Consider the following 57,671-nt stretch of genomic DNA (forward strand, 5'->3'; position numbering starts at 1 on the left):
GTCGCCGCACTGGTAGGCGGCGAAGTCGGAGAGGTCGCGGCTCGACGGCTGCCAGGCCAACGCCTCCTCGGTGGTGGGCTGGACGGCCGCCGGTTCGGTCGGGCGCGGGGTGGCGGCGGGCGTCGGGAGGCCGGGCGCCGGCCGGGGGTCGACCGCGGCGGGCGACTCGGTCGACGTCGGCTCCGCAGACGCGTCGGGGGCCGCCGGCGCCGCGGTGGCGTCGCCGGAGGCGTCCACGCTGGGCTCGGTGGGCGCCACGGCCGCCTGGACGGCCTCCATGCTGTGGACGCCCCGGAAGTACAGCTGGGCGGTCTGGCCGACCATCTCCTGGAGCTGGGCAGGGGCGACGTTCGGCACCGAGACCTGGATCTGGTTGTTGCCGACCGTCGCGACCTCGGACTCACCGACGCCGACGGCGTCCACGCGCTGCTGGATGATCGTGCGCGCCTGCTCGAGGCTCGCCTGGTCCACACCCCCGCCGCCCGTGATGTTGCGCGCGGTGAGCGTGATCGTCGTGCCGCCCCGCAGGTCGAGGCCCAGCTTGGGCGCCCACGCCCCGCTCAGGGCCATGATGCCGAACAGCACCGCAATGAATGCGAAGAAGATGATCAGGGTGCGCAGCGGTCGCTGCCGATGCCTGGTCTCGGTGGCCACGGGTGAACGTCCTCGGAGGCGATGGGGAAGAAAGGGGTTACTGCTGTTGGGGGCGCTCGTACGTCGTCGGCTCGTCGCGGGCCAGCGTGGGGTCGGCGTACCCGTCGAGGGGCTGCACCGTCTCGTCGAGGAGCACCTCGTCGGTGAGCGCCGCGTCGTCGGCGTCGACCGCGTCGACCTCGTCGTAGACGAACTCGTCGTCGGCCGGGTCGACGGCCTTCATGATGGCCTGCTTCAGCACGGTCATCTCCACGCCCGGGGCGATCTCGATGACGGCCTGGCGGTCACCGAGCTGCGCGATCGTGCCGTAGACGCCCGACGTCGTCATGACGCGCGAGCCCGGGCCCAACTGGCTCACCATCTCCTGCTGCTGGCGCTGCTTGCGCTGCGCGGGGCGGATCAGCAGGAAGTAGAAGGCGGCGACCATCAGCGCGAGCATCAGGAGCGTCGACATCAATTGTGGGTCAGGCATGATTCCTTCGAGCTTTCGATCGGCTGCACCCCCGGCCGGGGGCTGAACACCGGGCAAGACTACCTTCTACTCCTGCCCGGTGCTGAACAGGTCCGTGTGCGTCGCGGGAACGGCGAGCCCCAGGTGGTTCCAGGCCCGCCGGGTGGCGACGCGGCCGCGCGGCGTCCGCATGAGGAACCCCTGCCGGATGAGGTAGGGCTCGGCAACCTCCTCCACCGTCTCGGTCTCCTCCCCCACGCTCATGGCCAGCGTGGAGAGCCCGACGGGGCCGCCGCCGAAGCGCACACAGATTGCGTCGAGCACCGCGCGGTCGAGCCGGTCGAGGCCCAGTTCGTCGACCTCGTAGAGCTCCAGGGCGGCGGCCGCGACCCCGGGGGTGATGCGGCCGGACGCCTTCACGAGCGCATAGTCGCGGACGCGGCGCAGCAGGCGGTTCGCGATGCGGGGCGTCCCGCGGCTGCGGGATGCGATGACCTCGGCGCTCGGCGTGTCGAGCTCCACCTGGAGCAGGGTTGCGCTGCGCGCGACGATGCCGACGAGCGCGCCGGCCTCGTAGTAGTCGAGTTGGCCGGTGAAGCCGAAACGGTCGCGCAGCGGGCCGGGCAGCAGACCGGCGCGCGTCGTGGCGCCCACCAGGGTGAACCGCGGGATCTCGAGCGGGATCTCGGTGGCGCCCGGGCCCTTGCCGACGATCACGTCGACGCGGAAGTCCTCCATCGCGAGGTACAACATCTCCTCGGCTGGCCGGCTCATGCGGTGGATCTCGTCGAGGAAGAACACCTCCCCCTCGGTCAGCCCGCTGAGGATCGCGGCGAGGTCCCCCGCGTGCTGGATCGCCGGGCCCGAGCTGATGCGCAGGGGTTGGCCGAGCTCGTGGGCGATGATCATGGCCAGCGTCGTCTTGCCCAGCCCGGGCGGGCCGGACAGCAACACGTGGTCGGGCACCTGACCGCGGGCGCGGGCGGCGTCCAGCACGAGGCCGAGTTGCTCGGAAACCCGTGGCTGGCCGCGGAACTCGGCCAGCGAGGGGGGCCGCAGCGCACCCTCGGCGGCGGAGTCGTCGAGGTGGGCGTGCGGGTCCAGCGGATCCTCCGACAGCGTCGCCACCTCAGCGCGCCAGACTCTTCAGCGCCGCCCGCATGAGCTCCCCGATGCCGACGCCCGGGTCCTCCTCCTGCAGCGGCGCGACGCGCTCGACCGCGGCGGCGGCGTCCTTGGCCGACCAGCCGAGCGACTCCAACCCGGACGCCACCTGCTCGCGCCACACCTCGGACGGCGCCGGCACCGGCCCGGACGACAGGTCCGGCGTGGCACCGAGGGCGTTGACCTTGTCCTTGAGTTCGATGACCATCTTCTTGGCGCCCTTGGGGCCGATGCCGGGCACCTTGGTGAGCGCCACGACGTTCTCAGCAAGGATCGCGGCGCGGAACTCCCCCGGAGGCAGCACCGAGACCACCGCCTGGGCGATCTTCGGTCCGACCCCGGACGCCGACTGCACGAGCTCGAACGCGTCCCGCTCCTCGGGTTCGGCGAAGCCGTAGAGGGTGAGGGAGTCCTCGCGGACGATGAGCGAGGTGTACAGCGTGGTCGCCTCCCCCACCCGGACGGACGCGACCGTCGCCGGGGAGCACAGGGCGCGCACGCCGAAACCGGAGAGATCGAGCACCACCCAGGTGCCCCCCACGGAGACGACGGTGCCGGTCAGCTGGGCGATCATGCGGGCTTTCTCCGTTCGGCGGCGAGGGCACGGGCTCGGGCGCGCCCCTCGGCGAGGTCGCGGCGCTGCTGCGCCTGGGCGATGCGGGCGATGGCGGGCGCGCGCCACAGGTGGCAGACGGCCAGCGCGACGGCGTCCGCGGCGTCTGCCGGCTTGGGGGGTGCGTCGAGGGCGAGGATCCGCATGACCATCTGCCCCACCTGCGCCTTGTCGGCGCGGCCATTGCCGGTGATGGCGGCCTTCACCTCGGTCGGCGTGTGCTGGGCGACAGCCAGCCCGGCCCGCGTGCCCACGAGGAGCACGACGCCGGACGCCTGCGCCGTCCCGATGATCGAGCTCACGTCCCGGCGCGCGAAGACCCGCTCGACGGCGAGGGCGTCCGGGCGGTACTCCGCCACGTACCGCACGAGCGAGCGTTCGACGGCGGCGAGCCGCTGACCGGTCTCCATGGCGGCCGGGGTGCGGATCACGTCGGCCAGGAGCAGCGCAGGCTTGCGCCCGGGCTGGCCCTCGATCACCCCGATGCCGCACCGGGTGAGGCCGGGGTCGATCCCCAGAACGCGCATGAATCCCCTTCGCCGAAGGTCACACCCACCGGGATGCTCCCGGGGGCACGACCGTCCGTCTGCTGCCGAACGTCTGTTCGGATCCTAGGCTCAGGCGTCGAGGGATTCGAGGATTTCCTCCGGCACGTCCTCATTGGAGTAGACGTTCTGCACGTCGTCGACGTCCTCGATGGCGTCCAGCAGCTTGAACAGCTTGGCCGCGCCGTCGGCGTCCGACACCGCCTGGTCGTACTGGGGGCGGAACTCCACCTCGGCGGCGTCGTAGTCGAGCCCCGCGTCCTGGACGGCCTTGCGCACCTCGACCAGGTTGGTCGGGTCGCAGACGATCTGGAAGGACTCGCCGCCGTCGACGATGTCCTCCGGCTCGGCCTCGAGGGTGGCCTCGAGCAGGTCATCCTCGCTGACGGGCTTCGCCTGCTGCTTGGCGACCGTGACGACGCCCTTGCGGTCGTAGATGCGGCTCACCGAGCCGACGTCGGCCTGCGTGCCGCCGTTGCGCGTGATCGCGACCTTCACATCGGACGCCGAGCGGTTGCGATTGTCGGTGAGGCACTCGATGAGGATCGCGACGCCCCCGGGGCCGTACGCCTCGTACATGATCTCGACGTAGTCGACCGCCTCGCCGCCGACGCCCGAACCGCGCTTGACGGCGCGATCGATGTTGTCGTTGGGAACGGAGTTCTTCTTCGCCTTCTGGATGGCGTCGTACAGCGTCGGGTTGCCCCCGGGGTCACCACCACCGGTGCGCGCCGCGACCTCGATCTTCTTGATGAGGTTCGCGAACAGCTTGCCGCGCTTGGCGTCGATCGCCGCCTTCTTGTGCTTCGTGGTGGCCCACTTGGAGTGACCGCTCATGCTTCTCCCGTTGGTTCTGGGTTCTCAACTTTCCCGATTCTAGTGCGCTCGGCGCGTTCCGCTGCGCGCGGGCGTCCGGCGCGCGGGCGCCGTAGGGTCTCGGTTGCTGACGCCCCGGCGTCGACGAGGCGTGCATGTGCATGGGTTCTCGACGTGCGCGGGCCGTCCAGCGTCGACAAGGCGTGCATGTGCATGGATTCTCGACGTGCGCGGTCCGTCAGGCGTCGACAAGGCGTGCATGTGCATGGGTTCTCGACACCACCGACCGTCCGGCGTCGACAGGACGCAGGTGCCTCCCGGCGGATGGCGTCCACGGGTGCCGGCCGTGGGAGCCGCTCCGACGGCGCCCATTCCTGCGATCAAGCCGGGTCCACCGATGGGTCACCCCCATCCCCGCCACCCTGCCGGTAGCCCCGCCACCCTGCCGGTAGCCCCGCTCCCCTGCCGCCGCCCGCGCCTCCCTACCGGTACCGTCGCCTCCCTACCACCACCGTCGCGACCCTGCCCGCAACCCACCTCCCCAGCGTTGCAGCGGCAGGGTCGTGGGTTTGGGATGGGGCGGCGACGCGTCCGACAGGGACGCGACGCGTCCGACAGGGAGGCGAGGCGTGCGACAGGGAGGCGACGCGTGCGACAGGGAGGCGACGCGTCCGACAGGGACGCGACACCAGCGGAAGGGAGGCGCCCCCCGGGGGCAGGCAGGCGACGCCAGCGCCAGAGGGGCGACGCGGGGCACCCCAGCGGGAGACCACTCCCGGATGGCAGCGAGGAGTCAGGACCTCAGTCGCCGGCGACAACCAGGGCGTCGGTGAGGGTGAAGTTGCCGACGTAGAGCGCCGTGCCGATGATCGCACCGGTGATGCCAAGCGGCACCAGCTCCCGGAGTGCCCGGAGGTCATCGAGCTGGGCGATGCCGCCCGACGCGATGACCTCGGCGCCGGTGCGAGCCGCGACCTGCTGCAGGAGATCGATGTTCGGGCCGGTGAGCATGCCGTCCGAGGCCACGTCGGTCACCACGAAGGTGGAACAGCCGGCGGCCGTCAGCTCGTCCACGGCCTGCGCCCAGTCTCCCCCCTCACGCACCCAGCCGCGCGCCGCCAGCTTGGTGCCCTTCACGTCGATCGCAATGCCGATCCGGTCGCCGTGCTCGCCGATGATCTTGGCGCACCACTCCGGGTTCTCCAGCGCCGCGGTGCCGATGTTGACCCGGCGGCAGCCGGTGGCCAACGTACGCTCGAGGGAGGCGTCGTCACGAATGCCACCCGACAGCTCCACGTTCAGCTCCATCGCGGCGGTGATCTCGGCGATGACGTCCGCATTCGAGCCGCGTCCGAAGGCCGCGTCCAGGTCGACGAGGTGCAGCCACTCGGCGCCGGCGTCCTGCCAGCGGCGGGCGGCGGCCAGCGGATCCCCGAAGGTCTTCTCCGACCCGGCGATGCCCTGGGTGAGCTGGACGGCCTGGCCGGACTGGACGTCGACGGCGGGCAGCAAGGTGAGCGACTTCACCTGAGGCAGGTTACCGGCTGGCCCCGGTTTCCGGCCGGACCGCCCGCCTCGCCGCCGACTCGGCAGACAGAGCAGCGCTCTCGGCAAACAGAATCACCAGCTCGGCAAACAGAGTCACCGGACGCGCTGGCGAACTGATCCGCGAACGGATCAGTTCGCCAGCGACCGATGCGCACTCTCCCACCCCGCGGTCAGCGGAGAGGAGAACCACCGTCAGGGCTTGACGTCGCGATCCCAGAACCGCAGCTCGCCGCAGCGGGTGAGGAACGTCTCGGCGGCGCCGGCGTCCAGCGGCAGGACGCCGTCGTCCGGGTCCACACCCGCGGCCACCAGCAGCGGGCCGGCGTCCGCCCCCAGGCCGATGAACTTGCGGTGGGCGAAGGCGTCCGCGACGAAGTCCCGGGCCGTGGAACGGCCGACCAGCTGCGTGGCGCCGTCGGCGCTGGGCAGGAGCGCCACCGCGTCGAACAGCACCGACGGGCCGCCGTCGACGGCGTGGTCGGCCGTCACGGGGGTGCCGTCACTCAGCGTGATCGGGCCACGCGTGGGGGCGATGAGCTCCACGGTGGCGCCCGCCGCGGTGAAGGCGTCCCGCACCGCGGCGACCACGGCCCCGTCGGCGCCCTTGGTCAGCAGGATGCCGAGCTTGCGGCCCGCGAACGACTCCGGACCGTTCTTCAGGATGCTCAGCGCGTCCGAGGCCGGCAGGTCGGTGCGGGGCTCCAGCGCGGCGTCGGCCGGCTCGGGCAGCTCCATGCCCAGACCGTCGGCCACACCCTGGGCCAGATCGGGGTGCACGTTGCGCAGGTGGGCGACGATGCGCTCGCGCACCGACTCCTCGTCGCACTTGCTGAGCTCGAAGGTGTAGGCGTTGACGATGTGCTCCTGCTCGACGTCGGTCTGGGAGATCCAGAACTGCCGAGCCTGGCTGTAGTGGTCGGCGAAGGTCTCCGAGCGCTCGCGCACCGTGGCCCCCTCGAGCGGGGTCGCGTGCGAGGTGAAGCCGGACGCCGCGTCCGCACGGGGGCCGCGCTCGGCCCCGGACCAGCCGTTGGGCTCGTAGTTGGCCCGACCGACCGGCACATGGCCCTGCATGTGACCGTCGCGCTGGAAGTGCGCGACCGGGCACCGCGGCGCGTTCACCGGGAGCTGGGTGAAGTTCGTGCTCCCCAGCCGCGAGAGCTGCGTGTCGAGGTAGGAGAAGTTGCGGCCCTGCAGCAGCGGATCCTCGCTGAAGTCGATGCCGGGCGGCACGTTGCCGGTGTGGAAGGCCACCTGCTCGGTCTCGGCGAAGTCGTTGTCGACGACCCGGTCGAGCGTGAGGCGTCCGACGATGCGCACCGGCACCTGCTCCTCGGGGATGAGCTTCGTCGCGTCGAGCACGTCGAACTCGAAGCTGTCGGCGAACTCCTCGTCGAACAGCTGGACACCAAGATCCCAGCTGGGGAAGTCACCGGAGGTGATGGCGTCCCAGAGGTCGCGGCGGTGGAAGTCCGGGTCGGCGCCGTTGATCTTCACGGCCTCGTTCCAGACCACCGACTGCAGACCCTGGACGGGCTTCCAGTGGAACTTCACGAACGTCGCCTTGCCGCTGGCATCCAGGAAGCGGAACGTGTGGACGCCGAAGCCCTCCATGAACCGGAACGACCGCGGGATGGCGCGATCCGACATCTGCCACAGCGTCATGTGAATGGCCTCGGGCATCCAGGAGACGAAGTCCCAGAAGTTGTCGTGGGCCGACTGCGCCTGCGGGAACGCGCGGTCGGGTGCCTCCTTGACCGCGTGGACGAGGTCGGGGAACTTGATGGCGTCCTGGATGAAGAAGACCGGGATGTTGTTGCCGACGATGTCCCAGTTGCCCTGCCGGGTGTAGAGCTTCACAGCGAAACCGCGGACGTCGCGCGCCAGGTCGAACGATCCCTTGGCACCGGCCACGGTGGAGAACCGCACGAACGCCTCGGTTTCGCGCCCGACCTCCGCGAAGATGTCGGCCGTCGTCACGTCCGCGAGGCTCTCGGTGGTCGTGAACGTGCCGTGGGCGCCGTAGCCCCGGGCGTGGACGACGCGCTCCGGGATGCGCTCGTGGTCGAAGTGGAAGATCTTCTCCCGCATCGCCATGTCCTCGAGCAGCGTCGGACCGCGGCGGCCCGCGCGCAACGAGTTCTGGTTGTCGGAGACCGGAATGCCCTGGGCCGTGGTCAGCGCAACTTCGCCCCGCACCTCTTGGTGGAGTTCGCCCCCGGTGCCACGGGTGCCGGCCGCGCCGGCGTCGTCGTGCTGCTGCTGCTGCTCTGCCATGGTGAAACCCTCTCGCTGTCGGATGGTGCCGCTGTCGGATGGTGCCGCTGTCGGTTGGTCATGACGCTACGCGCCCGGCAGGCCGTCCAACAGGCGTCCGCCGCAGTCGTACCCCAAAGGGTGCCTTCAGACGCCGCCGCCCCCACCGCCGGACGCGCTGCGCGGTGCCGTGGCGCACCCTGCTGACAGGTGGCGCACCTCGATGACACGTGGCGCAGTGCAGCTCGCCGGCCTGCATGATCTTGAGCGTCACAGGGAAGGTGGCCGCCTGGCCGGAAGCGCCCGAAGCGCCGGAAGCGAGCGGACCGGCGCCACGGTCGCGGCGCTGAGCGCGCAGGAGGCCACCGACATCGAGGTGAACGACTTCGCGTCCCACCCCGACGTGCTGGAGCTGGGACGGTCTCAGTCCGGGCTGCTGGCGTTGATCCCGCTCACGGTCGCGATGACCTCCTCGCGCGCCTGAGCCGTCACGGGCGTCCCATCGAAGTGCAGCACCAGAGGATCGATCCGGTGCCCGTCAGGTCCGAGTGAGTCGGCGTACCGGCGTGCTTGGTCCACGTCGTCGAACTTCAGCAGGGTGAGGTACTCGTTGCCCACCGCCTGAACGCAGTCGACTGGTGCGGCACAGACCTGCGCGGTGCGATCCTCGGTGTCGAGGTACGGCCAATCGGGGTTGGGCTCGCTGTTCACGAACTCTGCCACTAGGTCGAGCTTGCCCCGATTCGAGGCGTCCGACCACGTCACCAGCGCGGAGGACAACCGGACGATGCCGAATCCGCCCACCATGATGACCGCCACCAGGGCGAGGGGCAACACCCAACGCCGCTTCGGATGCTGACCCAGCTGCTCCTCAGACACGTATCGGCCCACTCGTCAGTTCCCGTTGCATCGGTGGTCTGAGACGTTCGTCCTGTTCCAGACGCCGCATGGACTCGTGAGTCGCGGAATCCAAGGCCTGTTCGCAGGGATGCGCCCCGCACTGGGTCCGGTCCGGACAACGAAAGCCGCGGTAGGAGCAGGGAATGAGGCAAGGGAACTGGGGGCCAGTGTGAGGACGCCGGCCGGACGGGCTGGGCGGAGTCCGGACATGGTGTCTCCTGTGCATCGTGCGCGAAGTGAACGTTGGGGGGCAAGGCGGATCGAATGCTACGCCCTCTGAGGAAAGTCCCGCGCCCTTCGAAAGTCTGGATCCTCTTCTCATCCCTCGGTGCCTACCGCAGGTCTTCTCGGGAAAGGTGTGGAGGCCCCTTGGGCGGGCAGCGGAACGCCGGGGGCCAGGACGTGACTCAGAGCGTCGCGAGCCAGTTGCGCAGCAGGGCGGCCCCGGCGGCACCCGACTTCTCCGGGTGGAACTGGGTGGAGCTCAGTGCGCCGTGCTCCACCGCCGCGACGAACCGGTCTCCGCCGTGCTCGGCCCAGGTCACCGCGACATCGTCTGGCCAGCCCGACACGGACGCGGCACGCACGCCGTAGCTGTGCACGAAGTAGAACCGCTCCGCCGCGATCCCGGCGAACAACGCCGACCCGCCGGGGGGCGACACCGTGTTCCAGCCCATGTGCGGCAACCGGGTGGACGCCAGCGCCTCCACGACGCCGGGCAGGACGCCGACGCCGTCGGCCTCCACCCCGTGTTCGACCCCGCGCGCGAACATCACCTGGTGCCCCACGCAGATGCCCAGCACGGGGCGTCCGGACGCCAACCGCTCGCGAATGACGCGGGGGCCGTCCACCGCCCGCAGGCCCGCCACGCATGCGGCGAACGCCCCGACCCCGGGCACGACGAGCCCGTCGGCGTCCCGGCAGACGTCGGCGTCCGCCGTCAGCACCACGTCGGCACCCGCCGCCGTCAGCGCCCGCGTCGCCGAGTGCAGGTTGCCCGACCCGTAGTCGAGCACCGCCACCCTCACAGGGCGCCCTTCGTGGAGGGCACGACACCCTCGATGCGTGGGTCGGGCTCGATCGCGAACCGCAGCGCTCGGGCCAGGGCCTTGAACTGCGCCTCGACGATGTGGTGGGGGTCGCGTCCGCACACCAGCTCCAGGTGCACGCACAGCCCCGCGTTCAACGCCAGGGACTCCACGACGTGCCGGGTCATCGACCCCGCGTACGGGACGCCCGAGCCGCCGATCAGCGCGTACACCTGCCCCTCCGGCTCACCGGTGCACACGACGTACGGACGCCCCGCCACGTCCACGACGCAGCGGGCGAGCGCCTCGTCCAGCGGCACCAGCGCATCGGCGAAGCGGCGGATGCCCTTCTTGTCCCCCAGCGCCTCGCGCAGCGCCTGGCCGATCACGATGGCCGTGTCCTCCACCACGTGGTGCCCGTCGATGTGGACATCGCCGACGGCGTCCACCGTCAGGTCGATCAGCGAGTGCTTCGCCAGCGCCGTCAGCATGTGGTCGTAGAACCCCACACCGGTGCTGATCGTCGACGCCCCCGTCCCGTCGAGGTCCAGCTCGACGGTGATCGTGGATTCGCTGGTGGATCGCTCGATGCGCGCGGTGCGCCCCATCACTGCTCCGTTCTCGGCGCGTCGACCCGGGCCAACGCGGCGTGGAAGGCTGCCATCTCCTCCGGCGTCCCGGCGCTCACGCGCAGGAACCCGGCCGGGCCAGTCTCCCGCACGAGGACGCCTGCGTCGAGCAACTGCTGCCACGCGAGATGGCGGTCGGCCCACCGTCCGACGAGTACGAAGTTCGCGTCGGACTCCACCACCTCGTAGCCCAGCTCCGGCAGCGTCCGCAGCAGCGCGTCGCGCTCGTCACGCAGGTCGGCGACGCGCGCGAGCATCTCGTCGGCGTGCCGCAGGGCCACGGACGCCACCGCCTGGGTCTGGGCCGAGAGATGGTAGGGCAAGCGAATGATGCGGCAGGCGTCCACCACCGCGGGGTGCGCGGCGAGGTAGCCGAGGCGTCCGCCGGCGAACGCGAACGCCTTGCTCATCGTGCGGCTGACGATGAGGTTGCCGTGCTCGGCCAACAGCGTCAGCGCGGTGGCCTCCGGTGTTGAGCTGAACTCCTGGTAGGCCTCGTCGATCACCACCAGCGCGTCGGTGCCGGCGAGCACCTCCTCGATCACCGCCAGCGGGGTCGAGGTGCCGGTCGGGTTGTTCGGCGTGGTGATGAGCACGACGGTGGGCGCGTGCGCGGCGACGGCGTCCAACACGGTGGCCGCGTCGAGGGAGAAATCGGCCCGGCGCGGCACCGTGACGTAGTCGGTGTGGGTGTTGCGGGCGTACTCGGGGTACATCGAGTAGGTCGGCGTGAACGTGAGCAGGCGGCGTCCGGGGCCGCCGAACGCGCCGAGCACGTGTGTCATCACCTCGTTGGAGCCGTTGGCCGCCCAGACGTGGTCCGGCGTCAGGCCGTGGCCGAGGTAGGCCGCGAGCTGGGCGCGCAGGCCGCGAAACTCCCGGTCGGGGTAGCGGTTGAAGGACGCCGCCACCACGGCCTCGGCCATCTCCGCGGCCACGGCCGGCGAGGGCGGATAGGGGTTCTCGTTGACGTTGAGGCAGACGGGGACGTCGAGCTGCGGCGCGCCGTAGGGCTCCTCCCCCACCAGCTCCGGGCGCAGCGGCAGGTCGGCCAGGGTGAGGACGGGTTGGGTGAGATCGGCCCGAGCGAGATTCACCACCGGTCCCCCCGCGGCTCCTCGGTGCGGATCGTGATGGCCGCGCGGTGGCCGGGAAGGTGCTCGGCCGTGGCGAAGGCCGCCACCGTGGGCCCCACCTCGCGCAGCGCCGCCTCGTCGTAGTGGATGAGGTGCACGGTCTTCGTGAACGAACGCACCGTCAGGCCCGAGCTGTGGCGTGCCGCGCCCGCGGTCGGCAACACGTGGGTGGAGCCGGCGGAGTAGTCCCCGAGCGGCACCGGCGACCACGGCCCCACGAAGATCGCCCCCGCGTTGCGGACGCGGTGGGCCACGGCGTAGGCGTCCCGGGTGTGGATCTCGAGGTGCTCGGCGGCGTAGGCGTCCACCACCGCCAATCCCTGCTCGAGGTCGTCGGTCAGCACGATGGCTGACTGCGGGCCGGTGAGCGCGGTCTCGATGCGTTCGGTGTTGGCCAGCGCCCTGACCTGCCCGGCGAGCAGCGCGTTCACCGACGCCGCCAGCTCGGGTGAGTCCGTGACGAGGACCGATCCGGCCAGGGGGTCGTGCTCGGCCTGGCTGATGAGGTCGGCGGCGACGAACGCCGGGTCGGCCGAATCGTCGGCCAGCACGGCGATCTCGGTGGGGCCGGCCTCGGAGTCGATGCCCACCACCCCGCGCAGCAGCCGCTTCGCGGCGACGACGTAGATGTTCCCGGGGCCGGTCACCAGGTCGACCGGCGCGCACAGCCCGTCCACGCCGTGGGCGAACAGGGCGATCGCCTGCGCGCCACCGACGGCGTACACCTCCTCGACGCCGAGCAGGTGGCACAGCCCGAGGATCGACGGGTGCGGCCAGCCGCCGTGCTCGGCGCTCGGCGGGGACGCCACGGCCAGGCTCTCGACGCCGGCCACCTGGGCCGGCACCACATTCATCAACACGCTGGACGCCAACGGCGCGAGCCCGCCGGGCACGTACAACCCGACGCGCGCGACCGGGACCGTCTTGGTCTCCACCACGGCCCCGGGGGCGACCTTGGCCGAGGTCAGCGGCGCGGCGCCCTCGGTCTCGGCGACGGCCCGGCGGCGGCGGATCGACTCGACGAACGCGGCTCGGACGTCGGCGTCCAGCTCGTCGGCGCACCGTTCCAGCACGTCGGCCGGCACACGGAACGAGGGCGGCGTCACGCGGTCGAACCGCTCGGAGAACTCGGCGAGGGCGTCCGCACCGCGCTCGGCGACGGCGTCACAGATGGGCCGGACGACGGCGACGGCGTGCTCGACGTCGACGGCACCGCGGGGCACCACGGTGCGGTAGTCGGGGGACGTGCCTCGGACGTCGATCATGCGCAGTTCCACGAACGTGATTGTATGGGCGCCATGTTCATCGGCTTCGGCACGGTCGCGAACGTGGTCACGGTCGCCGTCGGCGCCCTGCTGGGGCTGGTGGTGGGGCACCGCATCCCCGAGCGCACCCGGACCACGGTCACCGACGTGCTCGGGCTCGTGACGATCGTGCTCGGCGTCCAGTCGGCCCTCACGGTCGCCTCCCCGGCGCTGGCCGCCGAGGTCGGGTCCGCCGGCGTCCTGATCGTGCTGGGATCTCTGCTGCTGGGCGCCCTGACCGGCTCGACCCTGCGCATTGAGGACCGGCTGGAGGCGGTGGCCGACCGGTTGCGCACCCGCTTCGCCGCCGAGGAGGACGCCGGCACCTTCGTTGCCGCCGTGGTCACGCCGACGCTGCTGTTCTGCGTCGGGCCCCTGACCATCCTGGGATCGCTGTCGGACGGTCTCGGCCGCGGGGCCGACCAGTTGCTCGTCAAGGCCGTGCTGGACGGCTTCGCCGCGATCGCGTTGGCGACCACGCTGGGCTGGGGCGTCCTGCTCTCGGCAGTGGCGGTTGGCGTCATTCAGGGCGCGCTGACCCTGGCGGGCTTCTGGTTCGGCGACCTGTTCACCGCCGGTCAGATCGACGCGCTCACCGCGACGGGCGGCGTGATCCTCCTCGGGCTCGGGCTGCGGCTGCTCCGCATCCGGCAGATCCCCGTCGGAGACCTGCTCCCCGCGCTCGTGTTCGCCCCGCTGCTGGTCGCCCTCGTGGCCGCACTCTGAACCTGGGCGGACGCCCCGCGCGCGGCTAGGGTCGAACGCGTGAGCCGCACCAGCCCCTCTTCGCACACCCCGCCAACCGGCGGTACACCCGCCACCGAGGCCCTGACGGCTGCCGGGGTCGCGTTCACCGCGGTGGCCTACACCCACCACGACGACGCCACCGACTTCGGGGCCGAGGTGATCCGCGAGACCGGCCGCGACCCCGAGCAGGTGTTCAAGACCCTCGTCGTCGCCACCGGGCCGCGCAGCCTGGCCGTGGGTGTGGTCCCGGTGTCGGGACGCCTCGACCTGAAGGCCCTCGCGTCGGCGCTCGGGGTGAAGAAGGTGGAGCTGGCCCCGCCCGCGGCGGCCGAGCGGAGTTCCGGCTACGTGGTAGGCGGCGTCTCCCCCCTCGGCCAGCGGACGCCCCTGCCCACCGTGATCGACGAGACCGCCCAGCTCTTCGACACCGTGCTCGTCTCCGGCGGCAAGCGCGGGCTGCAGGTCGAACTGGCGCCGGACGATCTCGCCGCCGTCACCGGGGCCACCTTCGCCCCCATCGCGCGCTGACGCCCGCTCACGCCACCTCGCACTGACCACCACGCACTGAACACCGCACACTGAGCCATCACCGGTGCGTCGGGGGACGCGCCGCGGCCCCGGCCCTAAGCTGCGCGGGTGAACGTCCTCGACATCGTGCGCGTCATCGGTGGTCTGGTGTTGCTCGTGGGCGGCGGTGAGGCCCTCGTGCGTGGCGCGTCCGCGCTGGCCACCCGTCTCGGGCTGTCTCCCCTCGTGGTCGGCCTGACGGTCGTCTCCGTGGCCACGTCCGCCCCCGAGCTGGCGGTCACCCTGGGCGCCGTGCTCCGGGGAGAGCCGGAGATCGCGGTCGGCAACGTGGTGGGCAGCAACATCGCCAACGTACTGCTGGTGCTGGGAATCACCGCGGCCGTCGGGTCGGTGCTCGTCAAGCGCGACATGCTTCGCTTCGACCTACCGTTCCTCGCCGGGCTCAGCATCCTCGTCCTGGTCTTCAGCGTGGACGGCCGGGTCGGCCCCGTCGAAGGCACCTTGCTGCTCGTGCTGTTCGTGGGCCACATGGCGTGGTCGGTGTGGCGCGGCCGGCGGGCAGGCCACGACGGAGCGGACCTCAACGGGGCAGCTCAGGACGGGGCAGCTCAGGACGGGGCAGCTCAGGACGGGGCAGCTCAAGACGCTCCCGATCCGGACACCTCGGGCCCCCGCCCGTCCGCCCTGGTCGCGGCGCTCCTCGTGGCGGCCGGGGTGGGGCTGCTCGTGCTCGGCGCCAACTTCTTGGTGGACGGCGCGACCGCCATCGCCACGGCCTTCGGGGTCAGCCAGCTCGTCATCGGCCTCACGGTGGTCGCGGTCGGCACCTCGCTGCCGGAGCTGGCGGCGTCCGTCATCGCGGTGCGTCGCGGCGAACGCGACATCGCGTTCGGCAACGTCGTCGGCTCCAACATCGCCAACATCGGCCTGGTGCTCGGCCTGCCCTCGCTGCTGAGCGGCGGCATCGGCGTCCCCGAGAGCGCCGTGGCGTTCGACATTCCGGTGATGGTGGCCGTGGCCCTGTTGTTGCTGCCGGTGGCGTTCACGGGTTCGCTGATCCACCGCTCCGAGGGGTTTCTGTTCGCCGGGTTCTACGTGGCGTACACCGTGTACGTCCTGCTGCTGGCCACCGACCACGACGCCCTGCGCGGCTTCACCATCACGATGGTGGCCTACGTGCTGCCGATGTTCGGCATCCTCCTGGCGGGCCACGTCCTGCTGGATCTCTGGGACCGCCGCCACCCCGCCCCGTCACCCCCCGAGGCCCACCATGACAGAAGCCGGCCCGGGGCACCCCCGGGGTGAGCCCCTCCGCGCGGCCCCCGAGTCGGCATTTGGACCCGAGGAAATGGTGCCATGGCGCCATTTCCTCGGGTCCAAATGCCAACAGGGGGGGCAGAGCGACCCAGCGAAGTTGCGAAAGCGGGGGCCCTCAGCGGGTGGGGGTGAGCGCTGCGTCCAGCGCTGCCCGGCCCTCGGCGAGAGCGGCCGTGCGCCGGTCGGTCTGGATGTCGGCCAGCACCGCCCAGTCTTCGGTGGCGTCGGTGGCGTCGGCCAGTTCCTCGATCAGTTCCGCGGCCACCACGGCGTCCTGCAACGTGCCGAACGCCTCGGTGACGGCCTCCCACCGCGCGGCCCGCGCGGAGCCGTCCGACCCCAACACCTCAGCCAGCGCCTCGGTGCAATAGCGCACGGCCTTGGCCGCCTTGCGCACCCGGTGCCACCGCTCGAGCTCCCCTGGTCTGCGCCGGGCCTTCTGTGCCAGCCGCTCGGTGCGTGCCTCGGCCGCCTCGAGGCCGGCGAGCAGGTCGGACGCCGGCCCCGCCGCCCGCGCGTCCAGCGGCGGCTCCGCCAGCAGGAGCGCCAGGGCGGCCCGCAGCGCGCGAGCCCGCCGCGTGTCCCAGGCCGCGACCAGCGCGGCGTGGCCCCAGCGGTGACGATCGGCAAGGTGCCCCAGCACCGCGCTCCGCACCCCGTCCGCCACCGTGCCAGGGCCCAGTTCGGCGAACAGGTCGCCGAACTCCTCGGCCAGCACCTCGGCGTCCCGGGGCTCACCCAGCAACGCGGCGAGCCAGCGCAGTTCCTCGCGCGGCGGCTCGGTGCGTTCGGCGTCCCAGAACGGGGCGAACGTGGTCAGCAAGCTGCGCAGCCGCCGCGTCGCGACGCGCGCCTTGTGCACCGCGTCGGGGGCGTCGACCCGGACGCCGGCGTCCATCGCCTGCAGCATGCCCACCTGCCGGCCCGCATAGTCGAGCAGCGCGGCCGCCGCGCTCCCCTCGGTGGGGGTCGGCCGGGTCGCGAGGATGCGGCTCGCCTTGGACGCGTGCGCCGCCGGCCGGGCCCCCTCGGCCAGCATCGCCGCCGTCACCTCACTCAGCAGGGCCGGATCCGCGCCCGTCACGAGCTCCACCTCGAGCTCGCGCCACGTCTCGGTGCGGGCACCGGCGCGGGCGGTCACCCGGTCGAGGGCCACCAGCGCCCGCGGCACCCCGTCGACCACCAGCGGCGTCTCGGTGCGCTCCGTACGCACGGTGGCCAGCGGCACCAGCGGCGCCGCGCCGATGATCGGGGACGCCTCCGCGCGCAGCGCGGCGGGCAGCTCATCGGCCAGCGGGAGGCGCAGCTCGAGGCGTCCCGGCTCGGACCCGCGGGGTCGCTTGAGGTGCCACCCCTCGTCCGACCCGCCCTCGCGCCGGCGCAGCGACCAGCCGGCGGCGGCGAGGGCATGCTCGGGCGTGTCGAGGTAGGTCGCCGTCAGCGTGAACGAGCGCGGCTCGCCCCAGGTGCCCACCGTGGCCAGCGAGGGGGTGAAGCCGGGGTCAATCTCGAACTTCTGCTCGATCTCGGCCTCGCGCTCCATCACGCCTCCTCGACCACCGGCTCGGACGCCCCCGCCTCGACCGCCTGGCGACGCCGCCGCGTCCGCTCGCCGACCTCCGGCCCCAGGGCGGAGGCGAACAGGCAGACAGCCACGGCGGAGAACGGCCACAGGGCGAGGGCGGAGAGGGCGTGCAACCGCAGGGCGACGGGCACCGCCTCGCCGGCGGTGGCGGCGGCCATCCGCGCCGCGAACGGGGTGGGGCCGAGGGTCTCCCCCACCAGCCAACAGGTCACGGCCGCGATGGCGGCGGCGCCCACGGCGACGAACGCCACGGGCCAGCCCCAGTGCCGCAGGCTGGCCCACACCCCGACCCCCAGGCCCAGCCCGCCCACCACCGCGAGCACGGAGAACCACCAGTCGGCCGAGGCAACCTGCGCCATGGCACGCTCGGCGATCGTGGCCTGGCCGTCGGCCCCCACCACGAACGCCGGCAGCTGCGTGAGCGCCACCCAGAGAAGCGCGGCCAGGGCGCCGACGAGCAGCGCCACGGCCACCACCAGGCCGACGCGGTTCACGAGTTGGCGTCCACCCACGGGGTTGATGCTAGGCGCTGACACAGGACGGCCCCAACAGTGCCTTGAGATCGGCGACCAGCGAGTTGGACGGCCGGACGCGCAGCTGGTCGTCCAACCGCCACACCGTGGCGCGCTGCGGGCTGATGAGCCGGACGCGGACCTCCGCCAACCCGGGGTGCTGCCGCAGCGTGAACTTCAGCTGGTCCACCACTTCGGGCGTGCATCGCGTGGTGGGCAGGGAGATCGTCACCGGGCCGTCCTCACGCTGCGTCACGTCGGGGAACGCCACGTCCTGCGCCGTGATCTCGACGCCGTCGTCCTTCTCGCGCAGACGGCCGCGGATGCGCACCACCACGTCGGTGCCGAGCGAGAGCGCCACCGGCAGATAGGCCTTGTTGAAGACGAGCACCTCGATGGACGCCTCCAGGTCCTCCACCGTCAGGATCGCCCAGGCCTTGCCGTCCTTGGTCTGCTTGCGCTGGATGCCGGTGATCATGCCGCAGATCGTGACCATGCCCTCGCGCGGGTGCTCGTCACCCGCCAGTGCGGCGATGCTCAGGTCGCGGTTGGCGGCCAGCACGTGCTCCAGGCCCTGCAGCGGGTGGTCGCTGACGTAGAGGCCGAGCATCTCGCGCTCGAACGCGAGCCGCGTCATCTTCTCCCACTCGGGCAGCTCCGGCACGGGGGTGGCGACGAGCGAACCGCCGGCGTCGGCGTCCGCCCCGCCGAAGAAGTCGGCGAACAGGTCGTCCTGGCCATTGGCCTGGTTGCGCTTGAGATCCACCACCTCGTCGATCTTGGTCTCGAAGCACTCCATCAGCCCGCGCCGGGTGTGACCCATGGAGTCGAACGCGCCCGCCTTGATCAGCGACTCGATGACGCGCTTGTTGCACACCACCGCCGGCACCTGGTCGAGGAACGCGTTGAAGTCGGACGCCGACCCGTGCTCAGTGCGGGCGGCGATGATGCCGTTCACGACGTTGTCGCCGACGTTGCGGATCGCGCCGAGCCCGAAGCGGATGTGGTCCCCCACCGGCGTGAACCGGCCCTGGGAGGTGTTGACGTCCGGCGGCAGCACCTGGATGCCCATGCGGCGGCACTCCGACAGGTAGATCGCCATCTTGTCCTTGTCGTCGCGCACCGACTCCAGCAGCGCCGCCATGTACTCGGCCGGATAGTGGGCCTTCAGGTAGGCCGTCCAGTACGACACCAGACCGTACGCCGCGGCGTGGGACTTGTTGAAGCCGTACGCCGAGAACGGCACCATCGTCTCCCACAGCGCGGCGATCGCGGCGTCGGAGTAGCCCTGGGCCTTCATGCCCGCCTCGAAGTTGACGAACTCGGCCTCCAGCACCTCTTTCTTCTTCTTGCCCATCGCCCGGCGCAGCAGATCGGCCGCGCCGAGGGTGTAGCCGGCGAGCTGCTGGGCGATCTGCATGACCTGCTCCTGGTACACCAGCAGGCCGTAGGTCTCGCCGAGAATCTGGTCGAGCACCTCGGCCAGTTCGGGGTGGATGTGCGTGACCGGCTGCTGCCCGTTCTTGCGCATCGCGTAGTTGACGTGGGTGTTCGTCCCCATCGGGCCGGGGCGGTACAGCGCGCCGAGCGCCGTGATGTCGGCGAACTGGTCGGGTCGCATCAGGCGGCACAGCGAGCGGTAGCCCGAGCCGTCGAACTGGAACACCCCGAGCGTGTCGCCGCGGGCCAGCAGGTCGTAGGTCGCGGCGTCCGTGGTGTCCTTGGCCAAGGCGTCCAGGTCGAGTTCCAGCTCGCGGTTGATCTGCACGTTCTTCACGGCGTCGTCGAGGATCGTCAGGTTGCGCAGGCCGAGGAAGTCCATCTTGACCAGGCCGAGGTTCTCACAGCTCGGGTAGTCGAACTGCGTGATGATCTGGCCGTCCTGCTCCCGCTTCATGACGGGGATGACGTCGAGCAGCGGCTCGCTGCTCATGATGACGCCGGCCGCGTGGACGCCCCACTGGCGCTTGAGTCCCTCGATGCCGCGCGCGGTGTCGACGACCTGCTGGACCTCGGGGTCCTCTTCATAGAGCTGGCGGAACTCGGTGCCCTCGCCGTAGCGATCGTGACCGGGGTCGAAGACCTGCTTGAGTGTGACGCCCTTGCCCTGCACGTCGGGGGTGTAGGCCTTGGTCAGCTTCTCGCCCAGGCCGAACGGCTTGCCGAGGACGCGGCCGGCGTCCTTGATCGCCTGCTTGGCCTTGATCGTGCCGTAGGTGACGATCTGGCAGACCCGGTCGTCGCCGTACTTGTCGGTGACGTACTTGATGACCTCACCACGGCGGCGCTCGTCGAAGTCCACGTCGAAGTCGGGCATCGACGGGCGTTCGGGGTTCAGGAACCGCTCGAAGAACAGGCCGTGGGGCACCGGGTCGAGATCGGTGATGCGCATGGCGTAGGCGCACATCGAGCCAGCGCCCGAGCCACGCCCGGGGCCGACGCGGATGCCGTTCGCCTTCGACCACGTGATGAAGTCGGCAACCACGAGGAAGTACCCCGCGTAGCCCTTGTTGATGATGATCTCGGCCTCGTAGTCGGCCTGCTTGGTCGCATAGTCGGGCACCGCGCCGTCGAACCGGTCCTCCAACCCGCGGCGCACCTCGGCGACGAACCAGCTCTCCTCCGTGTGCCCGGCCGGCACGTCGAAGCGCGGCATGTACGTGCCGGTGCCCTCGTGGAAGTCGACCTCGCAGCGCTCGGCGATCGCGAGGGTGTTGTCGCAGGCGTCCGGCAGGTTCGAGAACAGCTGCCGCATCTCGGCGGGACTCTTGAGGTAGTAGCCGTTGCCGTCGAACTTGAAGCGGCCCGGGGTGTCCTTGTTGGAGCCCGCGGACACGCACAGCAGCGTGTCGTGCGCCTCGGCGTCCTCGGCGCGCGCGTAGTGGAGGTCGTTGGTCGCCACCAGCGGCAGGTTGAGTTTCTTGGCCAGGCGCAGCAGGTCGTCGCGCACCCGGGTCTCGATGTCGAGGCCGTGGTCCATCAGCTCGACGAAGAAGTTGCCCTCGCCGAACAGGTCGCGGAACTCCGCGGCCGAGCGAACGGCCTCGTCGAACTGGCCCAGCCGCAGGTACGTCTGCACCTCACCGGAGGGACACCCCGTCGTTGCGATCAGGCCGGGGGCGTAGCGCTGGAGCAACTCCCGGTCGGCCCGCGGCTTGTAGAAGAAGCCCTCGATCGAGCTGAGCGAGGCCAGGCGGAACAGGTTGTGCATGCCCTCGGTCGTGGACGCCCACATCGTCATGTGGGTGTAGGCGCCCTTGGACGCCACGTCGTCACCCGTGCCGTCGCCGAACTGGACCCGCTTGCGCTCGCTGCGGTGGGTCTTGGGGGTCAGGTACGCCTCGAGCCCGATGATCGGCTTCACCGGGCTGCCCTGGGCCGTCTTGTACCACTCGTAGGCGCCGAACACGTTGCCGTGGTCGGTCACCGCGAGGGCCGGCATGCCCATGTGTTCGCAGCCGGTCACGAGATCTTTCAGGCGCGCCGCGCCGTCGAGCATCGAGTACTCGGAGTGGCAGTGCAGGTGTACGAATGCGTCGCTCATCAGTGGTGGTCAACCTCCCGGAGGCACCACCCTAGTCGCTGCCCCCGACAGTGCTGCGTCGCCCCGCCGGGTCGGCATTTGGACCCGAGATTGTGCTGCCATGGCGCCACAATCTCGGGTCCAAATGAGCTGCCACGGCAGGATTTGCACCCAGCTCGCCGCATGGCGACACTGATCATCGAACGTGGTCGACGAGGAGGAACCCATGGAGCTGTCCCTGATCGGTGCACCCACCGACATCGGTGCCGGCGTCGCCGGATGCCGGCTCGGCCCGGGCGCCCTCCGGGTGGCCGGTATCGGACGCGGCCTGCGCGGCCTGGGCTGCGACGTGGTCGACACCGGCGACATCGACGGCCCGCCCAACCCCATGACGCCCCCCGTCGACGGCTACCGGCACCTGCCCGAGGTCATCGCCTGGAACGTCGCGCTGCGCGACGCCGTCGCCGCCGAGCTGGCGTCCGGACGCCTGCCCGTCGTGCTGGGCGGCGACCACAGCCTCGCGATCGGCTCGATCAGCGCCGTCGCCGCCCACTGCCGCGCGGTGGGCAAGAAGCTCCTCATCATCTGGGTGGACGCCCACGCCGACATCAACACCTCCGCCATGACGCCCACCGGCAACATCCACGGCATGCCGGTCGCCTGCCTGCTGGGCCACGGTCCCGACGAACTCACCGGCCTGTCGGACCAGCGGCCGGCGATCACGCACGACCAGATCCACCAAGTGGGCCTGCGCAGCGTGGACGCCGGCGAGAAGCGATTCCTGGCTGAGCTGGGGATCAGCGTGTACGACATGCGCTACCTCGACGAGGCCGGCATGCGGCGCGCGATGCGCCGGGTGCTCGCAAGCGTGGACGCCGACACCCACCTCCACCTCTCCCTCGACCTCGACTTCGTCGACCCGGCGGTGGCACCCGGAGTGGGCACGCCCGTCGTCGGCGGGCCGACGTACCGCGAGGCGCAGCTCTGCATGGAGATGATCGCCGACACCGGACGCCTCGGCTCGCTCGACCTCGTGGAGGTGAACCCGGCCCTCGACGTCCGCAACACCACCGCCGAGCTGGCCGTCGACCTCGTGGAGAGCCTCTTCGGCAAGTCGACCCTGCTGCGCGTGACCGATCTGGCCAACCCACCGCTGGGCTGATCTGGGACGCACCCGTCTGGGATGCACCCGTCTGGGATGCACCCGTCTGGATTGTCCCGTGAGGAGCCGCGTCGAGAACCCATGCGCATGCGCGCCTGGTCGACCCGCCTCTTGGTGCGCCTCGGAGGTGAGCTGGGTGATCACGAACCGGTGCTGCCCAGCCACTCGGCGCGACTGAGATGAAAGTTCACCGGTCCGACGCATCCTCCTCGACGCCGACGCGGACGCTGCGTCCGTTCAGTTCGACGACCTCGCCACCGTGGAGCTGACGCCCGCGGCGGGTCTCCGGCTCGCCGTCGACCCGCACCTCACCGGTCAGGATCACCTCCCGGGCGTCCGCGCCGGTGTCCACCAGGCCCGCGACCTGGAGGAACTGACCCAGACGAATCGTGCCCCGCACCTCGACCGACTCCATGACCTCTCCTGCCTGACGACGACATTGTGGGAACCAGTCTTCCCGACACCGGGCCGATCTCAGGAAAGATCGTCACCGGCGAGCCCCGCCTCAGCAGCCGGAGCCGCCTCCCCCTCGTGCTCCCGCTCCAGCGGGCCGCCGCCGCGGCCGTGCCGGACGAGGTCAGTGAGCTGGCTCCAGGACGCCACTTTCACCCGCGACCGGCCGGACGCCTCACCCCGCGCCCGTTCCTCGGCGTCGATGGCCTCCCAGTCGGCGAAGCTGGACGCCTCCAACCCGTGGGAGGCCAGCAGAGCGTCCACCTCCGGCCCCCGCGCCGCGTCTTTGACGCCAGCCTCGGCGGCCAGGTCGTCCAGCAACAGGGCCACCGTCTCGGCGGCGTCCGACTTGTTGGTGCCGATGACGCCGACCGGGCCGCGCTTAATCCACCCCACCACGTACTCCCCCGGGCTCGGCGTGCCGTCGGGACGCACCACACGCCCACCCCGGTTCGGGATCACGCCGGCCTCGTCGTCGAAGGCCACGCCGGCCAGCGGACGCCCCCGGTACCCGATGGCGCGCAGCACCAACTGGCACGCGATGGTCTCCTGCTCCCTCGTCCCCACCACGGACGTCCCGCCGGCGGGCAGCGTGCGTTCGAGGACGACGCCGCTCACGGCGTCCTCGCCCAGGACAGCGACCGGGCGCCGCCAGAACCGCAGGTGGAGGCGCGCGTGGGCGTCCGGCACCGAGCGGTCCGCCGCCTCCCGCAGCGCGGCGAGATTGCCCCGCACGCGCCGGTCGAGGTCGGTCTCGTCGATGCCCGCCACGTCTGTGGGGTCAATCACGGGCTGGACGCCGTCGAGCCCCAGCAGCTCGCGCAGCTCCGGGGTGGTGAAGCTCGCGTGCTGGGGCCCGCGGCGTCCGACCACCCACACGTCGCGGACCGACGCCCGGCGCAGTTCGGCGAGCACGTCTCCGGGCATGTCGGTGCCCGCCAACCGGGCGGGCGAGGCGGCCAGCACGCGAGCGACGTCCACGGCCACGTTGCCGACGCCGAACGTGACCGCCGCCTCGATGCCGGCGAGCTGCTGCGCCTCGGCGTCCGGATGGCCGCAGTACCAGGCCACGAACTCCCGCGCGGAGCGGCTGCCCGGTAGCTCCTCGCCGGGGACGTGGAGCCGGCGATCCTCCGACGCACCAGCCGCATAGATCACCGCGTCGTAGCCGGCCACCAACTCGTCGCGGGTGATGCTGCGGCCCAGCTCGACCAGCCCGAAGAACCGGACGCGCTCGGACGTGAACGGTGCCACCAACGCACGCTGGATGCCCTGCATGCTGGCATGGTCGGGGGCCACCCCGTAGCGCAGCAGGCCGAAGGGCGCCGGCAGGCGGTCGAGGACGTCGATGCGGACGCCCTCGTGACCCCGGAGCAGCGCCTGCGCGGCGAACAGTCCGGACGGCCCGGCACCGACGATGGCGACGTGGGGCGTGTGCGTCATGGGTGGCATCTTCGCATGGCGGGTCTGCCGACATGCGGCGCGCACAGAGACAAGCCCACGGCGAGGAGGCCCTCTGAGCCTCCAGTCGAGAGGCTGAGAGCATGGACGATCCTGTGAAGGCGCTCACTTGCGAGGGGTCGCCACGTGCAAGGCGTCAAGGCTTGCCACGATGGGCAAGCACATCGCTGTCTGCTTCCCCCGAGCGTGACCGCTGAATGCCAAGCGCTCGGAGTTCCAAATCTTGAATGAATGTGCGCATCCTGACCCCAATGGGCCCCAAGCCTAAGTGCACGGCAGGGCGGGGACTGCCACTATCCGGTGGACCTGTCTGTGCCGAATCGATGCCGTACCGTGCGTGCCTGGCAAGCCCTGCTGAGAGCAGGGTAGAGTCACCACCGTCCTGGCCGACCTGTCGGTAAGGGGCCACTCGGGTCGCCTACGCGACAGCGGAAGTGAGAAGGGCAGGAAGTAGACCCCGGTGGTACGCCAGGTCCCAACGCACGTTTGGCGCTTTCCAGGTCGGAGTTGCGTGGGGTGGGGGCGAGTTCGGTTTCGCTCGAAACGGGCAGCTTGTATTGGTTTGTAAGCACATCACAATCCACGGTGCAGTCGGGGTCTGAACTGTGGGTGGCCGCGTGTGGCTGCGCCCACACGCTCGCACTCACGACCGAAGGCCTGCTGGTGGTTGGCCCCTCCCCAACTCGGCTTTCCCTCTCCTGAGGTGCGTCCGAATCCCGCCGGACATCAGTGAGCGGGAGGCGTCCGGATGGCCGCAGTACCAGGCCACGAACTTCGGGCGGCCCCGCGGGGACGAGGACGGACGTAGAACCTTGGCTCCCCTTGACAGCTCGACGCGGGTCGGGCACCGTCGAGACACCCCTCGAGGAATGGACGACACCCCATGACAGACCTCCGGATGTCCGACCTCTGGCCTGCTGTGGCCATCCTGGCCCTGTGCATCCCGGTGGGTGTCCTCTACGCCCACGCGGCGCTTCCGCGCGTGCGCCCCATCCTTTACGCGGCCGCGATCGCGGGCAATGCACTGCTCGTCTGGGCGGCCTTCACCCTCGTCGCTCGGCCGTCCTGGGTGGGGCTGCCCGCCTTCGCGACGCTCATGGGTGCCTACCTGCTGGCGGGTGCGCATCTGCTCGGCGACCATCCGGCGCTCAGCTCTGCGTCGCTGCGCCAGCGCGTCGCTGTGCTCCTCCGGAATCCCCGGCTGCGGGGCCTCGACGCGGACGCGTGACGGCCGCCATCTGATGACCGACAACGACACGAGCACACCCAAACAGTTCGCTCTCGCGTCGGCGGTCTACCTCTGCTGCGGATTGCTCGTCACGCTCGTCGGTCTGATGGTCGCCCGGGACCTCAGGAGCGCGCTGCTGGGCGGTGTCCCCCTGTGTGCAGCAGCCGTGGCCGTGCTGACGCAGGCGGCACGTACCAGGGCAGGCCCCCGGACACCGTCGGCCTGGCCGTCGATCGCCGTCTTTGCCCTCGCCCTGATCGCTGGTCTCGGGGGGCTCGCTCTCCTCCCGTAGGTGCACCTGGAGGTGCGGCTCAGACCACCAGCGGACGCTCGGTCGGGTTGATCGGACGCGGCAGCGCGGAGCTCCCCTGCAGGTAGGCGTCCACTCCCTGGGCGGCGGACCGGCCCTCGGCGATGGCCCACACGATCAGCGACTGGCCACGCCCGGCGTCCCCGGCCACGAACACGCCGGGCACGTTGGTGGCGTAGGAGTCGTCGCGCGCGATGTTGCCGCGGGCGTCCAGCTCGAGCCCCAACTCCTCGACCAAGCCGGTCTGCTGCGGGCCGGTGAAGCCCATGGCGAGCAGCACCAGATCGGCCGGGATCTCCCGCTCCGTGCCCTCCACCGGCGCGAACCTCCCGGCGTCGAACTTCACCTCCGACAACCTCAGCGACGTGATGCGCCCGTCGGTGCCGACGAACTCCGAGGTGGACACGGCGTACTCGCGCGCCACGTCGCCCTCCTCGTGGGAGGTGCTGACGCGGAACAGCATCGGGTACGTCGGCCAGGGCTGGTTGCCCGGGCGATCCGACGTCGGGGTCGGCATGATCTCGAGCTGGGTGACCGAGGCGGCCTCCTGCCGCAGGCTCGTGCCGATGCAGTCGCTGCCCGTGTCGCCGCCGCCGATCACCACGACGTGCTTGCCCGTGGCGGTGATCTGGCCGTCCACCTGCTGGCCCACCGCGACGCGGTTGGCCTGCGGCAGGAACTCCATGGCCTGGTGGACGCCGTCCAGCTCCCGGCCCGGAATGGGCAGCTCGCGCGGCAGCGTGGACCCGATGGTGAGCACCACGGCGTCGAAGCGGTCCAGCAGTTCCTCGCCCGTGATGTCCACACCGATGTTCGTGCTCGGCTTGAAGACCGTGCCCTCCTGGCGCATCTGCTTCAGCCGCCGGTTGAGGACCTTCTTCTCCATCTTGAACTCGGGGATGCCGAAGCGCAGCAGGCCGCCGATGTCGTCGGCGCGCTCGTACACCACCACGGTGTGCCCCGCGCGCGTCAGCTGCTGCGCGGTGGCCAAACCCGCCGGGCCGGAGCCCACGACCGCGACCGTCTTTCCGGTGTGCCACTCGGGCACGACCGGGACGACGCGCCGGTCGTCCCACGCCTTGTCGGCGATGGCGACCTCGATGTTCTTGATCGTCACCGGCTCACGGTTGATGCCCACGACGCAGGCCGTCTCGCAGGGAGCCGGGCAGAGGCGTCCGGTGAACTCGGGGAAGTTGTTGGTCGCGTGCAGCCGGTCGGTCGCCGAGCGCCACAGGTCGTGGTAGATGAGATCGTTCCACTCGGGGATGAGGTTGCCCAGCGGGCACCCCTGGTGGCAGAACGGGATGCCGCAGTCCATGCAGCGGCTCGCCTGCTGCCGGATGATCGGCAGCACGGCGCGCCCGGGGCTGCCGGGGTACACCTCGTCCCAGTCGTGGACGCGCTCGGACGCCGGCCGCCGCTCGGCGACCTGGCGCTCGACCTTCATGAAGCCCTTGGGATCAGCCATGAGCAGCCTCCATCATCTTCGTCACGGTCTCTTCCTCACTGAGCCCCTCGGCCTCGGCCGAGGCACGGGCGGCCAGCACCCGGGCGTAATCACGCGGCACCACCTTGGTGAACCGGCCCCGCCATGCCTCCGGACCCTCGTCGAGCAGCCCGCGGGCCACGGCCGAGTCGGTCTCGGCGGCGTGACGCCCCAGCAGTTCGGTGATGCGCGCCACGTCGTCGTCGTCCAGCTCCCAGGCGTCCACCATCTCGGTGTTGAGCCGGCCCTCGTCCAGGCCGAGCACCCACGCGACGCCGCCGGACATGCCGGCCGCGAAGTTGCGGCCCGTCGCGCCGAGCACCAACGCCTCACCGCCGGTCATGTACTCACACCCGTGGTCCCCGACGCCCTCGACCACCGCGGTGGCGCCGGAGTTGCGCACGCAGAAGCGCTCGCCGACCCGGCCGCGGATGTAGAGCTCACCCGAGGTGGCGCCGTAGCCGATGACGTTGCCCGCCACGATCTGCTCCTCGGCCGCGAAGGACGCCTCGGGGTGCGGCCGCACGGACAGGCGTCCGCCCGACAGCCCCTTGCCGAAGTAGTCGTTCGTGTCGCCGATGAGCTTCAGCGTGACGCCCCGGGGCACGAACGCCCCGAAGCTCTGCCCGCCCGTGCCGGTGAACGTGATCTCGATGGTGTCGTCGTTGAAGCCCTCGCCGCCGCTGACCTTGGTCACCTCGTGGCCGAGCATGGTGCCCACCGTGCGGTCCACGTTGCGGACGTCGACCGCGAAGCGCACCTTCTCGCCGCGCTCCAGCGCCGGACGCGAGCGCTCGATCAGCTCGACGTCCAGCTTCGCCTCCAGCCCGTGATCCTGCGTCGTGACGCGGTGCAGCGGGCCGTCGACGGCCACCTGGTGCAGCACCGGCGCGAGGTCCAGACCCTGGGCCTTCCAGTGGTCAACGGCCGCCTTGGTGCGCAGCACCTCGACGTGGCCGACGGCCTCCTCGATCGACCGGAAGCCCAGCGCGGCCAAATGCTCGCGCACCTCCTCGGCGATGTACTCGAAGAAGGTCACGACGAAGTCGGCGTGGCCCGAGTACTTGGCCCGCAGCTCCGGGTTCTGCGTCGCGACGCCGACCGGGCAAGTGTCCAGGTGACACACGCGCATCATGATGCAGCCGCTGACGACCAGCGGCGCGGTCGCGAAGCCGAACTCCTCGGCACCGAGCAGGGCGCCGATCACGACGTCGCGGCCGGTCTTGAGCTGGCCGTCCACCTGCACGACGATCCGGTCGCGCAGGCCGTTGAGGAGCAGCGTCTGCTGGGTCTCGGCGAGGCCGAGCTCCCACGGGCCGCCGGCGTGCTTGAGCGACGTCAGCGGAGCCGCACCGGTGCCGCCGTCGTGGCCGGAGATCAGCACGACGTCGGCCTTCGCCTTCGAGACGCCGGCCGCGACCGTGCCCACGCCCACCTCGGCGACCAGCTTGACGTGCACCCGGGCCACCGGGTTCGCGCACTTCAGGTCGTGGATGAGCTGCTTGAGATCCTCGATCGAGTAGATGTCGTGGTGCGGCGGCGGGCTGATCAACCCCACGCCCGGCGTCGAGTGCCGCGTCTTGGCCACCCACGGGTAGACCTTCTGGCCGGGCAGCTGGCCGCCCTCGCCGGGCTTGGCGCCCTGGGCCATCTTGATCTGGAGGTCGTCGGCGTTCGTCAGGTAGTCACTCGTCACGCCGAACCGGCCGGACGCCACCTGCTTGATCGCCGAGCGACGCCGCGGGTCGTGGAGCCGCTCGTGGTCCTCCCCGCCCTCGCCGGTGTTCGACTTGCCGCCGAGCCGGTTCATGGCGATCGCGAGGGTCTCGTGCGCCTCTTGGGAGATCGAGCCGTAGCTCATCGCGCCGGTGGAGAACCGCTTGACGATCTCGCTGACCGGCTCGACCTCGTCGATGCTGATCGGCTCGCGGGCGTCCGTGTCGAACTCCAACAGGCCGCGCAGCGTCATCAGCCGCTTGGCCTGGTCGTCCACCCGGCTCGTGTACTGCTTGAAAATGTCGTAGCGCTTCTCGCGGGTGGCGTGCTGCAGGCGAAACACCGTCTCGGGGTCGAACAGGTGCGGCGGGCCTTCGCGGCGCCACTTGTACTCCCCACCCACGTCGATGGTGCGGTGCGGCAGCGTCCGCCGGTCGACGGGGTAGCCGACGTCGTGGCGCGCCTGGATCTCCCTGGCGATCTCCGGCAGGCCGATGCCCTCGATGCGGCTGGTGGTGCCGGTGAAGTAGCGCTCGACGAATGTGCTGTTCAGGCCGAGCGCCTCGTAGATCTGGGCCCCGGTGTAGGAGGCGATGGTCGAGACGCCCATCTTGCTCATGACCTTCAGGACGCCCTTGCCGAGCGCCTTGCGGACGTTCTTGACGGCCTTCTCGGGGTCGACGGTGACGAGCACCTCGCGGCGCGCCAGATCCTCCGCCGACTCGAACACCAGGTACGGGTTCACGGCCGCGGCGCCGTACCCGATGAGCAGCGCGACGTGGTGCACCTCGCGCACGTCACCGGCCTCGACCACGAGCCCCACCTGGGTGCGCGTCTTCTCCCGCACGAGGTGGTGGTGGACCGCCGCGGTGAGCAGCAACGAGGGGATCGGCGCGTAGTCGATGTTGCTGTGCCGGTCGGACAAGATGATGATGTGCGCGCCCCGCTCGATGGCCCCGCTCACCTCGGCGCAGATCTCCTCGAGCCGGCGCGCCAGCTCATCGGGCCCGCCGAGCAGTCGGTACAACCCGCGGACCACGTGGGCGTCCAGCTGCGGCATCGAGCCGTCCCGGTTGATCCGCACCAGCTTGGCCAGCTCGTCGGAGTCGAGCACCGGGTACCCCACCACGACCTGCTGGCACGACTGCGGGCCGGCCTCCAGGAGGTTCGCCTCCGGGCCGAGCGAGGACGCCAACGAGGTGACGAGCTCCTCGCGGATCGCGTCCAGCGGCGGGTTCGTGACCTGGGCGAACAGCTGGCTGAAGTAGTCGAAGAGCAACCGCGGGCGGTCCGACAAGACGGCCACCGGCGTGTCGGAGCCCATCGAGCCGATGGGCTCGGCACCCGTCTGCGCCATGGGCGCGACGATCTGCTTGAGCTCCTCATGCGTGAAGCCGAACACCTGCTGCCGCCGGACCACCGACGCGTGGCTGTGGACGACGTGCTGGCGCTCGGGGAGATCCTCCAGATCGACGCGCTGCTCCAGCCACTCCGCGTACGGGTGCTCGGCGGCGAGGCCGGCCTTGATCTCGTCGTCGTTGATGAGGCGGTGCTCCTCGAGGTCGACCAGCAGCATGCGGCCGGGCTGGAGGCGTCCCTTCTCGACCACGCGCTCGGGCTCGATGGGCAGCACGCCCGCCTCGGACGCGAACACCACCAGCCCGCCGTCGGTCACCCAGTAACGCCCCGGACGCAGGCCGTTGCGGTCGAGCGTGGCGCCGATGAGGGCACCGTCGGTGAAGCAGACCGCGGCGGGGCCATCCCAGGGCTCCATCACGGAGCTGTGGAAGGAGTAGAACGCGCGGCGTGCGGCGTCCATCTCGGTGTGGTTCTGCCAGGCTTCGGGAATCATCATGAGCACGGCATGCGGCAGCGAGCGTCCGCCAAGGTGGAGCAGCTCGAGCACCTCGTCGAAGGACGCCGAGTCGGAGAATTCCGCCGAGCAGATCGGGAAGAGCCGATCCAGGTCGCCGGGGATCAGGTCGCTCTGGAGCAGCGCCTCGCGGGCCCGCATCCAGTTGCGGTTGCCCTTGACCGTGTTGATCTCGCCGTTGTGGGCGATGAAGCCGAAGGGGTGGGCGAGCTGCCAGCTCGGGAACGTGTTGGTCGAGAACCGGCTGTGCACCAGCGACAGTGCGGACTCGGTGCGCTCGTCGAGCAGGTCGGGGAACGTCTCGGCGAGCTGCTGGGTGGTGAGCATCCCCTTGTAGACCGTGGTGCGGGCGCTGAGCGACGCGAAGTAGACCGACGCCTCGTTGCGCACCCGCTTGCGCAGCGGGTAGACGAGCCGGTCGAGGTCGATGCCGGCGGCACCGCGTCCGGTGACGAAGAGCTGCTCCATGTGCGGCATGACGGCCAGCGTGACCGGGCTGAGCGTGTCGGAACTCATCGGCACCTCGCGCCAGCCGAGGACGCGCAGACCCTCCTCGATCGCGATGTACTCGATCGAGCGCTTCGCCGTGGCGCGCTCCACCGCATCCTGCGGCAGGAACGCCATGCCCACGGCATAGCTGCCCGCCGGGGGGAGGTCGAAGTCGACGGTGTCGCGGAACAGCCGGTCGGGGATCTGCAGCAGCATGCCCGCCCCGTCGCCGGCCGCCTCGTCGGCACCGGTGGCGCCGCGGTGGTCGAGGTTCTCCAGGGCGAGCAGCCCCTGCGCGACGATGTCGTGGGACGCCTCGCCGCTCAGTCGGGCGACAAAGGCGACACCGCAGGCGTCGTGCTCGAAGTCATGGCGGTACAGGCCCTCATCGGGCCGGTGGGTGCGTGCGTTCACTTGTTCTCCTGCTCCAACGGGCTCTGTGGCAGCCATCCAACGGACAACCTTCCTGGCCACACCGCATGGTGCGCAGTGGCAGCCTAGCGACGGGTCCCCCACGCGGGCGACCATCGCCGCGCCGGTCCGCCATCCGGACGCCCGCGCCGTCCGCGTCCACCGCCACCCCATTCACGGATCGCCACCCTGCCGTGCTCAGCCCGCCCGGTGCCGCAGCGCCCCGCCCATGCCGACCTACCGCGTTCAGCCCACCCGGTGCCGCCGCGCCCCGCCCTGGCCGCAGCTTCCCCGCCCTGGCCGCCGCAACCTTGTTGCCTCCGCCGCGCCCCTGTTGCGTCCGCCGCGCCCTGTGGCGTCCGCCATGACCCTGCCCTTGCCGCCGCGACCCTGTTGCGTCCGCCGCGCCCCTGTTGCGTCCGCCATGACCCTGCCCTTGCCGCCGCGACCCTGCCGGTACCGTCGCCTCGCTACCCCAACGACCGCCGCCCTGCCAAGAGCACACCTCCCTGCCGTTGCAACGGCAGGGGGGACGGCGCCGGACAGGGGGGCGGCTCCAGCGGCAGGGAGGCGACGCCAAGGACAGGGAGGCGGGCCGGCGCCGGCTGCTGCTGGCGGGACCGTTGGCTGTGGTGGACGCGATCAGCGGCCCCTCTGCGGGCCACCGGTCGGCGATGGTGCTCCCTGCGCCGCTCCCATGCGGCCTTGCGCAGCCCGACGGGGCGCACCTTGACTCCACGTTGCGCACCCCGACTCCACGTTGCGCACCCCGACTCCACGTGGCGCAGCTTCTCTCCACGAGGCGCAGCAGAACTGCACGTGGCGCAGCGCAGCCCACCTGGCGGGCCTTGCACGGGCCTCCACGTGAGCCCCACTGCGCCACGTGACACCAAGGTCCGCCACGTGGGCCCAGAGTGCGCCAGGTGAACATCGCCACGGGACCGCCACCGCGCCACGTGTGCCCAGATTGCGCCAGGTGAACATCGCCACCGGGACCCCCACCGCGCCACGTGACGTCAAGGTGCGCCACGTGTCCGAGGGTGCGCCAGGTGAGCATCGCACCGGCCACGACGCTGCACCGAGTGCTCCTCGGCGCGCCCAGAAGTCGTTGAGCGAGAACCAGCGCCGCGTCGACCGGGTCCCGAGGCCGGGTCCCGAGGGCGTCCCCCGGGGGCGTCCGGCCGACCGTAACAGTCGCCGGAGGTCCTGCTCAGGAGGCGGCGGTCGCGCCCCCACCGGTGCCAGTGTCGGCATCGGCATCAACGCCGGAATCGGCGTCGGCGTCGACATCCGGATCGGCATCGGCCTCCGCATCCGGGCCGCCGATGCCGCGGCGCTCCACCCACGGTTCGCGTCCGGGGCGCAACCGGGTGAGGGTCACGAACAGCAGCGCGCCACCCAGCAGCACCAGCAGGGCCGTCACCTGGTTGGTGCGCAGCGGGCCGAGCTGGTAGCTGACGTCGGTCCGCAGCCCTTCGATGAAGAACCGCCCCGTGCCGTAGATCACCATGTACAGCGCGAACACCTTGCCCCAGCCCAGCTTGAAGCGCCGATCGAGCCACAGCAGCAGCAGGCCACCGCTGATGTTCCACGTCATCTCGTAGAGGAACGTCGGTTGGAACGTGGCGACGTCGGCGTACTCCGCGGGACGGTACTGCGGGTCGATCTCCAGGCCCAGCGGTCCGTCGTCCGGCCCGCCGAACAGCTCTTGGTTGAACCAGTTGCCGAGGCGTCCGATGCCCTGGGCGATGATCAGGCCGGGGGCGAGGGCGTCCGCGAAGGCGCCGTAGCGCGCCCCGAGGTGGCGGCACACGAGGAACGCGGCCAGCGCCCCGCCGATCAGTGAGCCGAAGATGGCGATGCCGCCCTCCCAGATGTAGAGCGCGCTCCACGGGTTGCGGCCGGGGCCGAAGTAGTCGCCCCAATGGGTCAGCACGTGGTAGATCCGGGCGAAGACGATGCCGATCAGGATCGACCACAGCGCGATGGTCTCGAACGTCTCCGGACGCCCCCCGCGCGCGACCCAGCGGCGCGAGCCGATCCACCACGCCGCGGCCATGCCGGCCATGAGACACAGCGCGTAGATGTGGATGGTCAGCGGCCCGAGGGAGAAGGACCGGATGTCGGGGCTCGGGATGGACAGCAGCACGCCGCCATCTTGCCCCATACCGGTTCGCACGCGCCCCACGTTGATGGGCGTGGACACGGGGCGGGCGACGAGCGGTAGGCGGCGGGCAGCAGGCGGCGAGCGGCGCCAGCGTCAAGGGACGGTGATCGCGAACGGCGATACCCTCGGGCGGTGAGCTCCCGGACACCCCTGCTGCGCCTCGACCACCGCGCCACCCTCGCCGGGTCGTACGTCGGCTTCGTCACCCAGGCGATCGTGAACAACCTGGGCCCGCTGCTCTTCATCATCTGGCACGACGCGTTCGGCATCGGCTTCGGCGCGATCGGGCTGATCGTGAGCGTGAACTTCGGGGTGCAACTGCTCACCGACGCCGTCTCTCCCCCGCTGATCGACAAGGTGGGCTATCGGGCGGCGATGGTGGCCGCGCACGTGGTGGCCGCGGCCGGGCTCGTCGCGCTGGGCACGCTGCCCTTCCTGCTGCCCAGCCCCTACCTCGGGCTGGTGCTGGCGATGGTGATCAGCGCGGTGGGCGGCGGCCTGCTGGAGGTGCTGGTGAGCCCCGTCGTCGAGGCGCTCCCCACGCAGAACAAGGCCTTGCACATGAGCCTGCTGCACTCGTTCTACTGCTGGGGCCTCGTGGCCGTCGTTGCCCTCTCCACGGTGGGCTTCCTCACCCTCGGCGAGGATCGCTGGCCGTTGCTGTGCTTCGCCTGGGCCGCCGTGCCGGCGCTCAACGCGGTGCTGCTGTGGTTCGTGCCCTACCACCGGCTCGTCGAGGAGGGGGCTGCCATGGGGTACCGCCACCTGCTGCGCGAGCCCGTGTTCTGGCTGCTCGTGCTGCTCATGGCCGCGGCGGGGGCGTCCGAGTTGTCGATGAGCCAGTGGGCGTCGGCCTACGCCCAGGCCGGGCTGGGGCTCGACAAGACCACCGGCGACCTCATGGGCCCCATGGCGTTCGCCATCACGATGGGCCTGGCCCGGGTGCTGTTCGGCGCGCGGGTCAGCGTCAAGAACGTGCGCCACATCATCACCGGCTGCCTCGTGCTGTGCATCGCGTCCTACCTGGTGGCGGCCTACGGGCCGTGGCCGTGGCTCGGGTTGGCCGGGGTGATCGCCTGCGGCTTCAGCGTCGGCATCCTGTGGCCGGGCACGTTCACGCTGGGCTCGTCGGTGTTCCGGCGCGGTGGGACGGTGCTGTTCGCCCTCCTGGCGCTCGGTGGGGACGCCGGCGCCGCGCTGGGGCCGGCGGTGGTGGGTCAGGTCGCCGAGCTGACGGGGTCCTTGGCCGACGGCATCGCGGTCGGCACCGTGTTCCCCGTCGTCATGCTCGCGGCAGTGCTCGTGCTGGGACGCCGCCTCTCACGTGGGCCCGCCGCGGCGTCCCGCCACCCCGGAGCCTAGGAGCGGACCCCGGCGGCGAGATCGGCCACCACGCTCCGCAGCCCCGCCAGATCGGCCGGGTTCCCGGCGTCCTCGGCGGCCAGGAGCGTCTTGACCAACGCAGATCCCACGATCACCCCGTCCGCGAACGTGCCCACCTCGCGCGCCTGCTCACCGTCGCTCACGCCGAGGCCGACGCCCACCAGCGTGTCCGGCGCCAACCGACGCAGCCGCTCCACCAGCGCGGGCGCGGCCGAGGACGTCTGCTGCCGCGCGCCGGTCACGCCCATGACCGCCGTGGCGTACACCCAGCCGCGGCACGCCGCGGTGGTGGCGATGATCCGTTCGTCGGTCGAGCTGGGCGCGACGAGGAAGATCCGGTCGAGGTCGTGCTCCTCCGAGGCGACGAACCACTCCTCGGCCTCGTCGGGCGTCAGGTCGGGCGTGATCAGCCCGGCGCCCCCGGCGTTGGCGAAGTCGCGGGCGAAGGCGTCCACCCCGTAGCGGTCGACGAGCGCCCAGTAGGTCATCGCCACCGCAGTCCCCCCGGCAGACGCCACGGCCTCGACCGCCGCGAACACGTCGCGGGTGCGGACGCCGCGGGCCAGCGCCGTGGTGCCCGCGCGCTGGATCACCGGGCCGTCCATCATCGGGTCGGAGTAGGGCAGGCCCACCTCGACCAGGTCGACGCCCGGGTGGTCGCCGTCGCCGCACAAGGCGCGCAGGGCGTCCAGGGACGTGGGCACGTCGGGGTAGCCGACCGGTAAGTAACCCACCAGCGCGGCGCGGCCCTCGGCCTTGGCGCGCAGGTACACCTGCCCGGAGCGGCCGGCGTTGCGGGCGCGGACGTCCGACATCAGAAACCCCCCACCGTTTCGTTGGGGACGCCGGTGAGACCGAACCAGTCCAGGGCGGTCGGCACGTCCTTGTCCCCGCGCCCCGACAGGCAGATGCAGATCAGCGGCTCGCGGTCGGGTTGCTCCTCGGCGAGCCGACGGCCCAGCCGCAACGCCCCGGCGATCCCGTGCGCGGACTCGATGGCCGGCATGATGCCCTCCAGCCGGGTGATGAGGCCGAACGCCTCCATCGCCTCGGCATCGGTCACGGGCTCGTAGTGACCGCGCCCGGTGTGGGCCAGAAACGCGTGCTCCGGGCCGACGCCCGGGTAGTCCAGCCCCGCCGAGATCGAGTGCGACTCGATGGTCTGGCCGTCCTCGTCGGCCAGCACGTAGGTGCGCATGCCGTGCAGCACCCCCACCGCCCCGCCGGTGATGGACGCGGCGTGCCGGCCCGTGTCGATGCCGTCGCCCTCGGCCTCGAAACCGTAGAGCTCCACCTCGGGGTCGTTGATGAAGTCGGCGAACATACCCATCGCATTGCTGCCCCCGCCCACGCACGCGGCGACGGCGTCGGGCAACTGGCCGTGGCTCTCGAGGAGCTGCGCGCGCGCCTCGGTGGAAATGATGCGCTGGAACTCCTTGACCATGAGCGGGAACGGGTGGGGCCCGGCCACCGTGCCGATCAGGTAGTGCGTGGTGTCAACCGTCGACACCCAGTCGCGCATGGCCTCGTTCATGGCGTCCTTGAGCGTTGCGGAGCCCGACTCCACGGCGATCACCTCGGCGCCGAGCAGCTGCATGCGGGCCACGTTGAGGGCCTGCCGGTCGGTGTCGACCTTGCCCATGTAGACGCGGCACTCCAGCCCGAGCAGGGCTGCGGCCGTCGCGGTGGCGACGCCGTGCTGGCCGGCGCCGGTCTCGGCGATGACGCGCGTCTTGCCCATGCGCTTGGTCAGCAGCGCCTGCCCGAGCACGTTGTTGATCTTGTGCGAGCCGGTGTGGTTGAGATCCTCCCGCTTGGCGACCAGCCGCGCCCGGCCGGCGTGCTCGCTCAACCGCGGCAGGGGGGTGATGGGGCTGGGCCGACCCGCGTAGTCGCGGTGCAACCGGGAGAGCTCGGCGCGGAAGTCGTCGTCGCGCAGCGCGGCGACGAACTCGTTCTCCAGCTGCACGAGCGCCGCATTGAGTGCCTCGGGCACGAACTGGCCGCCGAAGATGCCGTAGTGGCCGTGCTTGTCACCCCCGCTCCCCTCGCCCGCGACACCGGGGTGCGGATCCGCCGGGCCCGTCGGGTCGGGGGTCGTCGTCGCCAGACCGGCCAGCTCCCCGGCGGGCTCCGTGGGGGCGGCCTGGGTGGAGGCGGGTTGGGTGGGATCGCTCACGCGTGTCCTTCCTCGGGCGGTGACGTGCGTCACCGCGGTTGCGCGGCGGTGCCCGCCGCGATGAAGTCGGCAACCGATGCCGCCGGGTCGCCGTGGCGCACCAGGGCCTCGCCGACGAGAATCACGTCGGCACCCGCGGCGGCCACGCGCTCGACGTCCGCGACGTTGCCGATGCCGGATTCGGCCACCTTCACGCGGTCGTCGGGGATGAGGCCGGCGAGCCGCTCGAACTGCGCGAGGTCGACGTCCAGCGTCTGCAGGTTGCGGTTGTTGACACCGATCAGCGGGGCGCCGGACGCGACGGCGCGGCGCGTCTCCTCCTCGGTGTGCACCTCCACCAGGGTGGTCAGGCCCAGCTCGGACGCCAGCGCCGACAGCTCGGCCAGCTCGGCGTCGGTCAGCGCGGCAACGATGAGCAGCACCAGGTCGGCGCCGGCGGCCCGGGCCTCCCAGAGCTGGTAGGGGGTCACGATGAAGTCCTTGCGCAGCAGCGGGGTGGGCACCGCGGCACGGACGGCGACGAGATCCTCCAGCGAGCCACCGAAGCGACGCCGCTCCGTGAGCACGCTGATCGCGCTGGCTCCCCCGGCCGCGTAGGCGCGGGCCAGGGCAGCGGGATCGGGAATGTCGGCCAGCGCCCCCTTGGACGGCGAGCTGCGCTTCACCTCGGCGATGACGCCGAGCCCGGGCGCGCGGAACACCGGCAGCACCGGCTGCGTCGGCGGCAGCGCCGCCACCACGTCGGTCAACTCGCCGAGCGGACGCACGGCCTGCCGTGCGGCAAGGTCCTCGCGCACGCCCACCACGATGTCGTCGAGGACACCCATGTGTTCTGTCTCTCCTACCCCCGCGCGCGCCGTGGCGGCGCGCGACGCGTCAGATGCGCTGCCCGTAGCCCATCGAGCGCAGGATCGCGCCGACGATGGGCGCGACCAGCATGAGGGCGAGTCCGGCGCCGATGACCCACCAGTTGATGCCGGGCAGCACGAATCCCACGGCAGCCACGATGGCACCGACGGCGGCGATCGCCGAGCCGGTCCACGCCGCAGGCGTCTTGCCGTGGTGGCCGTACTCGACCCGCTCGTCCAGGTCCCCGTTCGCGGCCTGGCGACGGTCGGCGGCCTTCTGGTCGGTGTCGCTCATGAGTGCTCCTGTCCGGGTCCATCCTGGGTCGGGTCGATCCCTGAGTCCATAGCTTTCCAAGAAGCCTGCGAATCCGCCACCTCCAGCGACGGCGCTTCGTGATCCGGACGCCGCCGCGCGGCCATCGGGCGGGCGACGAGCCACCCCGCCGCCACCACGCCGAACACCCCGAGGGCGGCGGCGACTCCCGGCCAGACGGTGGCCGTGGCGGTGACGTCGGTGGCCAGGGTCGCGGCCGGTTGGGTCGCGGCCAAGCGGGCGGCGTCCGGGCTGAACGCCGCGATCCCGACCGCGGCGATCCCGGCGCACAACAGCCCGAGCAGGACGCCGACCACGCGGCGACCGGCCTGGCGCAGCGTGAGCGTGAGCAACAGGCCGCCGGCCGCCGCGACGACGAGCACCTGGGCCAGGCCGCCGGTGCCGGTCGCCCCGTCGATGGCGGCCGTCCCCGAGCCGACGGCCCCCTGCCACTCCAGGGTCCACCACGGGGCGAGCGCGACGCCGAACGCGGCCACCAGGCAGAGCGCCAGGGCCGGACGCGGCGTAAACCTCATCGCGTCACCGCGCCAGCCGCCGCAGGCCGGACGCCACCGTGACGGCCCGGAGCGCGGCGGCGGCCTTGTTGCGGGACTCGAGATCTTCGGACGCCGGCACCGAGTCGGCCACGATGCCGCCGCCCGCCTGGACGTAGGCCCGCCCGTCCTTGAGCACGGCGGTGCGGATCGCGATCGCGACATCGGAGTTGCCCGCGAAGTCGAAGTAGCCGACGACGCCGCCGTAGAGCCCCCGCCGGGAGACCTCCAGCCGGTCGATGATCTCCATGGCGCGCACCTTCGGCGCCCCGGAGAGCGTGCCGGCCGGGAAGCAGGCGAGGGTGGCGTCCAGCGCCGTCCGCTCGGGGGCCAGGGTGCCCACGACGGTCGACTCGAGGTGCTGGATGTGGCTGTACTTGCGCACCTTCATGAACTCCACCACCGTGACCGTGCCCGGCACGCAGACCCGGCCGAGGTCGTTGCGGCCGAGGTCGACGAGCATGAGGTGCTCGGCGCGCTCCTTGGGGTCGGCGAGCAGGTGGGCCTCCAGCGCGGCGTCCTCCTCAGGCGTGGCTCCGCGGGGCTGGCTGCCGGCGATGGGATGGGTGAGGACGTGGGCGTCCGAGACCGTGACGAGGGCCTCGGGGCTGGAGCCGACGATCGCGAGGGCGTCCAGGCGCAGGAGATACAGGTAGGGGCTGGGGTTGGTGACGCGCAGGACGCGGTAGACGTCGAGCGGGTCGGCGTCGCAGGGCGCCTCGAAGCGCTGGCTCACGACGATCTGGAACGCCTCGCCGGCCTTGATGTCCTCCACCGCCGCGCGCACGGCCGCCTCGAACTCGGGCTGGGTGCGTTGCCGTTCGACGGCGTGCCCGGACGCCTCCGGCGCCGGCAGCGATGCCAGGGTCGCCATCGGCTCGGCGAGCCGGGCCGCCATCGCCTCGACGCGCGCGACGGCGTCCGCATAGGCCTCGTCGATGCGCTCGCCGGTGTCGTCGTAGTTGACCGCGTTGGCGATGAGCCACACCTCGCCGGTGTGGTGGTCGAGCACCGCCACGTCGGCCGCCAGCATCATCACCATCTCAGGGATGCCGAGGTCGTCGGGGTTGGCGTCCGGCAGCTTCTCCAGGCGGCGGACGACGTCGTAGCCGAGGTAGCCCACCATGCCGGACGCGATCGGCGGCAGGGCCTCGTCGCGGGGGGTGTGGAGGTGCGCCAGGGTCGCGGCCAAGGCCTCCAGCGGGTCGCCGCCCGCGGGCAAGTGGGCGAGCGCGCGGCCGTCCCAGTGGGCGCGCCCGTCCCGCTCGGAGAGCACCGAGGTCGCGTTGACCCCGACGATCGACCAGCGCGCCCACACGCCGGCCTCGGCCGACTCGAACAAGAAGGTGTTGGTCCGCGTGCCGCACAGGTGGTGGTAGAGGCCGACGGGGGTGATGTCGTCGGCGAGCAGCTTGGCCCAGACGCTGACGACGCGCCGACCTTCCTGGGCCGCCGCGGCCGCGAAGCCGGCGGCGTCCGGGGTGATCGCGAGCTCGGGCGTGGTGGTCATGCGTCGTCTCCCAGGAGCAGGTCGGCGTCGAAACAGGTGGCGTCACCGGTGTGGCACGCGCCGCCGAGCTGGTCGACGACGAGCAGCACGGTGTCGCCGTCGCAGTCGAGCCGGACGCTGCGCACGTGCTGGGTGTGGCCGCTGGTGGCGCCCTTCACCCACAGCTCCTGCCGCGAGCGCGACCAGTAGGTCGCCTCGCGCGTGGCCAGGGTGCGGGCCAGTGCCTCGTCGTCCATCCAGGCCTGCATCAGGACGGCGCCGCTGCCGGCGTCCTGGACGACCGCGGCGACGAGCCCGTCGCCGTTGCGCTTGAGGCGCCCAGCGATGGCGGGGGCGAGGGTCACGGGCATGGTCTGCATTGTTCCACGCCGCACTGACACGGCTGCGACTAGGCTGCCGTCATGGGATTCGCCAAGGACGAACGCAAGGCACTGGGTGACGCGCTGCTCGAGGCGGGGCCGGAATCGCCCACCCTGTGCGAAGGCTGGGACGCCCACGACCTGGCGGTGCACGTGTGGATCCGCGAGAACGACCCCCTGGCCGTCTCCGGCGCGTTCATCAAGCCGCTCGCGGGGGTGACCGAGGCGCGCAGCGACGCCGTCCGCTCGCGCTGGACGTTCGCCGAACTCGTCGAGCGCATCCGCCGCGGCCCGGGGCTGGCGTCGGTGTTCGCGATTCCGGGGCTGGACGAGCTGGCGAACACCGGGGAGTTCTTCGTGCACACCGAGGACGTCCGCCGACCCGCCGGGCTGCCCCCGCGCGACCTGGGGTCGGAGTTCGAGGGGTACGTCGCCGCCTCCCTGGAGAAGATGGCCAAGCCCCTGATGCGGGACGCCACCTGCGGCATCGTCTTCGAGCGCACCGATGTGCCGGAGACCCTGCGCGTGAAGCCCGGTTCCAGCACCGTCACCGTGGCCGGCAAGCCGTCGGAGCTGCTGCTGTTCGCCTTCGGGCGCATGGCGGACGCCGACGTCGAGCTCATCGGCGAACCCGCGACGGTCGCCAAGCTGACCTCGACGCACCAGGGCTTCTGAGCCGGACGGGCCAGCGCGGCGCCACGCGCCGTCGTCGACAACCCATGCACACGAAGCCCTTCTCGACGCAGAACGGCCCGTCGGCGTCGACAACCCATGCACAACCCCGCGTTCTCGACGGCCCGGGAGGAAGGCGGCGGCCTTGGTGCGGGGCGGACCGCTGACGATGTCAGAGCGTCCCCCTAGGATGCTCGCGTGACGAACCCGCTGATCGAATCGCTCCTGCGCGCGCTGGCCGCAGCCCCGGACGATCTACCCCTCCGGCTGCATGTGGCTGAGCTGCTCGTGATGGACGGCCGTGGCGGCGAGGCGGTCAGCCACTGCGCCGTGGCGCTGCAGGCCGACCCGGGCAACGAGCAGGCCCGCGCCCTCATGGGACGGGCCCTGGGCGCCCAGCCGGGGCCTGCCCCCCACCCGTCCCCCGACACCTCCAGCACTCCGCCATCGGATGCTCAGCCGCAGCCCTCAACCCCGTCGGGTTTGCCCACGGCCCCCACGACGCCGCCGGGTGCGCCGGTGCCCCCGGCCGGGGCCGAATCGGCGGACTCGTCGCAGCCTGACGACGAGCCGGCCCCGGCGTCCGGCTTCGACTGGTCGCAGGCCGAGGAACAGTTCCGGCGGCCCACGCCGCCGGGCTTCATCGACAGCGACGAGGACGACGACGACCCCATCCTCACCGACGAGGGCGAGCCCGAGGCGTCCGACCTCTGGGAGATCGAGAACCCTGGGGTGACGCTGGACGACGTGGGTGGCCTGACCGACGTGAAGGAACGCCTGCAGGTGTCGTTCCTCGCGCCGATGCGCAACCCGGAGATGCGCGCGCTCTACGGCAAGAGCCTGCGCGGCGGCATGCTGCTGTACGGGCCGCCGGGGTGCGGCAAGACGTTCATCGCGCGCGCGATCGCCGGTGAGATGCGTGCGCGCTTCCTGAACGTGACGCTCACCGACGTGCTCGACATGTACGTCGGAAACTCCGAGGGCAACCTGCACGGGCTCTTCGAGGCGGCCCGGTTGCGGACGCCCTGCGTGGTGTTCCTCGATGAGCTGGACGCGATCGGCGCCAAGCGCAGCCTCACGCGCAACACCGCGACGCGGGGTGTGGTGAACCAGTTGCTGCAGGAGATGGACGGTATCGGCAGCGACAACGAGGGCCTGTACGTGTTGGCCGCCACCAACACCCCGTGGGATGTGGACCCGGCGCTGCGGCGTCCCGGACGCCTCGATCGCACGCTGTTGGTGTTGCCCCCGGACGAACCGGCCCGGATGGCGATCCTGACCAACCTGCTCGCGAAGCGCCCGATCGAGAACATCGACGCCCGCAAGCTCGCCCGGCTCACCGAGGGCTTCACGGGCGCCGATCTCGCCCACCTGTGCGAGAGCGCCGCGGAGACGGTGATGATGGACAGCGTGCGCCGGGGCACGGCGCGGCCCATCACGATGCGCGACCTGGAGGCCGCGCGCAAGCAGGTGCGGCCGTCGTCCGGCCCGTGGTTCGACATCGCCCGCAACGTCGTCGAGTACTCCGACCGCAGCGGCGAGTACGACGACCTGCGCGCCTACATGAAGAAGAACCGGCTGCTGTGAGCGACACCTACGAGCGGGATCTCGAGAAGGCCCAAGAACTGATCGCGCTGAAGCGCGACGCCCAAGCGATGGAACTGCTCATCCGGCTGCTCGCCGAGCACCCGGACGCCGCCGCGCCCGTCCACGTGCTGCTGGCCGCGGCGCACGCCCGTGCCGGACGCCGCACCGAGGCCATCGAGGCCGCGCGGTCGGCGGTGCAGGAGGAGCCTGCCTGGCCGGTGGCGCTGTTCATGCTCGGCTCGACGCTGCGCGAGGCCGGCCGCGGCCGCGAGGCCCTGCCCTACCTCGAGGCGGCGGCGGAGGCCGACCCTGCGTGGAGCGACCCGCACCAGCAGCGGGCCCAGAGCCTCATCGATCTCCGCCGGGGCAAGGAGGCCTTGGCGGCGGCGCAGCAGGGTCTCAACCTGGCCCCCGACGACCCCGATGCGCACTTCTCATACGGGTACGTGCTCCACGAGCAGAATCCGGCGGCGGCGGCCGAGGCCTACCGCGCGGCGTTGGAGCTCGATCCGCAGCACATCGAGGCGCTGAACAACCTGTCGTCACTGTCGTTGCAGCGGGGGAACTGGGACGAGGGGGTGCGCGGCATGGCGAACGTCCTGGCCGGCGCCCCGCAGGCACGGCTCCCCCTGACCGTGCTCGACCAGGCGCTGACCACGGCGGTCCAACGCGTCCACCTGTTGACGTTCGGCGCGCTGTGGGTGCTCGGTGCCGTGTCATCGCTGTTCCTGCGCGACGCTGGCTCGCCATGGCTGGCGGTGGTGCTGCTGGCGGTGGCGTTCGCGGCCCTGCTCGCGTGGGCGGTCTCGATCCTGCGGAAGCGGCTGCGCCCCATCCGGCAGCAGTTCCCCCACCAGGGCGAGCGCTACCTGCGCCAATACGCGCGGCGCGACCCGCTGGGTGCCGCGTGGGCCGCGCTGTTGCTGCTCGTGTGGATCGGCCTGGGTGTCGGGCTGGTGATGAGCGTGATCCTGGCCGTCGGAGGGCTGTCGGGCTCGGGCACACCGCCGAGTCTCGTGGCCGTGACGGCGGGGTTCCTCCTCCTGTTCGCGGCCGTGGTCGTCAGCTGGGTCCGCGTCCCCCTGGTGAAGCGGCGGCTCCGGCGGCAGCAGTTCTTGGAGTGACCTCAGCCCACCAGCCCGAGAAGATTGGCGCCAAAGAGCAGGGTGAAGCCGATGAGGAACGCCAGCCCGGCCCAGGCCAGGACGCGCATGGCCACGGAGAGCCGACCGCGGCGCACCAGGGAGAAGTTGAGCCACGCAAACACCGGGGCGGTGACGAACGCGCTGATCATCGCGAAGTTCAGCATGGCCGCGAGCGAGGACGCCATGAAGAGCACGATGACCAGGCCGACCAGGGCGATGCCGACCGTCCAGGCGCTGAGTTCGCCGCGCGACATGGCCGGACGCCCGCGCAGCAGGCGCACCGCTTCGGCGTTGGCGCGGGCGTAGCCGTCGACGACGGTGATGGTGGTGCCGTACATGACGAAGAAGGCGAGCAGCGTCATCATGGGGGCAGCCCAGGGCCCGATGGTGGCGGCGTACATGGCGATGAGCTGGGCGATGTAGGCGCCGCTGGCGGTCGAGATCTCGGTGCCGCTGCCGTACTGGACGAGCGCGCCGAGCGCGACGAAGAACAGCGCGAGAACGGCGGAGGTCACGAAGCCGACGTTGAAGTCGAACAGGATGTCCTTGGGGTTGGCGTCCCGGTCGCGGACCTTGGCCTTGATCCACAAGGAGTTGAGGGCAGACACCTCGATGGGCGCCGGCATCCACCCCATCAGGGCGATGAGGAAGCCCAGCGTGGCGAAGTTCCACGGTGAGGGCTCGACGAAGCCGGGTTGCATCTGCGAACCGGCCATGGCGGCGAAGACGACCGCCACGACCGTCACCAGCGCCAGGACGGTCACGATCAGCTTGCTGATCCAGTCGAGCGCGCGGTAGCGGCCGGTGAGGAGCAGCACGAGCGTCGAGCCGATGACGACGACGGCGAGGACGGGCACGCCCAGGCCCCAGCTCGCCGGCACGGCGAAGGCGAGGATGGACGCGGCCAGCAGCGCCACGCCGGCGGTGGACACGACCGACGACACGGCGCACAGCGCGAAGAACACCCACAGGTAGGCGCGGCCCTTGTCGGCGTAGCCCTCCACGAGGCTCTTGCCGGTCTCGGCCGTGTACTGCGGTCCGAACCGAAAGAACGGGTACTTCATCACGTTGGCGATGATGACCAGCCCAAAGAGCTGCCAGCCGAAGTTCGCGCCGGCCTGCGTCGACGACACCAGGTGCGAGCCACCGATCGCGGCCGAGGCCATGAGGATGCCGGGCCCGAGGGTCGCAAGGCGGTGCCGGGCGGGCGGTGGCGTGGTGGAGGCGCCGGGAGCGGTGTCGGCCGCGCCGGAGCTGCGTCGCTGGGTGGGCATGGTCCTCAGGCTAGGACGGCCGCCGGGCGTCCCGCGAACCGGGACGCCGGCGTCCGCATGCCGGATCAACCCTCCGGGGACACGGCTGGCCCCCGAGGGCGCGTCGAGGTCAGCGCTGGACGCGCGCATTCCCCTTCCACAAATCCCAGACCTGCTTCTCGTCGGCCGGCTGGCCGTAGTCGTAGAGCGAGGTGGCGGCCAGCGCCCCGGTGGCCCAGCCGAACTGGGCGCACTTCTCCACGTCCCAGCCCTGCAGGATTCCGTAGAGCACGCCGCCCACCGAGCCGTCGCCGCCCCCGATGCGGTCCAGCACATCGATGTCGCGCAGCGGCGCCAGGTAGAACTCGCCGTCGTTCCACAGCAGGATGCCCCACGTGTGGCGGTTGGCGGAGACGACCTCGCGCAGGGACGTGCCGATCCAGTGGGCGTTCGGGTACTTCTCCTGGATGCGCCCGATCATCGCCTTGAACTCGTCGATCTCGGAGTCGATCGACTCACCGCCGGCCTGCGGACCTTCGATGCCGAGGCAGAGCTGGAAGTCCTCCTCGTTGCCGTAGAGGATGTCGCAGTTCTCGGCGATGGTGTGGAACGCCGCGGACAGCTCCTCCTCGCGACCCTTCCAGAAGGTGGCGCGGTAGTTGAGGTCCATGGCCACGACCGTGCCGTGAGCCTTGGCCGCCTTGGCCAGCTCGACGCAGAACTGCGAGGTCGACGGGCTGAGCGCGGCGATGAGACCCGACAGGTGCAGGATCTTGACCCCCTCGTCGCCGAACAGGCGGTCGAGGTCGAACTGGTCGACGCTGAGCTCGCGGCCCACCTCACCGGCGCGGTCGTTCCACACGCGCGGGGCGCGGCCACCGAAGCCCGAGTCCGCGATGTTGAACTGGTGGCGGTAGCCCCAGGCATCGCCCTGCGGGATCTCCGGACCCTCGTACGCCATCCCCCGCTTGCGCAGGTCGGCCTTGATCAGCGCCGCGATGGGCGACCCCTCGACGAAGGCCGTGAGCACCTTGGCGGGCTCCCCCAGGTAGGAGACGACGCTCGCCACGTTGGTCTCGGCACTCGTGGCCTGCAGGAAGAACCGGTCGGCGCTGTGCACGCCCGCCCGGTTCTCGGGGGTGATGCGGACACCCATCGACGTGGGCACGACCAGGGACCACTGTGCGTCGTTGCGGAGTTCCATGGCTTCTTCTCCAGGGATCGGGGACGGATGGCGCTTACCATCCTAGGGGTGGTCGAGGTGGCCGCGCCGGGAGTTGCCGTCGGGTGCCACGGAGCTTGGGCAGGGTCCTCCCGGCGGCCCTCACGAGCTCCTCTCCGGAGCACCGCGACGAAAACACGACACTCGATTTCACACCGGCGGTGCATGCACGCTCAGCGCGCGAATGAGCGCGCACTCACTGTCGCCTTTTCGTCGGTCTAGCGCCGGCAACTCGCTGCTTGGCCTGGGAGCAGCCCCCTGCGTGGCCGGGCGGGCATGCCTCGTGGCGGCCCAAGCGAGGGCCGCATGACAGGCCCGGCCTAATGTGAAGAGAGTGTGAAGAAGCACTGACCCTGGCCCTGCATGCCGGGCACGGCCTGATCGTGAGGCGCGATCATCCGCGGCTCGCCAGCCAGATCGACCGAGCGCTGCACGCCGGCACCCTACAGCGGGTCGCCTCAGGCATCTACGCGCCCCCAGGCGAGATCAGCACTGCACTGCTGGGTCGCGCGGTGGCGCACCTGGCACCGACTGCCGTGATCACGGGGCGGGCGGCGGCCGCGCTGACGTGGTGGCCGGAGCTGCCGGCACCTCTGGTCCACATCGCCTGCGCCAAGCACCGCACCGACGCGGGCGCCCTGCGCTGGGAGCGGCGAGAAGTCCCAGCCGAACTGGTGTGGGAGCGCAAGGGGATCCGGGTCACCAGCCCGCCGCTGACGGTGCTGGACCTTCTCTCCGAGCTGGGCGGCACAGTCATCGACGAGGCCCTGCGCCGTGGGGCGGTCCGGCTGGAGCAGGTGAACGCCGTCTTCGCCGGACTCCCTGCGCGCCGCGGCGATGCCGAACGGCGACGGCTGCTGGTGGATTCACGCGACGAACCATGGTCCGAAGCCGAGCGGGAGCTGCAACGGCGGTTCCGCTCACTCGACTGCGGCTATGCCCACCGCACGAACCACCGCGTCGTGCTTCCTGACGGCAGCGTGCGCTACTTCGACCTCGCCCTCCCGGATCTGCTGCTCGGTTTCGAGGCCGACGGCTACACCTACCACGGCGGACGCATCCCGTTTGTTGCGGACAGGCTCAGCGATGCCGCGGCCGCAGCCCTGTCATGGCAGCGCATCCGGTTCGCCGCCGTCTCGGTGCTGGCCCCCGACGACACGGTCACCGAACTGATGTGGGCGGCCATCACCGCACGGGCTGCTCTGCTCCGCGGCACGCGCCCGGTCACCGGACGGGTACGGCGCGCCACCCGGCGCACGAGCTGATCGTGGGGACAACTCGCCTCGCCGACGAAAACACGACACTCGATTCACAAACGGGCGCGCAAGCACGCTCAACGCGCGAATGAGTGCGCACTCACTGTCGCTTTTCCATCACTCCACGCGCCACAGCCACCGCTTCGTCGATGGCGCGACGTTGAGTCCAGCGCCACAGCGCCCAGCCCAGAGCGATGCCGACCAGGTCGGCCACGGCGTCCCACACATCGGCGGAACGGTGCGGCAACAGCGCGCCCTGCACGAGCTCGCTCGCCACCACCTGCACGGCCATCAACCCGAGCGCGCCCCACGCGGGCAGCACGCGCAGTAAAGCCCACGTCGCGAGGAGGAAGAGCCCGACGTGCACCACCTTGTCGGCGTGCGGAAGGGCCAGACCGTCGGGCGCCTCCACCGGATCGGGCCAGTAGAGCGCCAGCGTCTGGGCGACCACGGCCAGCACCGCGACCGCCCAGCGCCAGCTCACGACAGGCGCTCCAGCAGCAACTCGCGCACACGGGCCGCGTCGGCCTTGCCCTTCATCTGCTTCATCACGGCCCCGATGAGTGCCCCGGCGGCCTGCACCTTGCCGGCGCGGATCTTGTCGGCCACGTCGGGGTTCGCCGCGATGGCCGCATCCACGGCCTCGCCCAGCGCCCCGTCGTCGGAGACCACCGCGAGGCCCCGGGACGCCACGACCTCCTCCGGCGATCCCTCACCGGCCAGCACGCCGTCGAACACGGAGCGGGCCAGCTTGTCGTTCACCGTCCCCGCGTCGACGAGCCCCTGCACTTGGGCCACCTGCTCCGGCGTGACGCCGACGGCGCCGAGCTCGACGCCGGCCTCGTTCGCGCGCCGCGCCAGCTCGCCCAGCCACCACTTGCGCGCCGCGGCCGGCGGCGCACCGGCGGCCACGGTGGCCTCGATCAGGTCCAGCGAGCCCTCGTTGCCGAGCACGTCGCGCATCTCCAGGTCGGAGAAGCCCCACGCCTCCTGCAGCCGGGCCCGACGCCGGGCGGGCAGCTCCGGCAGCGAGGCCCGCAGCTCCTCCACCCAGGCCGGGTCGGGCGCGATCGGCACGAGATCGGGCTCGGGGAAGTACCGGTAGTCCTCGGCCTGCTCCTTGTTGCGGCCCGGGGAGGTGTACTCCCCATCCTCGTGCCAGTGCCGGGTCTCCTGCACCACGCGGCCCCCCTCGGCCAGGATCGCCCCCTGCCTGCGCATCTCGTAGGTCAAGGCCGCCTCCACCGAGCGCAGCGAGTTGACGTTCTTCGTCTCGGTCCGGGTGCCGAGCTCCGCGGTGCCGGTGGGCATCAGCGACACGTTCGCGTCGCAGCGCATGTTGCCGGCCTCCATGCGCGCATCGGACACCCCGAGGGCCCGCATCAGGTCGCGCAGCATCGCCATGTACGCCCGCCCCACGGCCGGGGCCTTCGCGCCGAGCCCGCGCACCGGGCGGGTCACGATCTCCATGAGCGGCGTGCCGGCCCGGTTGTAGTCCACCAGCGAGTACTCCGCTCCCACGATCCGGCCCGTGCCCCCGCCGACGTGGCTGAGCTTGCCGGCGTCCTCCTCCATGTGGACGCGCTCGATCTCGATGCGGAAGGTCTCCCCCTCCACCTCGACGTCGACCCAGCCATCGAAACAGATCGGCTCGTCGTACTGCGAGGTCTGGAAGTCCTTGGTCATGTCGGGGTAGAAGTAGTTCTTGCGCGCGAAGCGGCACCACGGCGCCACCTGGCAGTTCAGCGCCAGCCCGATCCGGATCGCCGACTCCACCGCGTGGGCGTTCACCACGGGCAATGACCCCGGCAGGCCGAGGCACACCGGGCAGGTCGTCGTGTTCGGCTCACCCCCGGGGGTGTTGTCGCAGCCGCAGAACATCTTGGACGCGGTGTTCAGCTCCACGTGCACCTCGAGCCCGAGCACCGGGTCGAACCGCGCGAGGACGGCGTCGTAGGTCAGCAGGTCGTCCATCTCAGGCCTCCTCGGCGCGGTCACGCGCGGTGTCGTCCGGTGCGGAGCCGTCGGGCGCCGCGCCCGCCGTCCACCGCTCGGCGATCCGATCGGTCAGGACGCCGCCGCCCAGTGCGCGCTCCAGCGCGGCCCCGACGCGATACACGCGGTCGTCGGCCAGCGGCGGGGCCATCACCTGGAACCCGACGGGCAGGCCGTCCTCGGGGGCGAGACCGCACGGGAACGACCCCGACGCGTTGCCCGCCATGTTGGACGGAATGGTGCACAGGTCGGAGGCATACATCGCCAGCGGATCGGCGGTGCGCTCCCCCAGGCGGAAGGCGGTCGTCGGCGTCGAGGGGCTCACCAGTACGTCGACCTGCTCGAAGGCCGCGTCGAAGTCGGACGCGATGAGCCGCCGCACCTTCTGCGCCGAGCCGTAGTAGGCGTCGTAGTAGCCCGAGCTCAGCGCGTACGTGCCGATGATGACGCGGCGCTTCACCTCGTCCCCGAAGCCCTCGCCGCGCGTCAGGTTCATGACCTCCTCGGCCGAGCGGGTGCCGTCGTCGCAGGCGCGCAGCCCGTAGCGCATCGCGTCGTAGCGGGCCAGGTTGCTGGACACCTCCGACGGCATGATCAGGTAGTAGGCGCCCAGCGCGTACCCGAAGTGCGGGCAGCTCACCTCGACGATCTCGGCGCCGGCCTGCGCCAGCAACGCCACCGCCTCGCCGAAGCGCTGCTCGACCCCGGGGGCATACCCCTCGCCGGAGAGCTCGCGGACCACGCCGATCCGCAGGCCTCGGACGTCGCCGGAGCGGGCGGCGTCCACCACCGGCGGCACCGGGGCGTCGATCGAGGTCGAGTCCATCGGGTCGTGGCCGGCGATCACGGCGTGCAGGAGGGCGGCGTCCAGCACCGTGCGCGCGCACGGGCCGGGCTGGTCGAGCGAGGACGCCATCGCGATGACGCCGTAGCGCGACGTGCCGCCGTAGGTGGGCTTGACGCCGACCGTGCCGGTCACCGATGCGGGCTGGCGGATCGAGCCGCCGGTGTCCGTGCCGATCGCCAGCGGCGCCTCGAACGCGGCCAGCGCCGCCGACGAGCCACCCCCCGAACCGCCGGGGATCCGGTCGAGGTCCCACGGGTTGTGGGTGGCGCCGAACGCGGAGTTCTCCGTCGAGGAGCCCATCGCGAACTCGTCGAGGTTGGTCTTGCCGAGGATGACGATGCCCGCGTCCAGCAGCCGCTGGGTCACGGTGGCCGAGTACGGCGGCCGCCACCCGGTGAGGATCTGCGAGCCCGCCGTCGTCGGGACGCCCTCCTGGCAGAACAGGTCCTTCAGCGCGAGGGGGACGCCGGCGAGCGGCCCCAGCTCCTCCCCCGCGTCCAGCCGGGCGTCCACCGCCGCGGCCTGCGCGAGCGCACCCTCGGCGTCCACGTGCAGGAACGCGTGGACGTCGGCGTCCACCCGTTTGATCTGGCCGAGGAACACCCGCGTGACCTCGACCGACGTCAGCTCGCGCGCGGCGATGCGGCGCCCCAGGTCGGACGCTGTCGCTGTCAGGATCGCCGCGCTCACGCGCCCTCCCCCAGGATGCGCGGCACGCGGAAGCGGCCGTCCTCCACCGAGGGCGCACCGGCCAGCACCGCTGCGGCGGGCAGGCTGGGGGTCACCACGTCGTCGCGGAACACGTTCGTCAGCGGCAGCGCGTGCGACATCGGCTCGGTGTCGGCGGTGGCCACCTCGGAGACGGACGCGACGGCGTCCAGGATGACGTCGAGCTGGGGCGCCAGGCGCTCCAGCTCCTCGGGTGTGAGAGCGATGCGGGCCAGCTCGGCGAGCCGGGCCACGTCGGCGGTGGTCAGCGCCACGATCGGGAGCTCCTGGTGTCGGACGGTCACGGACCCGCCCATCCTACGGGTGGGGACGGGCGGGTCCGTGCCGGTGTCTCGGCCGGGTGTCTCGGCCGGTTGGTGGCCTCAGCCCTGGAACTGGATGGTGAGGGTCTTGTCGACCGCCGACAGTGCGGCGCTCACAGGGCAGTTGGCCTTCGTGTCCTCGGCGAAGCGGCGGAACTCCTCCTCCGACAGGCCGGGCACCGTCGCGGAGACCGCGATCGCGGCGCCGGTGATGCCGGTGCCGGGCACGAAGTCGATGCCGACCTCGGTGTCGATGCGCTCCGGCGGGGTGTCGTTGCCGGCGAGCGCGTGGGAGAGCGCCATCGAGTAGCACGTCGCGAGCGCCGCCGCGATGAGCTCCTCGGGGTTGGTCGTGCCCTCGCCCGACTCGGCCCGCTTGCCCCACGACACGTCGAAGCTGGTGACGCCGGAGGTGACCAGCTCGGTCGTGCCCGAACCCTCGGTCAGGCTGCCTTCCCAGTGCGTCTTCGCGGTGCTCGTGGTTGCCATGAATCCTCCTCGGTTCCGCGCCGGCTTCGGACGCCGGCGCACCGCCTCCCATCCTTGCCCACGCCCGGGCGCCAGCCAACCCCCTCCCCGCCCGGGCCCTCGCCGCAGCGTTGGCCCGCGGCACACTCACCGCAGCTCGGCGGCGTCGTAGCGCTGCAGGAACGCGGCCATGGCGTCGCGGTTCACCGGGTTCACCGGGCGGAACTGTCGGCGCGGGCCGTCCACCCAGCCGGTGGTGATGCCGTGGTGGGCCAGCCAGGTGATCTCGGAATAGAACGCCGTGCTCGGGGTCAGGTCGGCGAACGGGGACGCCGCGGGTGGCGTCCACACCGGGGAGCCGGCAAACCGGTAGAGGAAGGCCGCCATCGCGTCCCGGTTCACGGGCGTCAGCGGACGGTAGTAGCGGCGGCCCCCGGTCTCCCAGCCGGTCGTGATGCCCTGTTCGGCGAGCCACGCGATCTCCTTGTAGAACTGCGCCGTCGTCGGCACGTCGGCAAACGGCGAGATCGCGGGCGGGGTGTAGGCGGGGCTGCCGGCGTACCGGTAGAGGAAGGCCGCCATGGCGTCGCGGTTCACCGGCGACACGGGCTGGTAGGTCAGCCGCGGCGGCGTCCCGTAGCCCGTGGTGAGGCCACGGACGTACATCCAGCAGATCGACTCCAGGTGCTCGGTGCCCACGGGCACGTCGTCGAACACGCTGCCGGCCGCGAAGCTGCCGGCCCAGCGGGTCGTGCCCGTGAGCACGTACCCGGGCAGGGCCCGCGCCTCCACGATGACCTGCCCCCGCGCGGGGTGGACGCCGGCCGCGGCGGTTTGGCCACCGATGAGGTAGCCGACGCCGGGCGTCGCCGGGATGGTCACGGTGTCGGACCCGGTGCCGCAGCGTTCGGCGAACACCGGCGGCACCGCGGTGACGGCCGTGGTTCCGGACCCCACCCGGGTGGTGGCCTGCGGCGCGGTGGGCGTCGCCGAGCGGAGCCCGGCGGCGTCCGTGGCGATCGCGTAGAACCCGTAGGCGTGCCCCGGGGCGCCAGTGAACGGGCGCGAACCGGTCGCGTCGGTGACCGTGGCCCACGGCGTCGGCGCGCCACCGTCGACGGCCACGAACAGCTCCACCTGACGGACGCCGGCGTGGGCGTCGCTGGCCTGCCAGGACACCGCAAAGGTCGGATTCGGGGAGCTCGGCGGCAGCGGCGCGAGCCCCGCCTGCGGCGCGACCCCGTCGATCAGGTTGCTCCACGTGTTCGTGCGGATGGCCGGGTTGAGGTCGAACACGATGTCGGAGATGCTTGAGGTCGCCGTCCCGCTCGCGACGTCGCGGAGCGGCACGTCGAACCACACGACGCCCTGGCCTCGCGTCCCGTCGGTGTTGGGCGGCAGGAAGCCGCGCAGCGGATCGTCGGGCAGCTCGCCGGTGAGGGGGTCGACGGTGATGAGCGTCCAGGTGATCGTGCCGGCCGCCGCGTCCACGGTGGCATCCACGTCCACCACCAGCGCGTCCGGGATCGTGAGGCGCTCGTCGAGCTCTCCACTCGGTGAGACGGGTGTCCAGTGGGTGGCGCCGAACTGCACGTCGGAGAACCGGACGTCGCCCAGGTCGTAGTGGGCCGGGTCGATGTGGTGGGTGATCCGCACCTCCTGGGCGGGGGCCGTCGCGGTGGCGAGGTTCTCGAAGTAGATGCCGAACCGGTGGCGTCCACCGGGCGTCAGCGCGTGCGCCGTTCCGCCGCCGCGGGGCCCGACCAGCTCGTTCGGATCGAACGAGGCGACCGGCACCATCGTCGCCGAATCCTGCTCGGGCCAGCATTTCTCGAGGGCCGTGAACACGGTGTTGGCCTCCCCCAGCGCGCCGAGGACGGCCGCCAGACCCTGCCCTCCTGGGATCACGGAGGACACGCAGGCCACCGAGCCCAGGCCGGACCAGAACAGGTCCGACGCCGAGGCGGCGCTGAACGGCGGCGCCTCGTTGGCGACGTTCCGGGCGATCGCGGCGGCAGCGTCCGCGGCCAGACCGGCGCACGCACCGCCCGGCACGGCGTCCATCACGATCTGCTTGAACAGGTCGAGCAGCGCGTCACCGCACCCACCGGCCCCGAACCAGCCCCAGGCGTCCGGTTGGGCGCTCCCGGCAGAGCGGCCCGATTCGGCAACGCCGGCCCCGGGGCCACCGGGAGGCTCGGTGACGAGGCAGCGCCCCGCCGACACGTTGAGCGTGAACGGGGCCGGCTGCGGCACCTCCAGGTTGAACTCGTAGGAGCGGGTGCTCCCGGCGGGCAGACTGCTGAGGTAGAGCGGGATGCCGCGGACGCCGTCACGCACGAACGTGTCACGCTCCTGCGACCAGTCCGATCGCCCGGTGGCGGGGAGCTTGGGATCGACCAGACTGAACCGCGGGCTGACGTTGCTGGCCGCGGGCAGACCGGTGATCATCAGCAGCACGCCCCCCGCGTCGACATTGCCGTGGTTGGTCACCTCAACCGTGAACCTGGTGGAGCGGCCCCAGCGGAAGGCCCCCCGCGTCAGGAGCCGGGCGTTGACGATCGGCTGTTCGGGCGCCTGGACCGTCAGCCCGGCCAGGAGGCGGGCCGTTCCCTCAGTCGCAGAGTGCGCCACCACGTCGTAGGATCCCAGCGCTGCGGACGCAAGGTCGAACCGCACGGTGGCCGAGCGCGCGTCGGCGGACCACGAGGTCACGGTGCCCGGCACGGTGGTACCACCACGCACGAGCGACACGGTCGTCCCGGGCAGGAGCACCCTTCCGCTCACCTCGACGCTGGTCGTGGCTCCCGCGCCGACCACGGCTGGCGTCACGCGCGCCAAGGAGAAGGCTGCCGGACCGCACACCGGGTTCCAGCAGGCGAGCCCGAACGTCACGCGCCCCAGCGGCACGGTGCTGCGCGCCCAGAGGACGGCGGTGAGGTCGCCGCCGGCCCTCACCGCGCAGTTGGGGTCCGTCCTGTCCGTGCGGGGCTTGCAGGCATCGGTTCCGTCCGCCTGGAAGATGCCGTACGGGAGAGTGGCCGGCGCGTCCGGGTTGGACGCCGTGGCATCCAGCTGGTCCCCCGCGCCCGCCACGAAGCGGACGCAGCGGGCGGCGTCCACGGCATCCAGGCGGGTGGCCCAGCTGGCACCGGTGACCAGCGAGTCCAGGCGTTCGCAGCCCACCGGCGCGTTGATGCGGCGCACCGCCACCTGCCACGACCCGACCGCGCCGGGTCGGCTGGCCGTGACCACGGCGCGGAAGGGTGCCCGCCCCCGGAGGCGACACACACTCGCGTTGGCCGCGGTGCTGCACTGCTCCTCGCCTGCGGCGTCCACGATGTAGCCCGCCAGCGCCGCGACATCGGCCCCCGTTAGGGAGAACAGGGCCGTGTCGCCCGTGCTCAGGCCCAGGGTGAGGCAGCGGACGCCGGCGGTCGCCGGGGCGGGGAAGCTGGCCGCGGGTTCGGCGAACGACATGGTGCGGGACGCGTCCGCGCAGGCCTGCCTGGACGCCATTGACGCCCAGGAGGTCGTGCCACGCGCCTGCTGCTCGTTCGCCGACTGGGCAAGGACGCGGAAGGGCGCAACGCCGGTGAGCCGGCACGCCCCCGTGCGGAAGGACCCCACCGAGAAGCGCGTCCGGGTCCTGCAGACCTGGCTACCCACAGCGTCCACCACCGTGAAGACGGGGCTGCCGGTCAGGTCCAGGTGGGACCACCACAGCGTGCTCCCGGCCGGTGAGGTGAGTTCTCGACAGTCCCAGAGATCGCCCGGATCGAGGGCGGCGGTCCACGGCGCGGTGTCCCACCGATCGGAGTCCAGCACCGGGCAACCGGTTGATTCCATGACCGGAACCACCCCCACCCGATAGGTGGTGTCGGCCGCTGCGGCGGGGCTGGTGACGACGACCAGATGGGGCGCGTTGACTGCGAGCCCGACCACCGCCGAGGGTTCGTCGACGCCGTCCGTGGCGAAGGCCGCCACCCGCGCTCCCCGCGAATCGTGCACGGTGACGGACAACCGTGCCGCCCCGGTGGTGCGATGGATCCGCAGCGCCTGCGCTCCGCTTGCCGTGGGCGTGTACACGAAGCACTCCGGCGGTCCGGTGCGCACCGCGGAGGTGGGCAGGGGGGTCCGCCACGCGGCGGTGCCGAGCGGCGCACATCCGGTCGGTGCGGTCAGGTCGCCGATCCACACGGTGGTCTCACCCGCCGCCGGGGTGCCACGCATGAGCAGGAGCCGACGCGGCCCGAGGTCGGCTGCGCCGCAGGTCATGGGCTCGTTCGTCGTCACCTCGCAGATCTGCCCACCGTCCGGGCCGAAACCCAGCGCCACGAAACCGAGCGCGCCGAGGGACACCAGGAGAGGGCCGGCACGCTCGGCCGTGGGCTGCAGGCAGTCGACCTCGGCACCGGTCGCGGCGACGAACGGCCGGGCGGGGGCGTCCCATCGGCCCAGGCCGCTCTCGCACCCCGGGGTGCCCATGATGTCGAGGAGCCCGATCTGGTAGGTCTGGGGGGTTGCATCCACGGGGCCGACGGTCACCACCGTGTGGGTGGTCCCGCCCTGGAGACGGAGCACCGCGTACGCGTCGGGGCCGAGGTCGCTGGTGTCGTGCTCACCCACGAGGGTGCGCGCCGTGTCGAAGACATACGTCTGCAGCCGCCGGGCGCCCGGCTGCAGACGCATGACGTAGGGCCCGGTCGAGGTGGTCGTGACGAGGCGGCACTCGGCCAGCCGCGTGCGCGTGGTGGCGGCCGGCAGCGGCGAGCGCCAGGAGCCGAGCGGCGCCGTGACGCAGCCGCGATCGTCGGACAGCGACCGCACGCTGATGGTGCTCGTCGCGTGGTCGTCCGACGCGGGCTGCAGGATGACGACATGGCGCCCCGCGGCGGCGAGACGGCACGCGAAGCCGGTGATGCTGGCGTAGCACTGCTGCGCGCCGAAGGCGTCGTAGACCAGCGCGTCGACCGGGTGACCGGTGGCGCTCAGCCACAGGGTGTCCGGGCCGGCTGCGGTGAGCTGGCGGCAGTC

General features: G+C 71.6%; 48 protein-coding genes (2 of these 48 cut by a window edge). 12 read left to right on the top strand and 36 right to left on the bottom strand.

The genetic code is table 11. From position 1 onward, the window contains the following. The 8 genes from secD to PCC79_RS09095 all read right to left on the bottom strand — a co-directional run. Positions 1-654 carry the start of a protein translocase subunit SecD gene (secD, locus tag PCC79_RS09060; protein WP_232547838.1) on the bottom strand. The gene continues 1,032 nt to the left of window position 1, outside the view, so the window shows 654 of its 1,686 coding nt (coding positions 1-654); it begins with the start codon at positions 652-654; its stop codon lies beyond the left edge, outside the window. 37 nt (positions 655-691) lie between these two features. Beyond that, entirely contained in the window at positions 692-1,126 is a 435-nt protein-coding gene (gene yajC / locus PCC79_RS09065; protein WP_232547837.1) for a preprotein translocase subunit YajC, read from the bottom strand. Between the two features lie 66 nt (positions 1,127-1,192). After that, the gene (gene ruvB / locus PCC79_RS09070) at positions 1,193-2,224 is read right to left on the bottom strand and encodes a Holliday junction branch migration DNA helicase RuvB (protein ID WP_232547922.1); all 1,032 of its coding nucleotides are present in this window, start codon (positions 2,222-2,224) and stop codon (positions 1,193-1,195) included. A gap of 10 nt (positions 2,225-2,234) precedes the next feature. Beyond that, positions 2,235-2,843, bottom strand: a complete 609-nt coding sequence (ruvA, locus tag PCC79_RS09075; protein ID WP_232547836.1) for a Holliday junction branch migration protein RuvA — start codon at positions 2,841-2,843, stop codon at positions 2,235-2,237. Continuing rightward, positions 2,840-3,400 carry a crossover junction endodeoxyribonuclease RuvC gene (gene ruvC, locus PCC79_RS09080; protein WP_232547921.1) on the bottom strand — a complete coding sequence of 187 codons (561 nt, stop codon included), beginning with the start codon at positions 3,398-3,400 and terminating at the stop codon, positions 2,840-2,842. The genes ruvA and ruvC overlap by 4 nt, the downstream gene beginning before the upstream one ends. 99 nt (positions 3,401-3,499) lie before the next feature. Next, positions 3,500-4,264 carry a YebC/PmpR family DNA-binding transcriptional regulator gene (locus PCC79_RS09085; RefSeq protein ID WP_232547835.1) on the bottom strand — a complete coding sequence of 255 codons (765 nt, stop codon included), beginning with the start codon at positions 4,262-4,264 and terminating at the stop codon, positions 3,500-3,502. A gap of 780 nt (positions 4,265-5,044) precedes the next feature. Further along, a complete protein-coding gene (gene priA / locus PCC79_RS09090) occupies positions 5,045-5,770 on the bottom strand; it encodes a bifunctional 1-(5-phosphoribosyl)-5-((5-phosphoribosylamino)methylideneamino)imidazole-4-carboxamide isomerase/phosphoribosylanthranilate isomerase PriA (protein WP_232547834.1) in 726 nt (241 codons plus the stop codon). Positions 5,771-5,983: 213 nt separating this feature from the next. Next, positions 5,984-8,068, bottom strand: a complete 2,085-nt coding sequence (locus PCC79_RS09095) for a catalase (RefSeq protein WP_269779065.1) — start codon at positions 8,066-8,068, stop codon at positions 5,984-5,986. Positions 8,069-8,270: 202 nt separating this feature from the next. On the opposite strand from PCC79_RS09095, the gene PCC79_RS09100 reads away from it, so the two are divergent. Continuing rightward, a complete protein-coding gene (locus PCC79_RS09100; protein ID WP_232547833.1) occupies positions 8,271-8,531 on the top strand; it encodes a hypothetical protein in 261 nt (86 codons plus the stop codon). Here PCC79_RS09100 and PCC79_RS09105 read toward each other — a convergent pair. From PCC79_RS09105 to hisD, 5 genes are all read right to left on the bottom strand, one after another. Then, complete coding sequence (locus tag PCC79_RS09105; protein ID WP_232547832.1) at positions 8,471-8,926, bottom strand: hypothetical protein; 456 nt, start codon at positions 8,924-8,926, stop codon at positions 8,471-8,473. The two genes, PCC79_RS09100 and PCC79_RS09105, sit on opposite strands and share 61 nt — an antisense overlap. 428 nt (positions 8,927-9,354) lie before the next feature. Then, entirely contained in the window at positions 9,355-9,975 is a 621-nt protein-coding gene (gene hisH / locus PCC79_RS09110) for an imidazole glycerol phosphate synthase subunit HisH (RefSeq protein WP_232547831.1), read from the bottom strand. Further along, positions 9,972-10,583: an imidazoleglycerol-phosphate dehydratase HisB gene (gene hisB, locus PCC79_RS09115; protein WP_269779064.1), complete on the bottom strand. Its 612-nt coding sequence runs from the start codon at positions 10,581-10,583 to the stop codon at positions 9,972-9,974. The genes hisH and hisB overlap by 4 nt, the downstream gene beginning before the upstream one ends. Beyond that, on the bottom strand, positions 10,583-11,704 hold the full coding sequence (locus PCC79_RS09120; protein WP_342371639.1) for a histidinol-phosphate transaminase: 1,122 nt from the start codon (positions 11,702-11,704) through the stop codon (positions 10,583-10,585). The genes hisB and PCC79_RS09120 overlap by 1 nt, the downstream gene beginning before the upstream one ends. Then, positions 11,698-13,005 carry a histidinol dehydrogenase gene (gene hisD / locus PCC79_RS09125; protein WP_232547920.1) on the bottom strand — a complete coding sequence of 436 codons (1,308 nt, stop codon included), beginning with the start codon at positions 13,003-13,005 and terminating at the stop codon, positions 11,698-11,700. The genes PCC79_RS09120 and hisD overlap by 7 nt, the downstream gene beginning before the upstream one ends. 24 nt (positions 13,006-13,029) lie before the next feature. Between hisD and PCC79_RS09130 the strand changes: the two genes are divergently transcribed. From PCC79_RS09130 to PCC79_RS09140, 3 genes are all read left to right on the top strand, one after another. Further along, entirely contained in the window at positions 13,030-13,770 is a 741-nt protein-coding gene (locus tag PCC79_RS09130) for a DUF554 domain-containing protein (RefSeq protein WP_232547828.1), read from the top strand. A 39-nt stretch (positions 13,771-13,809) separates the two neighbouring features. Continuing rightward, positions 13,810-14,319: a Cys-tRNA(Pro) deacylase gene (gene ybaK / locus PCC79_RS09135; protein WP_232547827.1), complete on the top strand. Its 510-nt coding sequence runs from the start codon at positions 13,810-13,812 to the stop codon at positions 14,317-14,319. Between the two features lie 108 nt (positions 14,320-14,427). Continuing rightward, positions 14,428-15,624 (top strand): calcium/sodium antiporter, encoded by a 1,197-nt coding sequence (locus tag PCC79_RS09140; protein WP_232547826.1) that lies wholly within the window; start codon positions 14,428-14,430, stop codon positions 15,622-15,624. Between the two features lie 127 nt (positions 15,625-15,751). On the opposite strand, the gene PCC79_RS09145 is transcribed toward PCC79_RS09140, so the two are convergent. Genes PCC79_RS09145 through dnaE form a run of 3 tightly spaced genes read right to left on the bottom strand, consistent with a single transcriptional unit; the run spans position 15,752 to position 21,277 of the window. After that, positions 15,752-17,179, bottom strand: a complete 1,428-nt coding sequence (locus PCC79_RS09145; protein ID WP_342371640.1) for a CYTH and CHAD domain-containing protein — start codon at positions 17,177-17,179, stop codon at positions 15,752-15,754. Next, the gene (locus PCC79_RS09150; protein ID WP_342371642.1) at positions 17,179-17,733 is read right to left on the bottom strand and encodes a hypothetical protein; all 555 of its coding nucleotides are present in this window, start codon (positions 17,731-17,733) and stop codon (positions 17,179-17,181) included. Before PCC79_RS09150 ends, PCC79_RS09145 begins: the two co-directional genes overlap by 1 nt. A gap of 10 nt (positions 17,734-17,743) precedes the next feature. Then, on the bottom strand, positions 17,744-21,277 hold the full coding sequence (gene dnaE, locus PCC79_RS09155) for a DNA polymerase III subunit alpha (protein WP_342371643.1): 3,534 nt from the start codon (positions 21,275-21,277) through the stop codon (positions 17,744-17,746). A gap of 205 nt (positions 21,278-21,482) precedes the next feature. Between dnaE and rocF the strand changes: the two genes are divergently transcribed. Beyond that, positions 21,483-22,418 carry an arginase gene (gene rocF, locus PCC79_RS09160; protein WP_342371644.1) on the top strand — a complete coding sequence of 312 codons (936 nt, stop codon included), beginning with the start codon at positions 21,483-21,485 and terminating at the stop codon, positions 22,416-22,418. Positions 22,419-22,605: 187 nt separating this feature from the next. Here rocF and PCC79_RS09165 read toward each other — a convergent pair whose 3' ends face one another. Together PCC79_RS09165 and PCC79_RS09170 are read right to left on the bottom strand one after the other, a co-directional pair. After that, complete coding sequence (locus PCC79_RS09165) at positions 22,606-22,833, bottom strand: RNA-binding S4 domain-containing protein (protein WP_232547821.1); 228 nt, start codon at positions 22,831-22,833, stop codon at positions 22,606-22,608. Positions 22,834-22,892: 59 nt separating this feature from the next. Then, positions 22,893-24,314 (bottom strand): NAD(P)-binding protein, encoded by a 1,422-nt coding sequence (locus PCC79_RS09170; RefSeq protein ID WP_342371645.1) that lies wholly within the window; start codon positions 24,312-24,314, stop codon positions 22,893-22,895. A 901-nt stretch (positions 24,315-25,215) separates the two neighbouring features. Here PCC79_RS09170 and PCC79_RS09175 point away from each other — a divergent pair. Then, positions 25,216-25,560 carry a hypothetical protein gene (locus PCC79_RS09175; RefSeq protein WP_232547819.1) on the top strand — a complete coding sequence of 115 codons (345 nt, stop codon included), beginning with the start codon at positions 25,216-25,218 and terminating at the stop codon, positions 25,558-25,560. A 13-nt stretch (positions 25,561-25,573) separates the two neighbouring features. Beyond that, complete coding sequence (locus PCC79_RS09180; protein WP_232547818.1) at positions 25,574-25,852, top strand: hypothetical protein; 279 nt, start codon at positions 25,574-25,576, stop codon at positions 25,850-25,852. 19 nt (positions 25,853-25,871) lie between these two features. On the opposite strand, the gene PCC79_RS09185 is transcribed toward PCC79_RS09180, so the two are convergent. From PCC79_RS09185 to lgt, 3 genes are all read right to left on the bottom strand, one after another. Next, entirely contained in the window at positions 25,872-27,338 is a 1,467-nt protein-coding gene (locus tag PCC79_RS09185) for a glutamate synthase subunit beta (protein ID WP_342371646.1), read from the bottom strand. After that, the gene (gltB, locus tag PCC79_RS09190; protein ID WP_342371647.1) at positions 27,331-31,848 is read right to left on the bottom strand and encodes a glutamate synthase large subunit; all 4,518 of its coding nucleotides are present in this window, start codon (positions 31,846-31,848) and stop codon (positions 27,331-27,333) included. The genes PCC79_RS09185 and gltB overlap by 8 nt, the downstream gene beginning before the upstream one ends. A 1,207-nt stretch (positions 31,849-33,055) precedes the next feature. Then, positions 33,056-34,012 carry a prolipoprotein diacylglyceryl transferase gene (gene lgt, locus PCC79_RS09195; RefSeq protein ID WP_425325673.1) on the bottom strand — a complete coding sequence of 319 codons (957 nt, stop codon included), beginning with the start codon at positions 34,010-34,012 and terminating at the stop codon, positions 33,056-33,058. A gap of 132 nt (positions 34,013-34,144) precedes the next feature. On the opposite strand from lgt, the gene PCC79_RS09200 reads away from it, so the two are divergent. Beyond that, on the top strand, positions 34,145-35,374 hold the full coding sequence (locus tag PCC79_RS09200; protein WP_232547814.1) for an MFS transporter: 1,230 nt from the start codon (positions 34,145-34,147) through the stop codon (positions 35,372-35,374). On the opposite strand, the gene trpA is transcribed toward PCC79_RS09200, so the two are convergent. The 7 genes from trpA to hisI all read right to left on the bottom strand — a co-directional run bounded on the left by trpA (position 35,371) and on the right by hisI (position 41,173). Next, entirely contained in the window at positions 35,371-36,210 is an 840-nt protein-coding gene (trpA, locus tag PCC79_RS09205) for a tryptophan synthase subunit alpha (protein ID WP_232547813.1), read from the bottom strand. The genes PCC79_RS09200 and trpA overlap by 4 nt on opposite strands. After that, positions 36,210-37,409 carry a tryptophan synthase subunit beta gene (gene trpB, locus PCC79_RS09210; protein ID WP_232547919.1) on the bottom strand — a complete coding sequence of 400 codons (1,200 nt, stop codon included), beginning with the start codon at positions 37,407-37,409 and terminating at the stop codon, positions 36,210-36,212. The genes trpA and trpB overlap by 1 nt, the downstream gene beginning before the upstream one ends. Before the next feature lie 194 nt (positions 37,410-37,603). Continuing rightward, a complete protein-coding gene (gene trpC / locus PCC79_RS09215; RefSeq protein ID WP_232547812.1) occupies positions 37,604-38,401 on the bottom strand; it encodes an indole-3-glycerol phosphate synthase TrpC in 798 nt (265 codons plus the stop codon). A 49-nt stretch (positions 38,402-38,450) separates the two neighbouring features. Beyond that, complete coding sequence (locus PCC79_RS09220) at positions 38,451-38,717, bottom strand: HGxxPAAW family protein (protein WP_232547811.1); 267 nt, start codon at positions 38,715-38,717, stop codon at positions 38,451-38,453. Continuing rightward, entirely contained in the window at positions 38,714-39,271 is a 558-nt protein-coding gene (locus PCC79_RS09225; RefSeq protein WP_232547810.1) for a Trp biosynthesis-associated membrane protein, read from the bottom strand. The genes PCC79_RS09220 and PCC79_RS09225 overlap by 4 nt, the downstream gene beginning before the upstream one ends. Before the next feature lie 4 nt (positions 39,272-39,275). Next, positions 39,276-40,799: an anthranilate synthase component I gene (locus PCC79_RS09230; RefSeq protein ID WP_342371649.1), complete on the bottom strand. Its 1,524-nt coding sequence runs from the start codon at positions 40,797-40,799 to the stop codon at positions 39,276-39,278. After that, a complete protein-coding gene (hisI, locus tag PCC79_RS09235; protein ID WP_342371650.1) occupies positions 40,796-41,173 on the bottom strand; it encodes a phosphoribosyl-AMP cyclohydrolase in 378 nt (125 codons plus the stop codon). Before hisI ends, PCC79_RS09230 begins: the two co-directional genes overlap by 4 nt. Positions 41,174-41,200: 27 nt before the next feature. Here hisI and PCC79_RS09240 point away from each other — a divergent pair, with 27 nt between their 5' ends. The 3 genes from PCC79_RS09240 to PCC79_RS09250 all read left to right on the top strand — a co-directional run bounded on the left by PCC79_RS09240 (position 41,201) and on the right by PCC79_RS09250 (position 44,541). Next, positions 41,201-41,833: a TIGR03085 family metal-binding protein gene (locus tag PCC79_RS09240; protein ID WP_342371651.1), complete on the top strand. Its 633-nt coding sequence runs from the start codon at positions 41,201-41,203 to the stop codon at positions 41,831-41,833. A gap of 195 nt (positions 41,834-42,028) precedes the next feature. Further along, complete coding sequence (locus tag PCC79_RS09245; protein WP_232547807.1) at positions 42,029-43,417, top strand: ATP-binding protein; 1,389 nt, start codon at positions 42,029-42,031, stop codon at positions 43,415-43,417. Beyond that, positions 43,414-44,541: a tetratricopeptide repeat protein gene (locus PCC79_RS09250; protein ID WP_342371652.1), complete on the top strand. Its 1,128-nt coding sequence runs from the start codon at positions 43,414-43,416 to the stop codon at positions 44,539-44,541. The genes PCC79_RS09245 and PCC79_RS09250 overlap by 4 nt, the downstream gene beginning before the upstream one ends. 2 nt (positions 44,542-44,543) lie before the next feature. Here PCC79_RS09250 and PCC79_RS09255 read toward each other — a convergent pair whose 3' ends face one another. Both PCC79_RS09255 and PCC79_RS09260 read right to left on the bottom strand, forming a co-directional pair. Beyond that, a complete protein-coding gene (locus tag PCC79_RS09255) occupies positions 44,544-45,836 on the bottom strand; it encodes an NRAMP family divalent metal transporter (RefSeq protein ID WP_342371653.1) in 1,293 nt (430 codons plus the stop codon). A 109-nt stretch (positions 45,837-45,945) separates the two neighbouring features. Then, positions 45,946-47,019, bottom strand: coding sequence for a PfkB family carbohydrate kinase (locus PCC79_RS09260; protein WP_232547804.1), 1,074 nt, complete (start codon positions 47,017-47,019; stop codon positions 45,946-45,948). A gap of 401 nt (positions 47,020-47,420) precedes the next feature. Between PCC79_RS09260 and PCC79_RS09265 the strand changes: the two genes are divergently transcribed. Continuing rightward, positions 47,421-48,302 carry a hypothetical protein gene (locus PCC79_RS09265; protein ID WP_342371654.1) on the top strand — a complete coding sequence of 294 codons (882 nt, stop codon included), beginning with the start codon at positions 47,421-47,423 and terminating at the stop codon, positions 48,300-48,302. Positions 48,303-48,393: 91 nt separating this feature from the next. Here the strand turns inward: PCC79_RS09265 and PCC79_RS09270 are convergent, their stop codons facing one another. The 6 genes from PCC79_RS09270 to PCC79_RS09295 all read right to left on the bottom strand — a co-directional run. Further along, positions 48,394-48,777 (bottom strand): hypothetical protein, encoded by a 384-nt coding sequence (locus PCC79_RS09270; protein ID WP_342371655.1) that lies wholly within the window; start codon positions 48,775-48,777, stop codon positions 48,394-48,396. Next, positions 48,774-50,267 carry an Asp-tRNA(Asn)/Glu-tRNA(Gln) amidotransferase subunit GatB gene (gene gatB / locus PCC79_RS09275; RefSeq protein ID WP_232547801.1) on the bottom strand — a complete coding sequence of 498 codons (1,494 nt, stop codon included), beginning with the start codon at positions 50,265-50,267 and terminating at the stop codon, positions 48,774-48,776. The genes PCC79_RS09270 and gatB overlap by 4 nt, the downstream gene beginning before the upstream one ends. Position 50,268: 1 nt before the next feature. Then, positions 50,269-51,825: an Asp-tRNA(Asn)/Glu-tRNA(Gln) amidotransferase subunit GatA gene (gene gatA / locus PCC79_RS09280; protein ID WP_342371656.1), complete on the bottom strand. Its 1,557-nt coding sequence runs from the start codon at positions 51,823-51,825 to the stop codon at positions 50,269-50,271. Further along, entirely contained in the window at positions 51,822-52,118 is a 297-nt protein-coding gene (gatC, locus tag PCC79_RS09285; RefSeq protein WP_232547917.1) for an Asp-tRNA(Asn)/Glu-tRNA(Gln) amidotransferase subunit GatC, read from the bottom strand. Before gatC ends, gatA begins: the two co-directional genes overlap by 4 nt. Positions 52,119-52,226: 108 nt before the next feature. Then, complete coding sequence (locus tag PCC79_RS09290) at positions 52,227-52,655, bottom strand: OsmC family peroxiredoxin (RefSeq protein WP_232547799.1); 429 nt, start codon at positions 52,653-52,655, stop codon at positions 52,227-52,229. Between the two features lie 126 nt (positions 52,656-52,781). After that, on the bottom strand, positions 52,782-57,671 hold the 3' portion of the coding sequence (locus PCC79_RS09295; protein WP_342371657.1) for an S-layer homology domain-containing protein. It continues 774 nt past the right edge of the window; the window shows 4,890 of its 5,664 coding nt (coding positions 775-5,664); the start codon falls outside the window, past its right edge — the gene reads right to left on this strand; it ends in the stop codon at positions 52,782-52,784.

Origin of the sequence: Propioniciclava soli (genome assembly GCF_038502305.1) — a bacterium.
Taxonomy (GTDB): domain Bacteria; phylum Actinomycetota; class Actinomycetes; order Propionibacteriales; family Propionibacteriaceae; genus Propioniciclava; species Propioniciclava soli.

Bases quoted from the DNA above. Each gene is read 5' to 3' on its own strand.
- yajC (WP_232547837.1), bottom strand. From the start codon at position 1,126: ATGCCTGACCCACAATTGATGTCGACGCTCCTGATGCTCGCGCTGATG.
- ruvA (WP_232547836.1), bottom strand. From the start codon at position 2,843: ATGATCGCCCAGCTGACCGGCACCGTCGTCTCCGTGGGGGGCACCTGG.
- PCC79_RS09085 (WP_232547835.1), bottom strand. From the start codon at position 4,264: ATGAGCGGTCACTCCAAGTGGGCCACCACGAAGCACAAGAAGGCGGCG.
- PCC79_RS09095 (WP_269779065.1), bottom strand. From the start codon at position 8,068: ATGGCAGAGCAGCAGCAGCAGCACGACGACGCCGGCGCGGCCGGCACC.
- PCC79_RS09100 (WP_232547833.1), top strand. From the start codon at position 8,271: ATGACACGTGGCGCAGTGCAGCTCGCCGGCCTGCATGATCTTGAGCGT.
- hisB (WP_269779064.1), bottom strand. From the start codon at position 10,583: ATGGGGCGCACCGCGCGCATCGAGCGATCCACCAGCGAATCCACGATC.
- hisD (WP_232547920.1), bottom strand. From the start codon at position 13,005: ATGATCGACGTCCGAGGCACGTCCCCCGACTACCGCACCGTGGTGCCC.
- PCC79_RS09130 (WP_232547828.1), top strand. From the start codon at position 13,030: ATGGGCGCCATGTTCATCGGCTTCGGCACGGTCGCGAACGTGGTCACG.
- PCC79_RS09145 (WP_342371640.1), bottom strand. From the start codon at position 17,179: ATGGAGCGCGAGGCCGAGATCGAGCAGAAGTTCGAGATTGACCCCGGC.
- dnaE (WP_342371643.1), bottom strand. From the start codon at position 21,277: ATGAGCGACGCATTCGTACACCTGCACTGCCACTCCGAGTACTCGATG.
- rocF (WP_342371644.1), top strand. From the start codon at position 21,483: ATGGAGCTGTCCCTGATCGGTGCACCCACCGACATCGGTGCCGGCGTC.
- PCC79_RS09165 (WP_232547821.1), bottom strand. From the start codon at position 22,833: ATGGAGTCGGTCGAGGTGCGGGGCACGATTCGTCTGGGTCAGTTCCTC.
- PCC79_RS09170 (WP_342371645.1), bottom strand. From the start codon at position 24,314: ATGACGCACACGCCCCACGTCGCCATCGTCGGTGCCGGGCCGTCCGGA.
- PCC79_RS09175 (WP_232547819.1), top strand. From the start codon at position 25,216: ATGACAGACCTCCGGATGTCCGACCTCTGGCCTGCTGTGGCCATCCTG.
- PCC79_RS09180 (WP_232547818.1), top strand. From the start codon at position 25,574: ATGACCGACAACGACACGAGCACACCCAAACAGTTCGCTCTCGCGTCG.
- PCC79_RS09185 (WP_342371646.1), bottom strand. From the start codon at position 27,338: ATGGCTGATCCCAAGGGCTTCATGAAGGTCGAGCGCCAGGTCGCCGAG.
- lgt (WP_425325673.1), bottom strand. From the start codon at position 34,012: ATGGGGCAAGATGGCGGCGTGCTGCTGTCCATCCCGAGCCCCGACATC.
- trpA (WP_232547813.1), bottom strand. From the start codon at position 36,210: ATGTCGGACGTCCGCGCCCGCAACGCCGGCCGCTCCGGGCAGGTGTAC.
- trpC (WP_232547812.1), bottom strand. From the start codon at position 38,401: ATGGGTGTCCTCGACGACATCGTGGTGGGCGTGCGCGAGGACCTTGCC.
- PCC79_RS09220 (WP_232547811.1), bottom strand. From the start codon at position 38,717: ATGAGCGACACCGACCAGAAGGCCGCCGACCGTCGCCAGGCCGCGAAC.
- PCC79_RS09225 (WP_232547810.1), bottom strand. From the start codon at position 39,271: ATGAGGTTTACGCCGCGTCCGGCCCTGGCGCTCTGCCTGGTGGCCGCG.
- PCC79_RS09230 (WP_342371649.1), bottom strand. From the start codon at position 40,799: ATGACCACCACGCCCGAGCTCGCGATCACCCCGGACGCCGCCGGCTTC.
- PCC79_RS09240 (WP_342371651.1), top strand. From the start codon at position 41,201: ATGGGATTCGCCAAGGACGAACGCAAGGCACTGGGTGACGCGCTGCTC.
- PCC79_RS09255 (WP_342371653.1), bottom strand. From the start codon at position 45,836: ATGCCCACCCAGCGACGCAGCTCCGGCGCGGCCGACACCGCTCCCGGC.
- PCC79_RS09260 (WP_232547804.1), bottom strand. From the start codon at position 47,019: ATGGAACTCCGCAACGACGCACAGTGGTCCCTGGTCGTGCCCACGTCG.
- gatB (WP_232547801.1), bottom strand. From the start codon at position 50,267: ATGGACGACCTGCTGACCTACGACGCCGTCCTCGCGCGGTTCGACCCG.
- PCC79_RS09290 (WP_232547799.1), bottom strand. From the start codon at position 52,655: ATGGCAACCACGAGCACCGCGAAGACGCACTGGGAAGGCAGCCTGACC.